The organism is Streptomyces luteolus (genome assembly GCF_029968015.1).
In the GTDB taxonomy this organism is placed as follows: domain Bacteria; phylum Actinomycetota; class Actinomycetes; order Streptomycetales; family Streptomycetaceae; genus Streptomyces; species Streptomyces luteolus.
Genome location: NZ_JASCIS010000027.1, coordinates 57,672 through 106,415 on the forward strand (window position 1 = coordinate 57,672; position 48,744 = coordinate 106,415).

General features: G+C 71.9%; 35 protein-coding genes and 1 other RNA gene (1 of these 36 cut by a window edge). 26 read left to right on the forward strand and 10 right to left on the reverse strand.

Going from position 1 to position 48,744, the window contains the following annotated elements; genetic code table 11:
• The 3 genes in view from QIT00_RS24670 to QIT00_RS24680 are tightly spaced (each overlapping or abutting the next) and all read left to right on the forward strand, a layout consistent with a single transcriptional unit that may run on beyond the window.
• A protein-coding gene (locus tag QIT00_RS24670; protein WP_282537571.1) for a bifunctional glycosyltransferase/CDP-glycerol:glycerophosphate glycerophosphotransferase crosses the window boundary here: on the forward strand, nucleotides 1-3,319 show its 3' portion. The gene continues 260 nt to the left of window position 1, outside the view; only the last 3,319 of its 3,579 coding nucleotides appear in the window; its start codon lies off the left edge, out of view; it ends in the stop codon at nucleotides 3,317-3,319.
• A complete protein-coding gene (locus tag QIT00_RS24675) occupies nucleotides 3,316-6,126 on the forward strand; it encodes a bifunctional glycosyltransferase/CDP-glycerol:glycerophosphate glycerophosphotransferase (protein WP_282537572.1) in 2,811 nt (936 codons plus the stop codon). Before QIT00_RS24670 ends, QIT00_RS24675 begins: the two co-directional genes overlap by 4 nt.
• Complete coding sequence (locus tag QIT00_RS24680) at nucleotides 6,123-7,283, forward strand: glycosyltransferase (protein ID WP_282537573.1); 1,161 nt, start codon at nucleotides 6,123-6,125, stop codon at nucleotides 7,281-7,283. Before QIT00_RS24675 ends, QIT00_RS24680 begins: the two co-directional genes overlap by 4 nt.
• 173 nt (nucleotides 7,284-7,456) lie before the next feature.
• On the opposite strand, the gene QIT00_RS24685 is transcribed toward QIT00_RS24680, so the two are convergent.
• The 6 genes from QIT00_RS24685 to QIT00_RS24710 form a co-directional block, all read right to left on the reverse strand.
• Nucleotides 7,457-8,302 (reverse strand): class I SAM-dependent methyltransferase, encoded by an 846-nt coding sequence (locus tag QIT00_RS24685; RefSeq protein ID WP_282537574.1) that lies wholly within the window; start codon nucleotides 8,300-8,302, stop codon nucleotides 7,457-7,459.
• A gap of 71 nt (nucleotides 8,303-8,373) precedes the next feature.
• Nucleotides 8,374-10,638 carry a bifunctional glycosyltransferase/CDP-glycerol:glycerophosphate glycerophosphotransferase gene (locus tag QIT00_RS24690; RefSeq protein WP_282537575.1) on the reverse strand — a complete coding sequence of 755 codons (2,265 nt, stop codon included), beginning with the start codon at nucleotides 10,636-10,638 and terminating at the stop codon, nucleotides 8,374-8,376.
• A 213-nt stretch (nucleotides 10,639-10,851) separates the two neighbouring features.
• Nucleotides 10,852-11,766 (reverse strand): carbohydrate ABC transporter permease, encoded by a 915-nt coding sequence (locus QIT00_RS24695; protein WP_282537576.1) that lies wholly within the window; start codon nucleotides 11,764-11,766, stop codon nucleotides 10,852-10,854.
• Complete coding sequence (locus QIT00_RS24700; RefSeq protein WP_282537577.1) at nucleotides 11,763-13,139, reverse strand: carbohydrate ABC transporter permease; 1,377 nt, start codon at nucleotides 13,137-13,139, stop codon at nucleotides 11,763-11,765. The genes QIT00_RS24695 and QIT00_RS24700 overlap by 4 nt, the downstream gene beginning before the upstream one ends.
• Before the next feature lie 4 nt (nucleotides 13,140-13,143).
• Nucleotides 13,144-14,517 (reverse strand): ABC transporter substrate-binding protein, encoded by a 1,374-nt coding sequence (locus QIT00_RS24705; protein ID WP_282537578.1) that lies wholly within the window; start codon nucleotides 14,515-14,517, stop codon nucleotides 13,144-13,146.
• A gap of 167 nt (nucleotides 14,518-14,684) precedes the next feature.
• Complete coding sequence (locus QIT00_RS24710) at nucleotides 14,685-18,371, reverse strand: FHA domain-containing protein (protein WP_282537579.1); 3,687 nt, start codon at nucleotides 18,369-18,371, stop codon at nucleotides 14,685-14,687.
• Nucleotides 18,372-18,897: 526 nt separating this feature from the next.
• On the opposite strand from QIT00_RS24710, the gene QIT00_RS24715 reads away from it, so the two are divergent.
• From QIT00_RS24715 to QIT00_RS24730, 4 genes are all read left to right on the forward strand, one after another.
• Entirely contained in the window at nucleotides 18,898-20,547 is a 1,650-nt protein-coding gene (locus tag QIT00_RS24715; protein WP_282537580.1) for a serine/threonine-protein kinase, read from the forward strand.
• Between the two features lie 195 nt (nucleotides 20,548-20,742).
• Entirely contained in the window at nucleotides 20,743-21,993 is a 1,251-nt protein-coding gene (locus QIT00_RS24720) for a serine/threonine-protein kinase (RefSeq protein WP_282537581.1), read from the forward strand.
• A 97-nt stretch (nucleotides 21,994-22,090) separates the two neighbouring features.
• Nucleotides 22,091-23,197: a peptide chain release factor 2 gene (gene prfB, locus QIT00_RS24725; RefSeq protein WP_282537582.1), complete on the forward strand. Its 1,107-nt coding sequence runs from the start codon at nucleotides 22,091-22,093 to the stop codon at nucleotides 23,195-23,197.
• A 278-nt stretch (nucleotides 23,198-23,475) separates the two neighbouring features.
• Nucleotides 23,476-24,171 (forward strand): hypothetical protein, encoded by a 696-nt coding sequence (locus tag QIT00_RS24730; RefSeq protein ID WP_282537583.1) that lies wholly within the window; start codon nucleotides 23,476-23,478, stop codon nucleotides 24,169-24,171.
• A gap of 137 nt (nucleotides 24,172-24,308) precedes the next feature.
• Here the strand turns inward: QIT00_RS24730 and QIT00_RS24735 are convergent, their stop codons facing one another.
• The gene (locus QIT00_RS24735; protein ID WP_282537584.1) at nucleotides 24,309-24,500 is read right to left on the reverse strand and encodes a hypothetical protein; all 192 of its coding nucleotides are present in this window, start codon (nucleotides 24,498-24,500) and stop codon (nucleotides 24,309-24,311) included.
• Nucleotides 24,501-24,818: 318 nt separating this feature from the next.
• Here QIT00_RS24735 and ftsE point away from each other — a divergent pair, with 318 nt between their 5' ends.
• From ftsE to dacB, 7 genes are all read left to right on the forward strand, one after another.
• A complete protein-coding gene (gene ftsE / locus QIT00_RS24740; RefSeq protein WP_282537585.1) occupies nucleotides 24,819-25,508 on the forward strand; it encodes a cell division ATP-binding protein FtsE in 690 nt (229 codons plus the stop codon).
• 50 nt (nucleotides 25,509-25,558) lie between these two features.
• On the forward strand, nucleotides 25,559-26,476 hold the full coding sequence (gene ftsX / locus QIT00_RS24745; protein ID WP_282537586.1) for a permease-like cell division protein FtsX: 918 nt from the start codon (nucleotides 25,559-25,561) through the stop codon (nucleotides 26,474-26,476).
• A 68-nt stretch (nucleotides 26,477-26,544) separates the two neighbouring features.
• Complete coding sequence (locus QIT00_RS24750; RefSeq protein ID WP_282537587.1) at nucleotides 26,545-27,708, forward strand: S41 family peptidase; 1,164 nt, start codon at nucleotides 26,545-26,547, stop codon at nucleotides 27,706-27,708.
• A gap of 18 nt (nucleotides 27,709-27,726) precedes the next feature.
• Entirely contained in the window at nucleotides 27,727-28,227 is a 501-nt protein-coding gene (smpB, locus tag QIT00_RS24755) for an SsrA-binding protein SmpB (RefSeq protein WP_282537588.1), read from the forward strand.
• Between the two features lie 122 nt (nucleotides 28,228-28,349).
• Nucleotides 28,350-28,738: a transfer-messenger RNA gene (gene ssrA, locus QIT00_RS24760) on the forward strand.
• A 134-nt stretch (nucleotides 28,739-28,872) separates the two neighbouring features.
• A complete protein-coding gene (locus QIT00_RS24765) occupies nucleotides 28,873-29,850 on the forward strand; it encodes an extracellular catalytic domain type 1 short-chain-length polyhydroxyalkanoate depolymerase (protein ID WP_282537589.1) in 978 nt (325 codons plus the stop codon).
• An 84-nt stretch (nucleotides 29,851-29,934) separates the two neighbouring features.
• Nucleotides 29,935-31,632, forward strand: a complete 1,698-nt coding sequence (gene dacB, locus QIT00_RS24770) for a D-alanyl-D-alanine carboxypeptidase/D-alanyl-D-alanine endopeptidase (RefSeq protein ID WP_408909846.1) — start codon at nucleotides 29,935-29,937, stop codon at nucleotides 31,630-31,632.
• On the opposite strand, the gene QIT00_RS24775 is transcribed toward dacB, so the two are convergent.
• Entirely contained in the window at nucleotides 31,514-32,785 is a 1,272-nt protein-coding gene (locus tag QIT00_RS24775) for an MFS transporter (protein WP_282537591.1), read from the reverse strand. The two genes, dacB and QIT00_RS24775, sit on opposite strands and share 119 nt — an antisense overlap.
• Before the next feature lie 249 nt (nucleotides 32,786-33,034).
• Here QIT00_RS24775 and QIT00_RS24780 point away from each other — a divergent pair, with 249 nt between their 5' ends.
• The 8 genes from QIT00_RS24780 to QIT00_RS24815 all read left to right on the forward strand — a co-directional run bounded on the left by QIT00_RS24780 (nucleotide 33,035) and on the right by QIT00_RS24815 (nucleotide 42,968).
• Nucleotides 33,035-34,426, forward strand: a complete 1,392-nt coding sequence (locus tag QIT00_RS24780) for a nitrate/nitrite transporter (RefSeq protein WP_282537592.1) — start codon at nucleotides 33,035-33,037, stop codon at nucleotides 34,424-34,426.
• Between the two features lie 342 nt (nucleotides 34,427-34,768).
• Nucleotides 34,769-35,944 (forward strand): uroporphyrinogen-III synthase, encoded by a 1,176-nt coding sequence (locus QIT00_RS24785; RefSeq protein WP_282537593.1) that lies wholly within the window; start codon nucleotides 34,769-34,771, stop codon nucleotides 35,942-35,944.
• Nucleotides 35,945-36,131: 187 nt separating this feature from the next.
• Nucleotides 36,132-36,683, forward strand: coding sequence for a CGNR zinc finger domain-containing protein (locus QIT00_RS24790; protein WP_282537594.1), 552 nt, complete (start codon nucleotides 36,132-36,134; stop codon nucleotides 36,681-36,683).
• Between the two features lie 94 nt (nucleotides 36,684-36,777).
• On the forward strand, nucleotides 36,778-37,362 hold the full coding sequence (locus QIT00_RS24795; protein WP_282537595.1) for a sigma-70 family RNA polymerase sigma factor: 585 nt from the start codon (nucleotides 36,778-36,780) through the stop codon (nucleotides 37,360-37,362).
• A complete protein-coding gene (locus QIT00_RS24800) occupies nucleotides 37,359-38,126 on the forward strand; it encodes an anti-sigma factor family protein (protein ID WP_282537596.1) in 768 nt (255 codons plus the stop codon). Before QIT00_RS24795 ends, QIT00_RS24800 begins: the two co-directional genes overlap by 4 nt.
• A 47-nt stretch (nucleotides 38,127-38,173) precedes the next feature.
• Nucleotides 38,174-40,489: a HelD family protein gene (locus QIT00_RS24805; protein WP_282537597.1), complete on the forward strand. Its 2,316-nt coding sequence runs from the start codon at nucleotides 38,174-38,176 to the stop codon at nucleotides 40,487-40,489.
• 412 nt (nucleotides 40,490-40,901) lie between these two features.
• Nucleotides 40,902-42,323, forward strand: a complete 1,422-nt coding sequence (locus QIT00_RS24810) for an NAD-dependent malic enzyme (protein ID WP_282537598.1) — start codon at nucleotides 40,902-40,904, stop codon at nucleotides 42,321-42,323.
• Nucleotides 42,324-42,686: 363 nt separating this feature from the next.
• Nucleotides 42,687-42,968, forward strand: coding sequence for an HU family DNA-binding protein (locus QIT00_RS24815; RefSeq protein WP_016645140.1), 282 nt, complete (start codon nucleotides 42,687-42,689; stop codon nucleotides 42,966-42,968).
• Nucleotides 42,969-43,043: 75 nt separating this feature from the next.
• On the opposite strand, the gene QIT00_RS24820 is transcribed toward QIT00_RS24815, so the two are convergent.
• Together QIT00_RS24820 and QIT00_RS24825 are read right to left on the reverse strand one after the other, a co-directional pair.
• Complete coding sequence (locus tag QIT00_RS24820; protein ID WP_282537599.1) at nucleotides 43,044-43,727, reverse strand: HAD family hydrolase; 684 nt, start codon at nucleotides 43,725-43,727, stop codon at nucleotides 43,044-43,046.
• Nucleotides 43,728-43,738: 11 nt separating this feature from the next.
• Nucleotides 43,739-44,482: a GntR family transcriptional regulator gene (locus QIT00_RS24825; RefSeq protein ID WP_282537600.1), complete on the reverse strand. Its 744-nt coding sequence runs from the start codon at nucleotides 44,480-44,482 to the stop codon at nucleotides 43,739-43,741.
• A gap of 286 nt (nucleotides 44,483-44,768) precedes the next feature.
• Between QIT00_RS24825 and QIT00_RS24830 the strand changes: the two genes are divergently transcribed.
• From QIT00_RS24830 to QIT00_RS24845, 4 genes are read left to right on the forward strand one after another with little or no spacing between them, the layout of a single operon-like run.
• Nucleotides 44,769-45,923 carry an extracellular solute-binding protein gene (locus QIT00_RS24830; RefSeq protein WP_282537601.1) on the forward strand — a complete coding sequence of 385 codons (1,155 nt, stop codon included), beginning with the start codon at nucleotides 44,769-44,771 and terminating at the stop codon, nucleotides 45,921-45,923.
• A gap of 2 nt (nucleotides 45,924-45,925) precedes the next feature.
• Nucleotides 45,926-46,834: an ABC transporter permease gene (locus tag QIT00_RS24835; protein ID WP_282537602.1), complete on the forward strand. Its 909-nt coding sequence runs from the start codon at nucleotides 45,926-45,928 to the stop codon at nucleotides 46,832-46,834.
• Nucleotides 46,822-47,643, forward strand: coding sequence for an ABC transporter permease (locus tag QIT00_RS24840; RefSeq protein WP_282537603.1), 822 nt, complete (start codon nucleotides 46,822-46,824; stop codon nucleotides 47,641-47,643). The genes QIT00_RS24835 and QIT00_RS24840 overlap by 13 nt, the downstream gene beginning before the upstream one ends.
• Nucleotides 47,640-48,689, forward strand: a complete 1,050-nt coding sequence (locus QIT00_RS24845) for an ABC transporter ATP-binding protein (protein WP_282537604.1) — start codon at nucleotides 47,640-47,642, stop codon at nucleotides 48,687-48,689. Before QIT00_RS24840 ends, QIT00_RS24845 begins: the two co-directional genes overlap by 4 nt.
• Nucleotides 48,690-48,744 lie beyond the last annotated feature (55 nt).

Below are 48,744 nucleotides of genomic sequence, written 5' to 3' on the forward strand. Positions count from 1 at the left end.
CTTCGTGGACAGCGACGACCTGGTGCCGGTCGACGCGTACGAGAGGATGCTGGCGGCGCTCGACGAGTCCGGGTCCGACTTCGTCAGCGGCAATGTGCACCGGCTCCGCGTGAACGGCAGGACCGAGCAGTCCTGGATGTTCAAGAAGGCGATGCGCGCCACGCGTTCGGCGACCCACGTCAGCCGCGACTGGTCGCTGCTCGCCGACCGCATCGCCTGCAACAAGGTGTTCCGCAGGGATTTCTGGGACCGGCACGAACTCGCCTTCCCCGAGGGCGTGTTGTTCGAGGACACGCCCGTCATCGTGCCCGCCCACTTCCTCGCCGGCTCCGTGGACGTGCTGCACGACACCGTCTACCTCTGGCGCGACCGCGACGGCTCCATCACCAACCGCCGCACCACCCCCCGCGCCGTCGAGGAGCGCACCGCCGCCTGTACGAAGGCCGCCGCGTTCCTCGCCGGGCGCGCCGCGGCGGCCGAGCCGGGCTCCGAGGAACGCGCCAAGTGGGCCGAGGGCAAACGGCGTTACGACTCCTCCGTGCTCGTCACCGACCTGCGCTACTTCCTCGACGTACTGCCCGACGGCGACCCCGCGTACCACGAGGCGTTCCTGGAGCACGCGGGCGGCTACGCGGCCGCCGTCGACCGCTCCGTGCTCACCGCCCTGCCGCTGCACCTGCGCGTCAAGTGGCAGCTCGTCACCGAGCGCAGGACCGACGAGATCCTCGCCCTCCTCGCGTACGAGAAGGGCCACCCGGGCGCCTTCCGGGTGCGGGGGCTGCGCAGGCGGCGCGCGGAGTACCCGGTCGTGGCGGGCGCGCCCCTGCCCCGCGACGTGACCGCGCTGAAACGATCCGAGCTCCCGCTCGTCACCCGGATCTCCCAGGCCGAATGGCGCGACGGCAAGCTGCACCTGAAGGGCTTCGCCTACCGCCGCAACCTGCCCGCGGGCCGCCTCGCCGGGCGCGTCAAGTTCGTCTGGCTGCGGCTCGGCAGGCGGCGCCTGCTGCCGCTGAAGGCGCGTACGACCTATCTGCGCGAGGCCACGTACGCGTCGCGGCAGGGGCTGCACCGCTACGACTGGGCCGGGTTCGAGGCCGTCGTCGACCCCGGAAAGCTGCTCACCTCGCGGCGCAGCGCCGTCTGGCAGGCCGAGACGGCCGTGCTCGGCGGCGGGGCGCTGCGCCGCGGGCCGCTGCGGATGGCGGGCGGCGCGACCCCGGCCGCCGTGCACTACCTCGACGCGCACGCGCGCGTGGTGCCGGTTCTCAGCCGCGGCCGCCTCCAGCTGAAGGTGGAGCGCACCCTCGCCCAGCTCACCGGCCACCGCCAGGAGGGCGACGAGATCGTCTTCGAGGGCAGCCTCCTGGAGCCGGTCACCGGGATGCGCCTGCGGGTGGAGAACTGGCACTCCAAGGAGGGCGCCGACGTCCGACTGGAGGCGGAGGGGCGGACGTTCACTGCGCGTGTGCCGCTCTCCGTGTTCACGCCCGCCGAGGACGCCGAGCCGCGCGAGGCCGAGCCCTGGGGCGCGTATCTGCTGCGCGCCGACGACAGCAGGGTCCCGGTGGGAGCCCGGGACACGCTTCCGTCCGGGCGGTACGGGCTCCGCCCCGGCCGCGAGCTGTATCCGACCGCCAACGCCAGCGGCAACCTGGAACTGCGCGACCAGACCGTACGCCCCATCGCCGAGACCCTGACCTGGGACGACAACGGCGAGCTCACCATCGGCGGCAGCTTCCCCGCGCTCGCCACCGGGCCCGTCGACCTGGTCCTGAGGCACAGCGGATACGGCGAGGAGATCACCCTGCCCGTGCAGCAGGACGACGGGCGGTTCGAGGCCGCCCTCGCGCCCGCCGCCGTCGCCGGGCTCGCCGGGGAACTGCCGCTCGCCGAAGGCCGCTGGTACCTGTACTTCCGGGCCGCGGGCGGACTCGGCGAGGCCCTGCCCATGCACGTCGCCCCCGGACGGCACCAGGCCCTGCCGCTCGTACGCACCCTGGGCGGACGGGAGTTCAGCCTGGAGCGGCGCGCCCACGACCGGCTCCTCATCGCCTCCGGCAGTGCCCTGCCCGAGGCCGACCGCGGCGCCGTGCGCCAGAGCGAACTCCGCGCCCACTACCAGGATTTGCGCGCCTCCCCGCGCCGCGAGGCCGTCCTCTACAGCAGCTTCGACGGCCGCCAGCACTCCGACTCGCCGCGCGCCGTGCACGAGGAGCTCGCGGGCAGAGACACCGGCCTTGAGCACCTGTGGGTGGTCCGCGACCAGCAGGCCGTGGTGCCGCCCAGCGCCCGCCCCGTCGTCCTGTGGAGCACCGAGTGGTACGAGGCCCTGGCCCGCTGCCGGGCGATCGTCACCAACACCCAGCTCCCGCAGTGGTTCGAGCGCGCCGAGGGCCAGACCGTCGTCCAGACCTGGCACGGCACCCCGCTCAAACGCATCGGCCGGGACGTTACGGGCAGCGTCTCCGCCGACCCCGCCTACATCGCCACGCTGCCGGGACGCGCCGCCCAGTGGAGCGCCCTCGTCAGCCCCAACCGCGTCTCCACCCCCCTCCTGCGCAGCGCCTTCGGGTACGAGGGCGAGGTCCTGGAGTACGGCTATCCGCGCAGCGACCTGCTGCACGCCGCCGACCGCGCCAAGGTCGCCGCCGCCGTCCGCGACCGCCTCGGCATCCCCGACGACGCCAAGGTCGTCCTCTACGCCCCGACCTGGCGCGAGAACCAGCCCAGGACCGGCGGCCGCTACGGGCTCGACCTGCGCCTCGACCTCGCCGCCGCCGAACGCGCCCTCGGCGAGGACCACGTCCTGCTCGTGCGCCGCCACTACCTCGTCGGCGGCACCGTCCCCGGCAGCCGCTTCGTCCGCGACGTCAGCCGCTACCCGGACGTCGCCGAACTCCTGCTGATCAGCGACGTGCTGGTGACCGACTACTCCTCGCTGATGTTCGACTTCGCGCAGACCGGCCGCCCGATGCTCTTCCACACCCACGACCTCGACCACTACCGCGACACGCTGCGCGGCTTCTACTTCGACTTCGAGGCCAAGGCGCCCGGACCGCTCATCGCCGGGCAGGAGGAACTCCTCGACGCACTGCGCGACCCCGAGGCGGCCACCGCCGGGCACGCCGCCGCGTACGCCGCGTTCCGGGAGACGTACTGCGACCTCGACGACGGCCGCGCCGCCGCCCGCGTCGCCGACTACCTGCAGAACGGATTCGTGCAGAACGGATTCGCGCAGAACGGATTCGTGCAGAACGGATTCGCGCAGCACGGATTCGCGCAGAACGGATTCGCGCAGAACGGAGGCAGGCCGTGAACACCCCGGAGTTCAGCGTCGTCGTGACCCTCGGCGACGACCCCGACGCGATGACCGCGACCGCCGAATCGGCGCTCGGCCAGAGCCTGCGCTCCGTCGAGGTCGTGCTCGTCGGAGACCGCACCGACGCGGACGTACGCCGCACCGCGACCCTCCTCACCGCCCGCCACCCCGACCGGGTCCGCGTCATCGACGCCCCGCAGGAGGTGCGCGGCGCCGCCGCCCTGCGCAACCTCGGCCTCGACGCCGCCCACGGCCGCCACGTCCTGCTCCTCGACTCCGGCGAACGGCTTCACGCGCACGCCCTGCGCAACCTCCTCCAGGCCGCCCGCCGTACCGACGCCGACCTGGTCGCGGGCCGCTGGACCCGCCTCGCCGGACCCGGCGGCAAGCAGCAGGGCCCGCCCTGGCAGGACGCGCTGCACGCCCGCACCCGTACCGTCACCGACCTCGCCAAGGCGCCCGAACTCGTCGCCAGGGACGCCCTGGTGAGCGGCTTCTGCCTGCGTCGCGACGCCATGGACCGGCACGCCCTGCGGCACGCCGAGGACCTCGCCCGCAGCGAGGTGCACTTCGGCGTACGGGCCGCGCTCGCCGCCCGCCGCATCACCCTCGTACCGAACCTGATCGTCACCCACCGCGCCCCCGTCGACCACGGCACCGACCTGCACGCCCTGCTCGAAGCGTCCGGGCGGATCGGGCTCCAGCTGGCGCGCCGCGACCTCACCGAGCTGCGGGACGCCCGCGAGCGGGCGTTCGTCAGCGACCAACTGCTGCCGCTCGCCCGCGGCTTCCTCCGGCTGCCCCGTGGCGAGCGCGCCGAGCTGGCCGCCCAGGCCCACGCCCGCCTCACCGCCCATATCGCCCCCGAGCGCTGGGCCGACCTGCCGCCCGCGGAGCGGATGTGCGTGACCCTGCTCGCCGCCGGGGAGCCGGACGGCGTGCAGGCCGCCGCGTACGCCCTGGCCCGGCCCGGCACCGTCGTCTCGCCGCTGGTCGAGCGGGACGGTCGGGTCGATTGGAGCGCCGCGCACCCTTCGGACGTCAGCGAACTCGGCCACCAGCACCGCCCGTTCGAGGCCTTAAGGCTCTTCAACCGGCTCACCCGCTGCACCGCCGAGGCCGGCCGCCTGGACCTGGCGGGCGAGATCGTGCTGCCGCTCGACAAGCTCCCCGCCGCCACCGACGTCACCGTCCGGCTCGAACTGCGGCTGCGCGGCGGCAAGAAGGTCTTCCGGCTGCCCGTCGACGAGGCCGTGCACCACGGCGAGCGGCTGGGCTGGCGGCTGCGGGTCGATCCGGCGCTCCTTCCCGTACGCGGCATGAGCGAGCGCATCTGGGACACCCGGATCGTGCTCACCGCGGGCGGCGAGAGCGCCCTCGCCGAGGTGTTCGCCGAACGCGAGGTCGTCGGCAAGGGCAGCCGCTTCCCCGCCAGGCCGCGCCTGTTCGGCCGGTTCTCCGCGGACACCTGGCTGCCGTACGCCACCGCGGGCCATCACCTCGCGCTCGAACTGCAGGCCTGCCGCCGCCCCGCCCGCACCATCCGCCGCCTGACGACGTACGTCACCCACTTCCGGCCCACCCGCAAGGCCCGGCAGCTCCGGGGGACCCTGCGGCAAAAGCGCGACCGGCTGCACTCCGGATCCGTCAAGGTCCGCGTCTACAACCGGCTCCTCGTGAAGCTCCCGGTCCGCCGCCGCTCCGTCGTCTTCGAGGCCCACATGGGCAAGGCGTACGGCGACAGCCCCCGCGCGATCCACGAGGAGCTGCGCGCCCGCGGCCTCAAGGTCCGCAGCACCTGGTCCCACGCCGCCTCGCCCACCGGCTTCCCGGACGACGCGAGGCTGGTGCGGCGCTGGTCCTGGCGGTACCTGTGGGCCCTGGCCCGAGCCGAGTTCTGGGTCGACAACCAGGGCTTCCCGCACGCGCTCGACAAGCCCGCCCACACCACGTACCTGCAGACCTGGCACGGCAGCGCGTACAAGCGGATGGGCTTCGACGAGACCCGCGTGCGGATGCAGAACACGCCGCAGCGCGCGAAGCTGCAGCGCGCCGTCGACCGCTTCGACCACTTCCTGGTCCGCTCCGAGCACGACGTGCGGACGCTCGCGCGCGCCTACCGGCTGCCCGAGAAGAAGCTGCTCCCGCTCGGCTACCCGCGCAACGACCGGCTCGTCGCCGCCCGCGAACGCGACGAGACCGAGGGCAGATTCCCCCGCCCCGAACTCGCCGCCCGGCTCGGCATCCCCGACCACCAGAAGACCGTCCTGTACGCGCCCACCTTCCGCGGCACACCGAAGGACGGCCGGGCCCATCAACTCCGGCTCGATGTGCGGAAGTTCACCGAGCGGCTCGGCGACGGGCACGTGCTCCTCGTACGCGCCCACTACATGGAGCGGGCGGAGCTTCCGGTGTGCGCCCCCGGCACGCTGCTCGACGTGTCCGGCCACCACGACGTCAGCGAACTCCTCTGCCTGGCCGACGTGCTGGTGACGGACTACTCGTCGATCATGTTCGACTACGCACTCCTGGACCGCCCCATCGTGCTGTTCGCGCCCGACCTGGACGCGTACGCCGCCGAGCGGGGCAGCTACTTCGACCTGCGGGAGCGGGCGCCGGGCCCCGTCGTCGAGACCGAGGACGAGCTGCTGCGTACGCTCGCCGACCTCAAGCGCGCCGACACCGGGCACGCCGAGCGACGCCGGGCGTTCGCGGCCGAGTTCGGGGCGCACGACCGCGGGGATTCCGCGCGTGCCGTCGTCGACGCCCTGTTCGCCAGGCCTGCCAGGAGGAACCGCACATGACCGTGGCGACGGATCCGAGGGAGCGGGACATCTTCCTGTTCTCCAACACCACCGACGAACTGGGCGGCGTCACCGCCTGGATGCACCAGATGGCCCGGCTCTTCCGGACCCACGGCCACCGCGTCCACACCCTCGGCGTGCACCCCGCCGAGCTCAAGCTCACCCTCCCCGAACCGCTCGGCTACCCGATGACCGCCCTGCACCCCGCCCACCCGACGGCCCCGCGCCGCCTCACCGGACCGCGCCGCCTCCGGCCCGCCGAGCGGCGCCGGGAGGCCGCGCACGCCGCCGACAAGCAGCGGGCCGTGGACGCGCTGTCCGCCCTGTTCCGCGCGGCCCGCCCCGGCGGCGTCGTCATCGTCACGCAGGTCTGGCCGATGGAGTGGGTCCGCGCCGCCGACACCACCGGGCTCACCGTGATCGGCATGAGCCACGAGTCGTACGCGTACACCAGGGCCTGTCACCGATACCGCTGGATCAAGCAGAACTATCCGCACGTCGACCACTGGCTCACCCTCACCCAGGAAGACGCCGACGACTGGATCGCCGACGGCATGCACAACGTCGGCTTCATGCCCAACGCCCTGGCCCACCTGCCCGAGGTGCCCTCGCCGCGCACCGCGAAGGTGGTCGCCTCCATCGGCCGCCTGCACGACCAGAAGGGCATCGACATGCTGCTCGACGCCTGGGCCCTGGTCGCCCCCGAACGGCCCGACTGGACCCTGCGGATCTACGGTGCGGGCGTCGAGGAGGCCGACCTCAGGGCGCAGTGCACGGGGCTCGGGCTCGACGGGTCGGTGCGGTGGCTGGGGCGTACGGACGATGTGCCGGGGGCGCTCGCGGGCGCGTCGGTGTTCGTGCAGTCCTCGCGCGGGGAGGGGTTTCCGCTGGCGCTGATGGAGGCGATGGCGAGCGGGGTTCCGTGTGCGGCGTTCGACTGCGCGCCGGGCGTACGGGAGATCGTCCGGGACGGCGAGGACGGGTTGCTGGCCCCTCCGGGGGACTCCGGGGCCCTCGCCGACCGGCTGCTGCGGCTCACCGGGAATCCGCGGTTGCGGGATGCGATGGGGGTGCGGGCGCGGAAGAACGTCCAGCGGTTCTCCGAGGGGGAGATCCTGCGGGCGTGGGAGGAGCTGTTCGGGTTGCTTGAGCTTTAGATCCTCCCCTCCCCTCCCCGCCCCTTCCCGAAAGTCCTGCCGGACGGGCCTCCTCAAACGCCGGAGGGGCTGAAAAATCAGCCCCTCCGGCGTTTGAGGAGCGGGGGTCCGGGGGCGGAGCCCCCGTGCCGACGGCAGTCTTTCGGGAAGGGGCGGGGCGGGGAGAGAGAAGGTCAGCCGCGGCCCCGGAGCGTGCGGGTCAGGCGGGCGAAGCCCGAGCGGGTCGGCTCGGCCGGGGTCGAGGGCGACTCGCCCTCGTAGCGGGACCGCGGCTGCGTCGGTGCCTTCGCCTTCTTGCCGTCGATCCGGATCAGCGGATACCCGGCCACCTCCTCCACCCCGTGCCACAGATCGTCGCGGCCGCGGAGCATCTCCCGCAGCTCACCGTGCACCTCCTCGTACGCCCCCCACGTCCCGTAGAACTTCGTGGCCGTGATGCACAGCGGCTTCAGGCCCGTCGTGGCGACCGCGCCCCAGGTGGCCGCGGCGACCCCCGGGCAGTGCTCGGCGCGGAAGTCGTCCAGGACCACGATGCCGTCGGGGCCGAGGAGTTCGCGGGCGGCGAGGATGTCGCCGTGCACGTGCTCGTACAGGTGCGAGGCGTCGATGTGCGCGAAGCGGCAGCTGTCCGGGGCCACCTCGTCGGCGACGACCGAGGACGGGGCCTGGAGGATCGTCGGCAGCTCGTCGTGGAAGGAGCGGTAGTTGGCCTCGAAGGCGCGGCGGGTCAGAGTCGAGTAGGAGCGGTTCATCTCCTTGGAGTTGGGGTCGTCGGGCGCGGGGGAGTCGAAGAGGTCGCAGACCGTGAAGGTCTCGCCGCCTTGCAGGTAGGAGCCCATGAAGATGGCGCTCTTGCCGAGGTACGCGCCGAGTTCGAGGAGGTCGCCGCGCTGGTCGCGGCCGCGCTGCCGGTCGAGGAACCAGTCGAAGAGCAACTGGTCGGCGGGGAAGAACCAGCCCTTCACATCGGAGAGCCGCGTGGGGCGGGGCAGTGCCTCGGTGGCGGACGTGGTGCTCATGGATGCTCCTGTTGTCAGGTGCGTGCGATGGGCATCGTGGTGCGCGTGGGGGGTGGCGGTGCGCTGCTTCTTCAGTTGTCGTTGGTGGGCAGCAGGGCGTCGGGTACCGGCCCCTGGGACTGCTCGGGCAGCTGCTCGCCCGCCGGTGGGACAGGTGCCGGGCGGCGGTCGGCGAGCGGCAGCACCGGCGGCAGACCGGCGCCCTGGCCGAGGAACACATGGCGGACCACGCGCTCCGCGGCCCGCCCGTCGTCCAGGGCGCAGAACCGCTCCCGGAACGCGGTCCGCAACTGCGCCGAGCGCGAGCCGCGCCAGTGGCCGGTGGCGAAGATGTCGATCAGTTCGTCCTCGTCCTGCGCCAGCGGCCCCGGCGGGCAGGACCGCAGGTCGAAGTAGGTGCCGCGGGTCGCCTCGTACACCTCGCGGTCGTCGGTGAACAGGACGATCGGGCGGTCCAGATTGGCGTAGTCGAACATCAGCGAGGAGTAGTCCGTGATCAGCGCGTCGCTCGCCAGGCACAGCGACTCGACGCTCGGGTGGTCCGAGACGTCGACGATCCGCGCGTGCTCCCCGTCGCTGAGGGGTTCGCCGTACGCGGGGTGGGCGCGGGTCAGGACGGTGCAGCGGGGGCCGAGTGCGCGCAGCACCCGGTCGAGGTCGAGGGGCCGGTGCTGGCTGCGCCGGTGGTCCCGGACGGTCGGGGCGTACAGGATCGCGAGGGTGCCCTGCGGGATGCCGAGGCTGTCCCGGAGGTGGGCGACGTCCTGCGAACCGGCGTGCAGGAGGCGGTCGTTGCGCGGCCCGCCGTACTCCAGGGTGGTGTACGAGCCGGGCAGGACGCGCTCCCAGACGAGGGTGGAGTGGCGGTTGGCGGACAGGACGTAGTCCCAGGTGTCGGCGTCGTCGAGGAGCGCCGCGAAGTCCGTGGAGCGGGCGGCGGCCGGGCGGTCGAGGAGATCGAGGCCCATCCGCTTGAGCGGGGTGCCGTGCCTGCTCTGGACGCGGACCTGGGCCCGGCGTTTGACGAGCCGGTGGCCGAGGTCGGTGCCGAGGACCAGGTACTTGGAGCGGGCCAGGGCCGTCCAGTACGCGGCGGTGCCGGGGGTGATCCTCCTCGTGGCCGTGGGGACGGTGTGGTGGTGGGCGGGGCCGGTGATCCACGCGGTGCGGATGTGCGGCGCGAGTTCGCGGACCTTCTCCTCGACGGCCCCCGGATCTCCGCCGTGCCCACGGGCCCGGTACGCGGCGAACACCGCGCGGTCGTCCCGTACCGGAAGGCACAGCTGGACCCGGTAGTGCAGCCCGAGGAGTGCCGCGCGCGTGCCCCGGCCGGCGGCCGCGGTGGCGGCGCCGAGCCGGAGCCTCGCGGCCTTGGCGAGGCGCAGTGCGCGGTACGTGCGGTGGGCGGCGAAGCGGATGAGGCCGTGCCGCACCCGGGCGCGCGGGTCGAGCCGGAGCCCGGGGACGTGGTGGCGGCGGTAGTGCTCGCGGGCCCTGCGCAGGAACTCGGTCCGGCTGCGGCGGGGCAGCCGCTCCGGCCTGGCGAAGACGGTCGCGTAGTGGTCGACCATGCGGCGGAACACGACGGGCCGCCACGCGGCGAACTCCGGCCGGGCGTCGAAGTACGCGAAGACCCGGTCGTACTGGTCGAAGATGTCGAAGTGCTTCCGGCTGGTCGTGCCGAGGATGTTGCCCTGGCGGCGCTGCCGGTAGTGCACGCACACCCGGTCCAGGGTGGCGATCGTTTCCGCTGCCATCAGGACTGGATAGGTGAACGGGGTGTCCTCGTAGTAACCGGGAGGGAACCGGAGGCCCTCCCGCTCGATGAACTCCCGGCTGTAGGCCTTGTTCCACACCACCATGAGCAGCTTCATCAGGCCCGGCCGGTCGGTGAGCCGGAAGGGGGCCGGGCCGTCCTGGGTGAGCTGCGCGGCCTGCATGTTCCGTACTTCGCGGCCGGTCCAGTAGGTGCGGGCGTAGTCGTAGATCAGGACGTCGGGGGAGCCGGTCTCCTTGAGGCGGTCGGCGGTGGCGGCGAGGGAGCCGGGGGTGAGGATGTCGTCGCCGTCCAGGAAGACCAGGTAGTCGCCGGTGGCGTGCTCCATGCCGGCGTTGCGGGCCCGCCCGAGGCCCACGTTCTCCGTCAGGTGCACGGGCCTGACGCGCGGGTCGGCCGCCGCGAGCTCGTCGATGATCTCGCCCGAGCCGTCCGGTGAGCAGTCGTCGACCGCGATCAGCTCCAGGTCCGTGAAGGACTGTCTCAGGACGGAGTGGAGCGATTCGTACAGGTATGCCTGCACCTTGTATGCGGGGACGATGACACTGAACCGGGGCAAGGCACATCCATGGGTGGGCGCGGGCATACTGCCCGACAACCCCTAAATGGAGGGTCCGGTTACGCCGAATGTGGCAAAGGGGTGAGGGCGGCCCGCGGAAACCCCGCCGAGACCGTCCTCGTGGGGTACGCGCTCAACTCACGTACGAATCCGGTGAGTTGAGCCGAACGGTGTACGGATGCGCGATCCGCGGCCGCTACTTGACGGCGCCCGCTACTTGACGGCGCCCGCCATCACCCCGGAGACGAACTGCCGCTGGAAGGCGAAGAACACGGCGAGCGGGATCACCATCGACAGGAACGCGCCCGGCGCGAGGATCGAGACGTTGTCGCCGAAGTGCCGCACCTGCTGCTGGAGCGCGACCGTGATCGGCGGGTTCTTGGAGTCGGCGAAGATCAGCGCGACCAGCATGTCGTTCCACACCCACAGGAACTGGAAGATGCCGAGCGAGGCGATCGCGGGCCCGCCGAGCGGCATCACCACCCGGAAGAACAGCCCCAGTTCACCCGCGCCGTCGAGCCGGGCCGCCTCCAGGAGCTCCCTCGGGATCTCCGCGAAGAAGTTCCGGAGCAGGAAGATCGCGAACGGCAGGCCGAAGGCCACATGGAAGAGGATCACGCCGAGCGTCGTCTCGAAGATCCCGATGGTCCCGAAGAGCTGGGACACCGGAAGCAGCGCCACCTGCACCGGCACCACGAGCAGCCCCACGACCCCGAGGAACCACCAGTCACGCCCCGGGAACTCCATCCACGCGAAGGCGTACCCGGCGAGCGAGCCGATCACCACCACGAGCAGCGTCGCCGGGACCGTGATCGCCACCGTGGAGAGCAGCGAGTTGGTGATCGTCTCGTCCCGCAGCAGGTGGGTGTAGTTCTCGACGGTGATCTGCGAGGGGATCGTGAACACCTCCCACCAGCCGCTCGCGCTGATGTCGGCGGGTTCACGCAGCGAGGAGAGCGCGAGACCGATCGTCGGCACGAGCCACAGCAGGCCCACGACCAGGAGGAACACCCGCATCAGGCCGCCGCTGAGCGCCCCGGTGATCCGGGAGGCGGCGGACCGCTCGGCCTTCACGGTGGCCTCGGTCTCCGTCGCGGGCCCAGCCTTCACCGCACCCTCGGTGCTCATCGCCGCACCTCCCTGCGCAGTCGCCGTACGTTGAAGGCCATCACCGGGACGACCAGGAGGAACAGCAGCACCGCGATGGCGCTGGCGACGCCGGAGTCGCGGTCCACGAAGGAGTTGTAGAGCTGCAGCGCGAGGACGTTGGCGTCGTCGCGGACGTCGCCCGGCGCGATGATGAAGACCAGGTCGAAGATCTTCAGGACGTTGATCATCAGGGTCACCAGGACCACCGCGAGCACCGGCGCGAGCAGCGGCACCGTCACCCGGCGGAACACCTGCCACTCGTTGGCTCCGTCCACCCGCGCCGCCTCCAGGAGCTCCCGCGGAATGGCCGCGAGCCCGGCGGCGATCAGCACCATGGCGAAGCCCGCCCACATCCAGACGTACGCGAGGATCACCGACAGGGTCACGAAGTTGACCCCGATGAACGGCAGCACCTTGTCCGGGCCCAGCCAGTCCACGCCGTTGTACGGCTCTCTGAAGTTGCTTGCGGGCAAGCGGAGTTGGGCCCCGACGGCCTTCGCGGACAGCTCGAAGGTGCCGTCGGCGGCCGCCTTCGTGGACTCCACGACCTTGCCGTCCTTCACCGCCTCGATCGTGATGCCCGGATAGCCGGACTCGGAGGCGTCCGGGGCGTTGCGCTCGCCCACGCCCTTGCCGAGCGTGAAGTCCTGCCAGGCGGTGCCCGTGACCTTGCCGGGCTCGGCCGCGGCCGCCTCCGCCGGTGCCGCCTCGCCCGGCATCTGCTCCTTGGGCACGCCGACCAACGGCAACGCGACGGGCTCGCCCGCCGCCACCGTCGTACGCGTGATGAAACTGCCGCCGCCGCCCGGCTTCAGCGGCGACTCCTGGCCCGGATGCGCCTTCGGGAACGCCGAGGACTCCGCGAACGAGTCGTGCACACCCACCCATACGGCGTTCAACGCGCCCCGTTCCGGGTCCTGTTCGTAGACCAGACGGAAGATGATGCCCGCGGCGAGCATCGAGATCGCCATCGGCATGAACACGAGCAGCTTGAACGCCGTGCCCCAGCGGATCCGCTCGGTGAGCACCGCGAAGATCAGGCCGAGCGCGGTGGCGATGGTCGGCGCGAGCACCACCCAGATCGCGTTGTTCCGGATCGCGGTGAGGATGGTGTCATCGGTGAACAGCGTGACGTAGTTGCCGAATCCGGTGAAGTCGCCGGACTTGTCGAAGAAGCTGCGGTGGACCGAGTACCCGATCGGGTAGACCACGAGCGCGCCGAGCAGCACAAGGGCGGGCAGCAGGAAGGCCGCGGCCATGCGCTTGCGGGTGCCGGTGACGCTGCGCCCCTGGGTGCCTTTGACGCCCGTGGTGCCTGCCGCCGGGGTTCCGGCGCGTACCTCCGAGGCCACCGTGTCAGTCCTTGTACGCCTTGGCCGCGGCGTCCTCCAGGGCTTTCTGCGTCCCCGCGACGTCCTTCGGGTTCTTCAGGAAGTCCTGCAGCGCCTTCCACTCGCCCTTGCCGGGCGTGCCGCCGAAGGCCTGCGGCGCCTGGTCGGACATGTCGAAGCGGATGTCGTCGCCCGCCGCGATCAGGGCCTTGGCGATGTCGCGCTGCACGTCGTCGGGGTACGTCGCGAAGTCGAGGTTCTTGTTCGGCGAGACGAACCCGCCCGCCTTCGCCCAGATCGCCGCCGCGTCCGGCGAGGCCAGGTAGGTGAGCAGGGCCTGGGCGCCCTCGCTGTCCTTCAGGGCGACGGCGGCGTCACCGCCGACCACGGCCGGGGACTCGGAACCGACCGCGGGAAAGGGGAACACCTTCGCGTCCGTACCGATCTTCGCGTCCGTCTCCGCGATGGCGAGCGAGACCATGTCGCCCTCGAAGACCATGCCCGCCTTGGGCTGGTCCCCGCCGACGAAGGTCTGCTTGACCGACTCGGGGAACTCCGTACCGAGCGCGCCCCGTTGGCCGCCCGCGACGAAGCCCTTCTCGCCGAACAGCTCACCGAGCGTGGTGAGTGCCTTCTTCACGGACGGATCGGTCCACTTGATCTCGTGCTTCGCGAGCTGGTCGTACTTCTCGGGTCCCGCCTGGGAGAGGTAGATGTTCTCGAACCAGTCGGTGAGCGTCCACGCCTCGGCACCGGCGACGGAGACCGGAGCGATGCCCGAGTCGTAGATCATCTGCGCGGTCTGCAGGAAGTCGTCCCAGGTCTTCGGCTCCTGCCCGCCGGCGTTCTTCATGACGGCGGTGTTGTACCAGACGAGCGACTTGTTGGCGGCCTTGAAGTACACCCCGTACTGCTCGCCGTCGACGGCGCCGAGCTCCTGCCAGCCCTTCGCGTAGTTCTTCTCCAGCTGCTTCTGGGCTTCGGCCCCTACCGGCTCGGCCCACTTATTGGCCACGGCCTGCTCGATCGCGCCGACCTGCGGCAGCATCGCCACGTCCGGCGGCTCACCGCCCGCGACCTTCGACTCGAGGAAGCCGATGATCGGGTCCTGCGCCGGTACGAAGGACACCTCGGCGCCGGTCCGCTTCTCGAATTCGTCGAGCACTCGCAGAAACACCTTGCGCTCCGCACCGCCCCACACGGCGGCGACGGACACCTTCTGGCCGTCGAGCTCAGGCAGTTTCACGGTGGGCTTCTGCGCGGCGCCGCCCTCGCCCTCGCCCTTCCCGCCACTGCCGCATCCGGCGAGCGCGAGCGCCCCCACGGCAACCAGCGCCACGGCGACTCTGCCGCCCCCAACTGCCTTACGTATACGAAGAGTTGTACGCGTTGTACGCATCTCTGCCCCGTCTCGTGAACGCCGTGCGGTGCGCTGTTCGGACAGGTCTACGCCCGCGACCCACCTCGGGCAATAGCGCCTACGAGGCGGGACGGGCGATCGTGATCGGCTCGTGACACTGCGGCGTGGTGCTTTTTACCCTCCCGCCCCTCCCCGGGGGGCTCAAATCAAACCGACGCCGCCCGCTCCAACGCACTGGCGAGCAACGCCAGATCCGTCGGCCCATTCCCCAACTCCCGCACGGGCCTCCGCTCCGGCGGATCACCCATACGGTGCCACTCCAGCGGAACCGCCGTGGGACGGAGCGTCGACGTCCGCGGAATACGCCCCGTCACCCGCCCCGCCTGGAACGGAGTCTCCGCCCCGGCCGCCGTGTGCAGCCACCCGCGCCCCGGCGCCGGATCCTCGGGCGCCGCCGAAGGGGCGTCGAGCACGATCCGCAGAGTGGCCCGGCGGGCGAGCTCCGTCTCCGCCGTACGCTCCGGGCGTCCCGACGCCGCCACCAAGTGCACGCCGAGCCGGTCCCCCTCGCGCGCGACGGCCTCCAGGGCGCGGACCACCGAGCCCGCCGACGGCCGCCCGGGCGCGCCCAGGGCCGGGGCGACCAGCGCGTCCAGGTCGTCCACGACCACCACGAGGCGTGGAAGGGGCGAATCCGGCCGGGGCTGAGCCATGGCGGACGGCTGCCCGGCACCACCGGAACCGCCCGCACCGCCCGCACCGCCCGCACCGCTCGTGCCGCGAGCGGCGCCCGCCGCTGAACGCCCTTGCGGCGGCCGCAACTTGAGGGTCGTACTCGGCGGACTGTCCAGGTCCCCGGAGCCGGAGAGGTCACCGGAGCCGGAGAGATCCCCGGAACCGGACAGATCCCCGGAACCGGACCGGTCCGCCGCGCCACCGGAGGAGCCGGGGCCGGGCCCGGCCCCGGAGCGACCTGACCCGCTCGCGGAGCGGCTGCGCTGCGGGACGAGCCGCCGCGCCACCGCTTGCTGCGTGTGCCACTCCGCGAAGTCGATCCGGCCGAGCAGCTCCGCCCGCCGCTTCAGCTCCGCCGTCAGGGCCTGCGCGAACTCCCGCATCCGTACCGGGTCGTTGGCGGCCAGATGTGCCGTCACGTGCGGCAGGTCCGTACAGACCCGCAGTCCGTCGCCGCGCTCGGTGCCCGCGCCGTCCACCAGGACCAGGCGCAGCCGGTCCGGCCGCTCCGCGGAGGCCAGGGCGGCGGCCACGGAACGCAGCAGTTCCGTACGGCCGCTGCCCGCCGGGCCCTCCACCAGGAGGTGCGGGCCCGCCGCCACCAGGTCGGCGCAGAGCGGGCCGCGCGGGCCCGCGCCGAGCACCGCCTGGGCGCGGCCGCCCAGCGCGTCGGGGTCGTCCGCTGCCGCCGCCCACCGCGCCATCAGGGACGCGGGGGTGGCGCGGGCGAGCCCCAACTCGTCGAGCAGGCGGGCCGCTTGAGGCAGGGGCGCGGCCACGCGCGCGTGCCGCTCGCCGCCCGCGTCCGCGGGGCGCAGCGGCGCCAGAGCGCGGGCGAACCGCTCGGCCCACGCGGCGGACACGGCGTCCACCGAGGCGACGGTGCCGTGCCCGACCGGCCTGCCCTGCGACGTACGCAGCAGGCGCAGCGCGGTCGCCACGTCACCGCTCAGGAGCGCCACGGCACCACACGCGCGGAACGCGGGCGACGCCGCACAGGCCGCTTCGTACGTCGCCGTCATCGGGGACGCGGGGGAGGCGGCGGGCGTCTCGGCGAGACACAGCACATGGATACCGGCCGCCTGCCCTTCGGCGGTCAGGCGCACGGTGGCCTCCCGCAGCGCCGCCGAACCCGGGTCCCCGTCGACGACGAGCACGGTGAGCGGGCCGGTGAACTCGCGCTGCCGTGGGGACTGCCGACCGTCCGAGGAGGTCGGGGAGGCCGGGGCGGCCGGGGCGGCGGCGCTGGTCGAGCCCGCCGGCGCCTCGGCCGTGGGGGCGTACGCCGGGGCCTCGGCCACGGAGGCGTACGCCGGGGCCGTCGAGGCTATGGACTCCTCGGGGGCCGCCCCTTCGGGCCTGGACGCGTCCGGCGACCCCGAGTCGGCCGCACCGCCGGTGACCGGGCCGCGACCCTCCTCCTGAAGGTGCTCGTCCAGGCGGCGCAGCAGCTCACCGGCCCGGGCGGCGGCCTGCTCGCGGTCGTACGCGAAGAGCAGCCGGCAGTCCTGGCCGTGGCCGGGGCGGACGTGCGGGAGCCAGCCGAGCCAGGACCACTGCGCGGTGCGCTCCTCGACACCGCGGGCCCGGTCCGTGCTGATGAGCACGATCTCCAGGTCGGTGGGGGAGTGCAGCGCGGCGAGCTGGGCCAGCGCCGCGCGGGCGAGCCCGGCCAGGCGCGGCCGGGGCCCGGCGAGGCCGAGGGCGCCCGCCTCGCGCAGCCCGACCGTCACGGGCACGGCCGGAAGCAGTCCGCCGTCCGGCGCCGTCCGGTCCGCCGTGCCGAGCCGCACCGCCAGTGCCTCGGGGTGCGAGGGGCCGCGCTCCCACAGCCGTGGCCCGGGGCCGAGGGCGGTCAGGAGCAGCGTGGCCGGATCGGGCCAGGCCTCCGGAACGGCAGGCTCCACGGGCGCGAGCGCCCCCGCCGGGACGGCTTCCTCCGCCTCACGTTCGGTCCGCCCACCGGTGATGCGCCGCGCCCAGGCGCCGATCCCGCCGCGCCTGCGCACCTGCCGCGGCACGGTCGTGCCCCGCGCGGGCGTCCCGGTGCGATTCCGTTCGTACGGGTCGTGCGGGTCGTACGCGTCGTACGCCTCGTGCGCGTCGTACGCGGTGTCGTCCTCGTCGGCTCGGCCCGTCGCGTACGGCTCCGGTGAGGCGGATGCGTCAGGTGACTCGCCCCTGGCCGTACCGGATGACTCGCCCCTGCCCGTACCGGAGTTGACGCCGCCCACAGTGCCGGGTGACCCGCCGGTGGAGATCCCGCGCGCGTTGGTGGCGTCCTCCGACGAGCCGTACGCCCTCTGGCCGGACGGCGTTCCAGAGCCGTACGCACTCTGCCCGGACGGTGTTCCGGGGCCGGACGCGCCCTGTCCTGGCGCCCGCACCGGCCCGTCCGCGCCGGAGAGGGGCGCCGACGCCCCGTACCCCCGGACCGCCGAACCCAGCGGGGGCTGTCCGCCGGACTCGGCCGCCACGCGCGCGGAGGGCGGGCCCGGGTCCGGCTCGGCGCCGACGCGCAGCTGGCCCTCGCCGTCCGCGAAGGCGGGGAGCGGCGGCTCGTCCCGCGCGGCGCCGAGCCGGAGCGTGGACTCGCCGACCCGCAGCAGCGCGCCCGGCGAGAGCCGCACCGGGCGGTCGGTCACCGGGCGGCCGTCGACCGACGTGCCGTTCGTCGAATTCAGGTCGGAGACCGAGACGCGGCCGTCCTCAGCGACCGTGACCGCGCAGTGCAGCCGGGAGACGTCCGGGTCGTCAAGCGGCACGTCCGCGTCGGCGGAGCGGCCGATGCTGATCCGGCCGCCGTGCAGCAGATGCACACCGCCCGCGTCCGGACCGGCGACGACATGCAGCCGGGCCGGGGCGCCCGCGGTGGACGGGGAGGGCTCGGCGGGGCCCTGCAGGGAGAGCACGGCGCCGTCGATCAAGGGGGGCTCGCCGAGCGTGGCGGTGGCGGCGTCCAGGCGGTCCGTGCCCGCGTACACCACCGCCGGGCCGTCCGGGACTCCCGCGGCCGCCGCCAGGCCCGAGGCCACGGCCGCCAGCGCGGTCCCGGTGGGCGCCGTGACCAGCACGTCACAGGCACGGGGCGGCGCGCCCTGGCCGGACTGCGGGGTCCGGCCGCCGGGCGGCCCGAGGACAGACAGCCGGATCTGCATCGCCGTCAGCGGTCCCTTCTGCGCGGGTGCCCGGCAGGAGGACGGCCCATGTGACTCCCCCCACCGAACACGGCATGGCTCCGTGCTGCTGTGCATCCTCGCACCTGGCACTGACAACACGCCCGCCACCCACCATCAAGTGATCTTGATTGGCTGGGTCTGCTCGCAAAAGTGCCTGCACAGGCCGGATGGGATCGTTGTGGACGGCCCGCCCGGACGTCCGCGGCAACCAACCACCGTGGTCGCACGTCTTCCCCTTCAGCCGCTTCCGCGGTGTACACGGAACGCACAGGAACGTGTACGAGGGTGGCACCTGGGCAGACAACGCCAGACCGGTGCCCTCCGGGCCCTACTACAGTGGATCGGCAACACTGGACGAGCACCCGCGCGCAAGCCCGCGACGAGTCGGCGACCAGCAGCACCGACCGGAACCGGTGATCAGCACCAGTGACAGCAACCGGACACCAGACCAGCAGGACCAGCAGCAGGACCAGCAGCAGGACCAGATCGACAGGGAGCGCATGACGTGCGGCCGGTAGGCAGCAAGTACCTGCTCGAGGAGCCGCTCGGACGCGGCGCCACGGGCACCGTCTGGCGAGCCCGCCAGCGTGAGACCGCGGGCGCCGAGGCCGCAGTGGCCGGGCAGCCCGGCGAGACCGTCGCGATCAAGGTCCTCAAGGAGGAGCTGGCGAACGACGCGGACGTCGTGATGCGCTTCCTGCGCGAACGCTCCGTGCTGCTCCGCCTGACGCACGGAAACATCGTCCGCACGCGCGACCTGGTGGTCGAGGGCGATCTGCTCGCCCTCGTCATGGACCTCGTCGACGGCCCCGACCTGCACCGGTACATCCGGGAGAACGGCCCGATGACCCCCGTCGCGGCCGCTCTCCTGACCGCGCAGATCGCCGACGCGCTCGCCGCGAGCCACGCCGACGGCGTCGTGCACCGCGACCTCAAGCCCGCCAACGTCCTCCTCAAGGAGGACGACGGCGGCATGCGCCCGATGCTGACCGACTTCGGCATCGCCCGCCTCGCCGACTCCCCGGGCCTGACCCGCACCCACGAATTCGTCGGCACGCCCGCGTACGTGGCGCCCGAGTCCGCCGAGGGCCGCCCGCAGACCTCCGCCGTGGACATCTACGGCGCCGGAATCCTGCTCTACGAACTCGTCACCGGACAGCCGCCGTTCGCCGGCGGCACCGCACTCGAAGTGCTGCACCGGCACCTCAGCGAGGAGCCGCGCCGCCCCAGCACCGTCCCGCAGCCGCTCTGGACCGTCATCGAGCGCTGCCTGCGCAAGAACCCCGACGAACGGCCCAGCGCCGAGAGCCTCGGCCGCGCCCTGCGCACCGTCTCCGAGGGCATCGGCGTGCACGCGAACTCCGCGCAGATCGCCGCCGCCGAGGGCGTGGGCGCCCTGCTCGCGCCCGACCCGGCGCCCGCCCCGGTCCCCGAGACCCCCGGCGCCGCCGACCCCACCCAGGTGCTGCCGAACAACGCCGGTTCGTACGGCGACGCCGACCCCAACGCCGCGACCAGCGTCATGCAGCACACCGGCCCCGGTGGTTCCGGTGACGCGGACCCGACGTCCGTGATGCCTCCGGTGCCCCCGCGCCCGGACGGCCCGCCGGAGCCGGACGGCCCGCACCCCTGGGAGAACCAGCTCCGCGCGGCGCGCGATCGCAACGAGCAGACGCAGGTCCAGCAGTACCTCGACCCGAGCCAGGACCCGCTGCGCCGCCGCCGTCCGCAGCGCCAGGTCCAGCAGCCGCCCCAGCAGGCCCCGGCCGCGTACGGCTACCCGCAGCAGCAGGCCCCGCAGCAGCACCAGCCGCAGCGGTACGCCCCCGCGCCGCAGCCGCAGCAGCCGCCGCAGCGGTACGCGCCGCCGCAGCAGCCGCCCCGGCAGCAGCGCCCGCCCCGCGAGCCGCGCCGCAGCGCCAACCCGATGCGGATCCCGGGCCTCGGCTGCCTCAAGGGGTGCCTGTTCACGCTCGTCATCCTGTTCGTGGCGGGCTGGCTGATCTGGGAGCTGAGCCCGCTCCAGGAGTGGATCGGCACCGGCAAGAACTACTGGACGCAGCTCTCCGACTGGTTCACCACGGTCACCGACTGGATCGGCGACCTCGGCGGTGACTCCGGCAGCACGGGCGGAGGCTCGGGCGGCACCCAGTAGCCGTACGAACGGCGCCACAGAGGGAACGACGGAACCGGAAACGGCCACCACGCGTGCGTGGTGGCCGTTTTGCGGTCAACTCGTACGCCACCCTGGAGATTTGTCGACATCCGGAGGGTGATTTCCGCCGCGGACGTGAAGGTTGGTGACGGAGCCGCGTAGCTTTGTTGCCAACAGGAGCCCGTAGGAGCAGTTTTGGCACGGAAAATCGGCAGCCGGTACACCGCGAACCAGATCCTGGGGCGCGGCTCCGCCGGCACGGTGTGGCTCGGCGAGGGACCCGAGGGCCCCGTCGCCATCAAGCTGCTGCGTGAGGACCTCGCGTCCGACCAGGAGCTGGTGGGCCGCTTCGTGCAGGAGCGGACGGCGCTGCTCAGCCTCTCGGACCCGCACGTCGTCGGCGTGCGCGACCTCGTCGTGGACGGCAACGACCTCGCCCTCGTGATGGACCTTGTCCGCGGCACCGACCTGCGCACCCGCCTCGACCGGGAACGCAGGCTCGCCCCCGAGGCGGCTGTCGCCATCGCCGCGGACGTGGCCGACGCCCTGGCCGCCGCGCACGCCGCCGGCATCGTGCACCGCGACGTGAAGCCGGAGAACGTCCTCCTCGACATGGAGGGCCCGCTCGGCCCGGGCGGCTCCCACCCCGCGCTCCTCACCGACTTCGGCGTGGCCAAGCTCGTCGACTCACCCCGGCGCACGCGCGCGACGAAGGTGATCGGCACCCCGGACTACCTGGCCCCCGAGATCATCGAGGGCCTGCCCCCGCGCGCAGCGGTGGACATCTACGCCCTGGCGACGGTTCTGTACGAACTCCTCGCCGGATTCACCCCGTTCGGCGGCGGCCACCCCGGCGCCGTCCTGCGCAGGCACGTCACGGAGACCGTGGTCCCGCTCCCGGGCATCCCCGAGGAGCTGTGGCAGCTGCTCGTGCAGTGCCTCGCCAAGGCGCCCGCGTCCCGGCTTCGCGCCTCCGAACTCGCCGCCCGGCTGCGCGAACAGCTGCCCCTGCTCGCCGGGATGGGCCCCTTGGACGTGGACGAGCCGGACGCTGAACCGCAGGAGGAGCCCGCCCCGTACGCCGAGAACGAGCAGTACGCCACCGAGCCCCGTACGCCCCGGCGCGGTGCCGTGCCGCTCGTGCCGGGCACCGCGACGGACTCCAACCGCGACACCCACACGTCGATGCGGGTGCCGGGACCGGACGAACTCGCGGGCGGCGCGCGGGGCACGGCCCGCGCCCCGCGCACCGCGGGCGCCCCGCGCCCCGGCTCGGCCCGGCACCGCATGGAGGCGCGGCGCCGCCGCCTGGCCCTGACCGCGGCCGCGGTGGGAGTGGCGGCGGCGGTCGGCGTGGGCGGCTGGTTCGCCCTCAGCGGGGACGACGCGGACGCGACCCCGCAGGACAACAAGGGCGCGAGCCCGTCCGCCCCGGTCGTCCCCTGAGCCGTACCAGACCCCTCGCGGCCCCGGAATCACGGGCCGGACGCCGGTTGTCCACAGGGGGGAGAGTCCCCGTTCGTCGAGCCGTTAGGCTGGTGTCGTGGCAGTCGTCGATGTTTCCGAAGAGCTCAAGTCCCTCGCCTCCACCATGACGTCCATCGAGGCCGTCCTGGATCTGGACAAGCTGAGGGCCGATATCGCCGTGCTCGAGGAGCAGGCCGCGGCACCGTCCCTGTGGGACGACCCGGAGGCGGCGCAGAAGATCACCAGTCGCCTGTCGCACCTGCAGGCCGAGGTCCGCAAGGCGGAGGCCCTCCGCAACCGCCTCGACGACCTGGGCGTGCTCTTCGAGATGGCCGAGGAGGAGGACGACCCGGACACCCGCGCCGAGGCCGAGGCCGAGCTGACTGAGGTCAGGAAGGCGCTGGACGAGATGGAGGTCCGCACCCTCCTGTCCGGCGAGTACGACGAGCGCGAGGCCCTGGTCAACATCCGTGCGGAGGCCGGCGGCGTGGACGCGGCCGACTTCGCCGAGCAGCTCCAGCGCATGTACCTCCGCTGGGCCGAGCGCCACGGATACGGCACGGAGATCTACGAGACGTCGTACGCGGAAGAGGCCGGCATCAAGTCGACCACCTTCGTCGTCAAGGCCCCGTACGCCTACGGCACGCTCTCCGTCGAGCAGGGCACGCACCGCCTGGTGCGCATCTCCCCGTTCGACAACCAGGGACGCCGCCAGACCTCGTTCGCGGGCGTGGAGATCCTCCCGGTCGTCGAGCAGTCCGACCACGTGGACATCGAGGAGTCCGACCTGCGGGTGGACGTGTACCGCGCCTCGGGCCCCGGCGGCCAGGGCGTCAACACCACGGACTCCGCGGTCCGCATCACGCACGTCCCCACCGGCATCGTGGTCTCGTGCCAGAACGAGCGCTCCCAGATCCAGAACAAGGCGAGCGCCATGAACGTCCTCCAGGCCAAGCTGCTCGAGCGCCAGCGCCAGGAGGAGCGCGCCAAGATGGACGCCCTCAAGGGCGACGGCGGCAGCTCCTGGGGCAACCAGATGCGTTCGTACGTCCTGCACCCGTACCAGATGGTGAAGGACCTGCGGACGGAGTTCGAGGTCGGCAACCCGCAGTCGGTGCTCGACGGCGAGATCGACGGCTTCCTCGAGGCCGGGATCCGCTGGCGCAAGCAGCAGGAGAAGTAGCTTTGTCGACAAGGTAACTGCCGCTCAGGAGGCCCCTCCTGAGCGGCAGTTACCTTTTCCGTCACAGTCGGATCTCCGTACCACGGCCAACTGCCTCGATAGCGGACATATGACGCTCAACGGCCTTGACGCGGCCTTTAATTGTGGGAAGGGTTGCCCGCGGTATGCGTATGCCGGGGCACGTGTGACGGGGGGCGAATGACCACTCTCGGTCTCCCAACAGGCCTTTGCCCTGGGCGCTGCTCCATAAAACGAACAGCTACTGGGGGTAGCAGCAGATGACGAAGAAGACGCGGATCCGCGTAGCGCGGATAGCGGCCGGTGCGGTGATCGCCGCCGGTGCTTCGCTGGCCGCGGCCGGCGCCGCTTCCGCCGTGGGTATCGGCATCGAACTTCCGGGCGGTACCGGCGCCGAGGTCGGCGTCGGCTCTGACGGCCTGGACGTCGGCGTCAACCTTCCGGGCGGCGGTGGCGACGACGACGAGCCGACGGACCCGCCGACCGGCATCCCGACGGAGCCGCCGACCGGCGAGCCGACGGACCCGACGGACCCGCCCACCGATGAGCCGACGGACCCCACGGACCCGCCGACCGATGAGCCGACGGACCCCACGGACCCGCCGACCGATGAGCCGACGGACCCCACGGACCCGCCGACCGACGAGCCGACGGACCCGACCGACCCGCCCACCGGTGAGCCCACCGAGCCGGGCGACGGCAACAACGGCGGCGGCAACGACAACACCGACCCCGACGGCGGCAACGAGCCCGTCGAGCAGGGTCAGGGCAAGGAAGGCCTGACGGACACCGCTCCGCAGGTCCCCGCCGGTGAGGGCAAGGACAAGGGGGAGCTCGCCGAGACGGGCGCCGCCGAGACCACGTTCCTGCTGGTCGGTGCCGCCACGATGATCGCGGGCGGTGTCGGCTTCCGTATGCTGCCCCGTCTCGTGGGCGGCCGCGGCGCCGCTGCCTGATCACCGGCGGTAGCCGGACGACTGCAGTAGCCGAAAGGGCCCGGAGCATCCCGCTCCGGGCCCTTTCGTCATGTTCGTGACGCGGCTCGTCATGTTCGTAACGCGTCGTGATGTCCGTACGCGCAGAGAGTGGCGGCTCAGGCGGCCTGGTGGGCCAGGAGCGCCACAGCGCCGATCAGTACGAGCAGCAGCGCGACCAGGGCCACCGGGTTCAGCCCGGCCAGAGGGCCCTCCTGCTGCATCCGCTGGCGGTTCGCCCTGCATACGGGGCAGCGCCCTTCGCTCACCGGCGCCGCGCAGTTCGCGCAGACCAACCTGTCAAAGGTCATGCCACCTCCTCCTCCCGCGCGGCGAAGCCGCCCTGCAACGAATCTGCCCCACGCCGTGACGCAGTCTCGGTGCTCCGGTCTGCCTCCGCACAACGCTCAGGGGAACGCAACCGTTCCCCCTACCACTGTGCCAGCTTCCCCGGATTTCGGCGCGCCTCGCCGGAACTCATCTGGTTCAGCCCGAAGTGTTCCAGGCCGCACGCCGGTCAGATCCGTGATAAAACGCGCAACCCAGGACGCCGACTGCGCCGCGCACGCCGCTTCGCGTAGGGTCACGCTCACCTACCCCCGACGCCCCCAGACGTACGAGGCGCATCCGTGATCCGATTCGACAACGTGTCCAAGACCTACCCGAAGCAGACCCGTCCTGCACTGCGGGATGTCTCTCTTGAGATCGAGAAGGGCGAGTTCGTCTTCCTCGTGGGGTCCTCCGGCTCCGGAAAGTCCACCTTCCTGCGGCTGCTGCTGCGCGAGGAGCGCGCCAGCCACGGACAGGTGCACGTCCTCGGCAAGGACCTGGCGCGCCTGTCCAACTGGAAGGTGCCGCAGATGCGGCGTCAGCTGGGCACCGTCTTCCAGGACTTCCGCCTGCTGCCCAACAAGACCGTCGGCGAGAACGTCGCGTTCGCGCTCGAGGTGATCGGCAAGCCGCGCGGCACCATCCGTAAGACCGTCCCCGAGGTACTCGACCTGGTCGGCCTCGGCGGCAAGGAGGACCGGATGCCCGGTGAGCTCTCGGGTGGTGAGCAGCAGCGCGTGGCCATCGCCCGCGCCTTCGTGAACCGCCCGATGCTGCTGATCGCCGACGAGCCCACGGGAAACCTGGACCCGCAGACGTCCGTCGGCATCATGAAGCTGCTCGACCGCATCAACCGGACCGGCACCACCGTCGTGATGGCCACCCACGACCAGCAGATCGTGGACCAGATGCGCAAGCGCGTCATCGAGCTGGAGAAGGGCCGCCTCGTCCGCGACCAGTCGCGCGGCGTCTACGGCTACCAGCACTGACCACGAGCCCCGCGCGGTACCGGGCAGCCCACGAGCACTGAAAGGACGCCATGCGCGCCCAATTCGTCCTGTCGGAGATCGGCGTCGGTCTCCGCCGCAATCTCACGATGACCTTCGCGGTCATCGTCTCCGTCGCCCTCTCCCTGGCGCTCTTCGGCGGCTCGCTGCTCATGCGCGACCAGGTGACCACGATGAAGGGCTACTGGTACGACAAGGTCAACGTCGCGATCTTCTTCTGCAACAAGGGAGACGCGGAGACCGACCCGAAGTGCACCAAGGGCGCGGTCACGCAGGACCAGAAGGACGCCATCAAGGCGGACCTGGATGACATGCCGTCCGTCGAGAACGTCCTCCACGAGTCCAGCGACGAGGCATACAAGCACTACAAGGAGCAGTTCGGCGACTCCCCGCTGGTCAACTCCCTTACGCCGGACCAGATGCAGGAATCGTTCCGGATCAAGCTGAAGGACCCGGAGAAGTACCAGCTCATCAAGTCGGCCTTCGACGGGCGGGACGGCGTCCAGGCGGTGGAGGACCAGCGCAAGACCGTCGACAACCTCTTCGAGCTGCTCAACGGTATGAACTACGCGGCGCTGGCGGTGATGGCGCTGATGCTGATCGTCGCGATGATGCTGATCGTCAACACCGTGCGCGTATCGGCGTTCAGCCGCAGACGTGAGACGGGGATCATGCGGCTCGTCGGTGCGTCCAGCTTCTACATCCAGATGCCGTTCATCATGGAGGCCGCCTTCGCCGGCCTGCTCGGTGCCGGTGTCGCCTGCGTGATGCTGGTCGTGGGCCGGTACTTCCTCATCGACCACGGCCTCGCGCTCGCGGACAAGCTGCAGTTGATCCAGTTCGTCGGCTGGGACCAGCTCATCGCCAAGCTGCCGCTGGTGCTCGCGATCGGCCTGCTGATGCCCGCTCTTGCGGCTTTCTTCGCGCTGCGCAAGTACCTCAAGGTGTGACGCACCTACCAGGGCGCCGTACGGTCAACCGACCGTGCGGCGCCCCGCGTTGTCCTAGACTCACCGACATGTCGGGCCTCGATCAGTGTTCCCGGCCCCGCAGCGTCCGCCGCGGGGCTGCCCTGACATTGGTCTTCGCGGCAGTGCTCGCCACGGGCGCCGCGACGGGCTCCTTCAGCGGTCTCGATCACAACGAGCCGGGTCCTTCGGCCCGTTCGGCCGCCCCCACCTCCCACCGAGAACGCGTCCGCGACGCCGCCGCCGAGGCCATGGCCGACGGCAAGTCGCCCGCCGAGGCCGCCGAGGAAGAGGTCAGCCGCAGCGGCGACCGCTGGGGCACGGTGTACGACCCGGCCGAGTACCGCGCGTTCGCCGAGGAGCTGGCCGGCGCGTACACAGGAGTGGGGCTGTGGACCCGGCGGGCCGAGAACGGCCGGATCGAGGTCGACCGGGTGCAGCGCGGCGGCCCCGCCGAGCGCGCCGGCATCCGCACCGGCGACCGGCTCCGCTCCATCGACGGCCGCCCGACAGCGGGCCGCCCGGTCCGTGACGTCGTCGACCAGCTGCGCGGCAGCCGGGACGAAGCGGGCACCGAGGTCGAGCTCGGCCTGCAGCGCGGCTCGCGCGCCTGGACGGAGAGTCTGCGCAGGGCCCGCCTGGAGACCCCCACGGTCATCGTGGAACAGCGGGCCGACGGCACCCTGTGGATCAAGGTCTCCTCCTTCACCAAGGGCACCGGCGAACGCGTCCGCGAAGCGGTCCGCACCGCCCCGCAAGGCACCGGCATCGTCCTCGACCTGCGCGGCAACTCCGGCGGCCTGGTCGCGGAGGCCGTGACCGCCGCGTCCGCGTTCCTCGACGGCGGCCTGGTCGCGACGTACGACGTACGAGGTGAGCAGCGCGCCCTGCACGCACGCGGGGGCGGCGACACGGGCAGACCCCTGGTCGCGCTGGTCGACGGCGGCACGATGAGCGCGGCCGAGCTGCTCGCCGGAGCCTTGCAGGACCGCGGCCGGGCGGTCGTCCTGGGCACGCGGACCTTCGGCAAGGGGTCGGTGCAGATGCCGAGCCGACTGCCCGGCGGCTCGGTCGCCGAGCTCACCGTCGGCCACTACCGCACCCCGTCGGGCCGTACCGTCGACGGCCGCGGCATCACCCCGGACGTGGACGTGGACGAGGGTGCGGAGGCCCGGGCCCGCACAGTATTGAGTGGCCTCGGCACCCCCTCGTAGTGCGAAAATGGCCGCACTATGGCTGCGAAGAAAAAAGACAAGGACAAAGGTGACGGGCGCAAGATCATCGCCCAGAACAAGAAGGCCCGTCACGACTACCTCATCATCGACACCTACGAGTGCGGCGTCGTCCTGACCGGCACCGAGGTCAAGTCGCTGCGCCAGGGCAGGGCCTCCCTGGTGGACGGCTTCGTGCAGATCGACGGCCACGAGGCCTGGCTGCACAACGTGCACGTGCCCGAGTACGCGCAGGGCACCTGGACCAACCACGCCGCGCGCCGCAAGCGCAAGCTGCTGCTGCACCGGGTGGAGATCGACAAGCTGGAGTCCAAGTCCCAGGAGACCGGCCACACGATCGTGCCGCTCGCCCTGTACTTCAAGGGCGGCCGAGCCAAGGTCGAGATCGCGCTCGCCAAGGGCAAGAAGGAGTACGACAAGCGGCAGACGCTGCGCGAGAAGCAGGACCGCCGCGAGGCGGACCGGGCGATGTCGGCGGTCCGGCGGAGGCAGCGCGCCTGAGGGGTTCCTCGGGGTGCCGGGAATTAGCTGGCACCGTCGCGCGTTCTGTCTGTACGATGGAGCACGCTCCGCAGGTGACGGGGCACCGGGTCCGTTCTGGGCCCACCTTGAAAAATCAACATGGGGATGATCGGTTTCGACAGCGGATGTCGAAGCAGGGGAAGCGTGTCGAGGAAGCGGCAATGATCTCGTTAACCATATGTCGCAACCAATAATCGCCAACACCAAGCGCGATTCCCAGTCCTTCGCCCTCGCTGCCTGATAGGCGGTGAGTGAAGGACCCTTAATGGGTGTCAGCCCGGGGATGTTCCCGACCCGGATCCTGGCATAATTTAGGGAACTAAACCTTCACACCCGGTCACGGGGTGTGAAGGGAAATCAAACAGTGACTGAGCCCGTCGGAGACTTGTTCGCGTGATCTCCGGGGCTGAGAAAATCGCAGCGAACTGCACACGGAGAAGCCCTGATTCCACACCGTTGGACGCGGGTTCGATTCCCGCCATCTCCACAATTCCCATGTATGGGGAGGCCCCCGATGCCCAGGCGTCGGGGGCCTTTTCATGTGTTCGGAGCCCATGGCCCAGGCCCTTCGCTGTAGGTCCCGAACCCATATCCGGCCTCCCTCGCCGCTCCTACCTTCCCCGCATGACATCGACCAGAGCCGCACTACTCGCCGTCCTGACCGCGATCACCGCCCTCTGTTCCCTGCTCCTCTTCGTGCCGCGCGCCCAAGCAGCCGCGAGCCTGGAGCAGGTCACCGGATTCGGCTCCAACCCCGGAGCCCTGAAGATGTACCGGTACACGCCCGAAGGGCTGCCCGCCGGGCGCCCCGTCGTCGTCGTGCTGCACGGCTGTACGCAGAACGCCGCCGGGTACGGCCCCGCCAGCGGCTGGACCGAGCTCGCCGACCGGTGGGGCTTCTCCGTCGTCGTACCGGAACAGCAGAGTGCCAACAACGCGAGCCGGTGCTTCAACTGGTTCCAGAACGGCGACACTTCACGCGGGCAGGGGGAGGCCGCGTCGATCGTGCAGATGGTGGACCGGCAGCTCGCCGACACGGCAGGGGACGCGGCCCGCGTGCACGTCACCGGCCTCTCGGCGGGCGGCGCGATGACCTCCGTGATGATGGCGGCGTACCCGGAGAAGTTCCGCGCGGGCGGGGTCGTCGCCGGGCTGCCGTACGGCTGTGCGCAGGCCGCGGGATCGCCGTACGTGTGCATGAACACCGGGGCGACGCAGACGCCGCAGCAGTGGGGTGACCGGGTGCGGGCCGCGCGGCCCGGGTACACGGGGCCGTGGCCGCGGCTCACCGTGCTGCACGGCAGCGCCGACACCACCGTGAAGCCGGTCAACATGACGGATCTCGTGGAGCAGTGGACCGATGTGCACGGTGCCGACCAGACCGCCGACGTCAGCGACACCGTGGGCGGCTACCCGCACCAGGTGTTCCACGGGCCGGACGGCAGCGGCGTCGTGGAGACGTACAGCATCACGGGTATGGGGCACGGGCAGCCCGTCGACCCCGGCAGCGCGGACGGGCAGTGCGGGACCGCGGGGGCGTATCTCCTGGACGTGGACCTGTGCGCGGCCCATCAGATGGGGAAGGCGTGGGGGCTCGGCTGAAAACTCGGCTGAAAGCGGGCCACCGGCGGACGGTCGTGCGGGGCGTCTGTCGCCGGGGGCCGGTTTCCGGGATCCTGCCGTGGCATGAGCGGACCTGAGAGCGGACCTGAGAGCGGACCTGAGAGCAGACCTGAGAGCAGACCTGGGACCGGGCCTGAGACCGGACCTGATGGTAGACCCGCGAGAGGCAACTTCCTTGCGCGCGCGGCTGTTTGGCCCGCGCTCGTCGGCCTCGCGGCCACCTTGACCTGGAGCGCACCAGCCGGGGCGGATGTCTCGGCGGTGCGCTCCGGGCTACCGGAGGCCATCGACACGATCCTCGGCGATCCGCGGATGCGGGGCGGCGCGGCCAGTGTCGTGATCGCCGACGCCGAGACCGGCGAGACCGTCTACAGCCACCAGCCGACGGGCCGGCTGATGCCCGCGTCCAACACCAAACTCCCCACGTCCGCCGCCGCGACGGCGCTGCTCGGCCCGGAGTACCGTTTCCGCACCGACGCCCTCGCGCACGGCAGACGGCACGGTTCGACGCTCGCCGGCGATCTGTATCTGCGCGGCGGCGGCGACCCGACGACGCTCGCCGAGGACTACGACCGGCTCGCCGCGGATGTGGCGAAGGCCGGGATCCGCAGGGTGACCGGGCGGCTCGTCGCCGACGACACCCGCTTCGACGCCGAGCGGCTCGGCCGCTCCTGGGCGGCCGACGACGAGTCCGCGTACTACTCGGCGCAGATCTCCGCGCTGACCGTGGCCCCGGACACCGACTACGACTCCGGGACCGTGATCGTCGAGGTTGAGCCGGGCGCCGAGGCCGGGCAGCGGCCGCGGATCGGGCTCACGCCGCGCACCCGGTACGTCGAGATCGAGAACCGGGCCCGTACGGTCGCGGCGGGGGAGCCGAACACGCTGAGCGTGCGGCGTGAGCACGGCACCAACACCGTGACCGTCAGCGGAGATCTGCCCGTCGGCGGTGACCCGGTGAAGGAGTGGGTGGCGGTCTGGGAGCCCACCGGGTACGCGGCGGCCGTGTTCCGGGACGCGCTGGCCCGGCACGGCGTACGGGTCGTGGGCGGCACCCGGCTCGGCACGGCCACGCCGAAGGGGGCGAAGGAGATCGCCGGGCACCGTTCGATGCCGCTGACGGAACTCCTCGTACCGTTCATGAAACTCTCCAACAACATGCACGCCGAGGCGCTCGTGAAGGAAATGGGGTACGAGGAGTCCGGTCGGGGGACGTGGAGTTCGGGGCTCGACGCGGTCGAGGGCTTCCTGGAGAAGGAGGGCGTGGAGCCGGGGAAGCTGCGGCAGGTCGACGGGTCCGGGCTCTCGCGGATGAACAACTTCCCCGCCGACCAGCTGGCGAAGCTGCTGCTCGCGGTGCGGGACGCGCCCTGGTACGCGGACTGGCTGAACTCCCTGCCGGTGGCCTGCGACCCGGACCGGTTCGTGGGCGGCACCCTGCGGTCCCGGATGTGTGACACCCCGGCGGCGCTCAACGCCCGGGCCAAGACAGGGTCGTTGACGGGCGCGTCGGGGCTCTCCGGGTACGTGAAGGACGCCGACGGGCGGGAGCTGGTGTTCAGCATCGTGCTCAACAACTACCTGGCGCCGTCCGTGAAGAGCATCGAGGACGCGATCGTGGTGACGCTCGCGAAATCTACCTCTAAGGAGACGGTTCTGACGCGGCCGGAGCCTTCGGGCTCGGGTTCGGGCTCGCAGCGGGCGGGGACTGCCGCGGGATCCGACGTCGAGTGCTCCTGGCGTAAACCGACACTGTGCTGAACAGGACGAGGGCCAGGGCGGCGGCGGTGACGGGAACGAGGTAGCCCGCCCGTGCGCTCACGTGCTCGACGGCCTGGCCGCCGAGCGCGCTGCCGCAGGCGATGCCCCCGAGCAGGCCGGTCACGGCGAGGGTCATGCCCTCGTTGAGCCGGCCCTCGGGGGTGTGGGCCTGCACGAGGCCCATGCCCGTGACCATGGTGGGCGCCGTCGCCATGCCGGCCACGAGCAGCGCCCCGGCGAGCAGCGGCAGGGAGCCGGTCCCCGCGGCGAGCAGCGGAAGGGTCATCAGGGCCGCCATCGCGGTCAGGCAGAACAGGAACCGCCGCCGCGCCGGGCCGCCCGGAGCGCGGGTGCCGTAGAGCAGCCCCGCCGCACACGAACCGGCCGCCTGCAGAGCCAGGACGGGGCCTGCCGCGGACGCGTGGCCCTGGGCGTCGGCGTACGCGACGGTGACGACCTCCATGGAGCCGAAAACCGCACCTGTGGCGAGGAAAACCACTACTAGAGGGAGCATTCCGGGGGCGTGCAGAGGGGAGGCGGTTTTCGTCACCTCCCTTTGGGGTGGCGGTTCTGTGGAGCGCTGGGCGGTGAAGAGCAGGATTCCGGTGAGCAGGAGGGCGGCGCCGGTGAGGGTGCCCGCCTCCGGGAGGAGGGCCGTGCACAGGAACGCGGCGACGACCGGCCCGAGCATGAAGCACAGCTCGTCCGCGGCCTGTTCGAAGGAGTTGGCGGTGTGCAGGCGCGCCGGGTCGCCCGCGTACAGGTGCTGCCAGCGGGCCCGGGACATGCCGCCGGTGTTGGGCGTGGTGGCGGTCAGGGCGTACGCGGCGAACAGGGTCCAGGCGGGCGCGTGCAGGTGCACGCACAGGGCGAGCAGCAGCGAGCCGACGACGGCGACCGCCGCGGCGGGCAGGGCGATCCGGGCCTGGCCGTGCCGGTCCACGAGACGCGCGGTGTACGGGCCGACGACGGCGGTCGCGGCGAGACCGGTCGCGGTGACGGCACCGGCGAGGGCGTAACTGCCGTACCGCTCGGCGATCATGATGATGGCGCTGACGCCGAACATGCCCATCGGCAGGCGGGCGACGAGGTTTCCGAGGGTGAACGCACGCGTGCCGGGCAGCTCGAAGAGCCGGGAGTAGGGGTTGGGCATGTGGTAAGCGTCGGGTGGGCGGCGCTTCGGCGTCCAACGGTTTCTGGCGCGATTCGCGTGCTGTACGCGGGCCGGCAGCCGGCGCCTCCGGGACATCCCGTACGTGGAGCCCGGCGGGGAGCAGGCGGCTCACATCGGCGCTGAGCTGCGGGTGAGAGCAAGGTTGCGCGAAGGTCACCTGACGGCACGGGGCTGAAATGCGCCGTCCCTAGCGTCGCTTCCACGACCCGACCCATCCGTGGAGGCGTGATGACAGCCCCGACCAGCACCGCAGCACCGCGCAAGGGGGGCCGCTGGATCGAGCGGTGGGACCCCGAGGACGAGGGCTTCTGGCAGCGGACGGGCGAGCGCGTCGCCCGCCGCAACCTCGCCTTCTCGGTGCTCTCCGAGCACATCGGCTTCTCGATCTGGACGCTGTGGTCCGTGCTCGTCCTGTTCATGGGCCCGGAGTACGGCATCGACCCGGCCGGAAAGTTCTTCCTGGTGTCGATGGCCACGCTGGTCGGGGCCGTGGCGCGCGTGCCGTACACCTTCGCCGTGGCCCGCTTCGGCGGCCGCAACTGGACGGTCTTCGCGGCCTCGCTGCTGCTGTTCCCCAGCGTCGCGGCGTTCCTGGTGATGGAGCCCGGCACGTCGTACTCCACGTTCATGCTGTGCGCGCTGCTCACCGGCGTCGGCGGCGGCAACTTCGCCTCGTCCATGACGAACATCAACGGCTTCTTCCCGCTGCGCAGGAAGGGCTGGGCGCTCGGCCTGAACGCGGGCGGCGGCAACATCGGCGTGCCTGTCGTGCAGCTCGTCGGCCTCGCGGTGATCGGCGCGGCGGGCGGCCCGCGGCTGCTGCTCGGCATCTACATCCCGCTGATCGCGGTCTCCGCCGTCTGCGCGTTCCTGTTCATGGACAACCTCGCGCCCGTACGGAACGACACCGGGGCCGCCAAGGAGGCCGTCCGGGACCCGCACACCTGGATCATGGCGTTCCTGTACGTCGGCACGTTCGGCTCGTTCATCGGCTACAGCTTCGCCTTCGGGCTCGTGCTGCAGACGCAGTTCGGGCGTACGCCGCTGCAGGCCGCGTCGATCACGTTCATCGGGCCGCTGCTCGGCTCCCTGATCCGGCCCGTGGGCGGCTCGCTCGCCGACCGCTTCGGCGGGGCCCGGATCACGCTGTGGAACTTCGTCGCCATGGGTGCGGCCACCGCCGTGATCATCGTCGCGTCCGTCCAGGAGTCGCTGACGCTGTTCTCCGCGGCCTTCATCGCCCTGTTCGTCCTGACGGGGCTCGGCAACGGCTCCACGTACAAGATGATCCCCGGCATCTTCCAGGCCAAGGCGCTCGCCCAGGGCCTCGGCGGTGAGGAGGCGGCGGCCTACGGGCGGCGGCTCTCTGGTGCCGCGATGGGGCTGATCGGCGCGGTCGGGGCGCTCGGTGGGCTCGGCATCAACATGGCCTTCCGGCAGTCCTTCCAGAGCGCCGGCTCCGGCACCGGGGCGTTTGTCGCGTTCCTCGTCTGCTACGTCGCCTGTTTTGTGGTCACCTGGGCGGTGTACCTGCGGCGCGGGACCCCGAGGCGGCCGGACTCGATCGCGTCCGAGGCCGCGCCGCGGCCGGAGCGCCGACTCAGCTACGTCCAGGTCTGACCCCTGGGCACCGGGCGCCCAGGCCCCGCCTCCGGCGGATTCTTTCCCCTCCCCGCCCCTTCCCGAAGTCCTGCCGGACGGGCCTCCTCAATCGCCGGAGGGGCTCAAAATTGAGCCCCTCCGGCGATTGAGGAGGGGAGAGGAGAAAACCAGGGCCCCGCCCGCGTTCGCCGTACGCGATGATGAACGGGTGATGTAACACGTATGACATCGGAGCGATCCGAGCGCGTCACGGCCCGTTGACATGCTCGGGGAGCTCAAGGCCCTGCCCAGGGAAGACGGGACCACCACCAGGCGAGCGCGGGGCGAGACACTCATGCTCCTCAGTGAACGAGATCACTCATGCAGCCCTTTGACCATGCTGACCACGCTGACCACGCTGACCATGCGAAACACGGCCCTCTGGCAGGCTTCACCGTCGGCGTGACCGCCGCACGGCGGGCCGACGAGCTCGGCGCGCTGCTCACCCGGCGCGGCGCGGCCGTCCTGCACGCGCCCGCCCTGCGGATCGTGCCGCTCGCCGACGACAGCGAACTGCTCGACGCCACCCGGCAGATCATCGAGCATGCGCCCGACGTGGTGATCGCCACCACCGCGATCGGCTTCCGCGGCTGGATCGAGGCAGCCGAGGGCTGGGGCCTGGGCGAGGCGCTCCTCGACCGGCTCCGCGGCCTCGAACTCCTGGCCCGCGGCCCCAAGGTGAAGGGCGCCATCCGCGCGGCCGGGCTCACCGAGGAGTGGTCGCCGGACTCCGAGTCGATGGCGGAGGTCCTGGAGCGGCTCCTGGAGGAGGGCGTCGAGGGCCGCCGTATCGCCCTCCAGCTGCACGGCGAACCGCTCCCCGGATTCGTCGAGTCGCTGCGGGTCGGCGGCGCCGAGGTCGTCGGCGTGCCCGTCTACCGCTGGATGCCGCCCGAGGACCTGGGCCCGGTGGACCGGCTGATCGAGGCCACCCTCGCGCGCGGCGTGGACGCCCTGACCTTCACCAGCGCACCGGCCGCCGCGTCCCTCCTCGACCGGGCCCGCGAACTCGACCGCCTCGACCAGCTCCTGGCCGCCCTGCGCCACGACGTGCTGCCCGTCTGCGTCGGCCCGGTCACCGCCCTTCCGCTGGAGGCGCAGGGCCTCGACACGGTCCAGCCGACACGCTTCCGGCTCGGGCCGATGGTGCAGCGGCTCTGCGTCGAACTCCCGTCCCGCGCCCGTACGTTGCACCTGGCCGGGCACCGCGTGGAGATCCGCGGCCATGCCGTTCTCGTCGATGGCGAGCTGCGTGCCGTGCCGCCCGCCGGGATGTCGCTCCTGCGCGCCCTGGCCCAGCGGCCGGGCTGGGTCGTGGGCCGTGCGGAACTGCTGCGCGCGCTGCCGGGCTCGGGGCGGGACGAGCACGCCGTGGAGACGGCGATGGCCCGGCTCCGCACGGCGCTCGGCGTGCCGAAGCTGATTCAGACGGTGGTCAAGCGGGGGTACCGGCTGGCGTTGGATCCGGCCGCGGAGTCCAAGTACGCGGACGTGTAGGGGGCGCGTGGGCCGTGCGGGCGCATTGCTTTTCCCCTCCCCGCCCCTTCCCGAAATCCTGCCGGACGGGCCTCCTCAATCGCCGGAGGGGCTGATAACTCAGCCCCTCCGGCGATTGAGGAGCAGGGGTCCGGGGGCTGGCCCCCGAAGCGCCGCAGGCTTTCGGGAAGGGGCGGGGAGGGGAAGAATGACGCCCATGGACGAGCTGCGGTTCGACTCCGGCAGGATCTGCCTCGACCTCCTCGCGACCACCCACCCCACCGAGCACCTCGACAGCCCGGACGCAGTCCGCACGTGGATCCGCGGTGCCGGGATCGCCCCCAGCGGCACCCCGCTCGCCGCCGTCGGCCCGGACTGCCTGACCGCGCTTCGCCAACTCCGCGCGGACATCGAGGAGTTGTTCACCCGAGGGCAGGCCGCCGAGCCCCTCGCCCGCCTGAACGCGCGTGCCGCCGCCGCTCCGCCCGTGCCGCGCGTCGTACGGACGGACACCGGCGACCTCATCCGCGCCCTCCACCCCGACCCGGCCGGAGAGGCCCTGCTCGCGGCCGTCGCGCGGGACGCCGTCGACCTGCTCACCGACCCGGCGGCCCGCTCCCGGGTGCGCCAGTGCGAGGGGGAGGGCTGCCCGTTGCTGTACCTCGACACCTCCCGCGGCAGGCGCCGCCGCTGGTGCTCCAGCGAGGTCTGCGGCAACCGCGTCCGGGTCGCCCGGCACCGCCGCAGAAGTACCGCCTGAGCCCTTTGAACACACGGCGCCCCGCGTACGTACCTCCGGAGCGAACCGGCGAACCGGCGAACCGGTCACCCCGACGAACACGGGGACAGCGGAGGTGCGAGTGCGCAAGGATTCCGTCGTGGCAGCCGACCGCACCCGCTCGCGGGCGCGCCACCGCAGGTACGAACCCGCGGGCGTCGACGAGGAGTTGATGCGCGCGCTCTACCGGGAGCACGCGGGTCCGCTGCTCAGTTACGTCCTGCGCCTGGTCGCGGGCGACCGGCAGCGCGCCGAGGACGTCGTGCAGGAGACCCTGATCCGCGCCTGGAAGAACGCCGGCAGCCTCGACCACTCCTCCGGTTCCGTACGGCCCTGGCTGGTGACCGTGGCCCGGCGTATCGTCATCGACGGCCACCGCAGCCGGCAGGCCCGGCCGCAGGAGGTCGACCCGTCGCCCCTCGATGTCATGCCCGCGGAGGACGAGATCGACAAGGCGCTGTGGCTCATGACGCTCTCCGACGCGCTTGACGACCTGACGCCCGCGCACCGCGAGGTCCTCGTGGAGACGTACTTCAAGGGCCGTACGGTCAACGAGGCCGCGCAGACGCTCGGCATACCGCCCGGGACAGTGCGCTCGCGGGTGTTCTACGCGCTGCGCTCGATGAAGCTGGCACTTCAGGAGCGGGGGGTGACGTCGTGAACGCGTACGGGGGGCAGGAGTTCGGGCCGGGGGAGTCCGTGCACGAGTCGGTGGGAGCGTACGCCCTCGGCGTTCTGGACGAGCGGCAGACCGCGGCCTTCGAGGAGCATCTCGCCCAATGCGCCTACTGCGTACGGGAGTTGGGCGAGCTGGCCGGAATGGAGCCGATGCTCGCCGTGCTCGCCGCGGACGGCGTGCCCGCACCGCCCCGGGCGGCCGACGACCGCCGTCTCGGCGAACTCCTCGCCAGGGCCGCCCGCGAGCGCACCGGCCGCCGCAGGCGCGGCCGCCTGATGCTCGCCGCCGCGGCCGCCCTGATCGTCCTCGCCCCGCTCGCCGCCCTCGCCGTGACCGGCGACGACAGCCCGGGGACGCGCCGTCCCGAGGCCCATTCGACGAGCCCCGCGCAGGACGCGTTCTTCCACCACATGACGGAGAAGGCCGCGGCCACCGACCGCGTCACCGACGTCACCGCGACCGTCGGCACGGAGAAGAAGCCCTGGGGTACGCACACGGTCCTGGAGCTGAAGAACGTCAAGGGCCCCCTCAAGTGCACCCTCGTCGCGGTCGGCAGGAACGGCGAGGAGGAGACGGTCACGTCCTGGTCGGTGCCGAAGTGGGGCTACGGGATCGAGGACAGCCCGCACGCCCGGGCCCGCTCCCCGCTGTACGTGCACGGCGGCGCGGCGATGGACGCGTCCGACATCGACCATTTCGAGGTCCGCACGCACGACGGACGACGCCTTGTGGAGGTCGGGGCGTAACTTCGCGTACGGTTGACGGCTGCCCAGTACAGCAGAAGGGGAACGCGGTGGCCGTCGACAACGGAACTCTGCCGTCAGGCACACGCGACCGGGAGATCGGTGCCGAGCAGGCACACCTCGACCGGGTCTACCGCCGCCTCGAGGAGAAGATCCACGAGGCCGAGTTCCTCATGCACGACGCCGCCCAGCGCGGCCAGGTCGGCACCCCCGGCGCGCTCGCCGAGCGGGACGCGCAGGTCTTCCGCGCGGGCGTGCACCTCAACCGGCTCAACAACGAGTTCGAGGACTTCCTCTTCGGCCGGATCGACCTGCTGCTCGGCAAGGACGGCAAGAAGGGCCCGGACGGCGCGTACACCTCGATCGAACCGGCCGACGACGCGATCCGGCCGGACGGCGCCCGTCAAGTCGCCGACATCGCCGAGACCCTGCACATCGGCCGGATCGGCGTCCTCGACGCGGACTTCTCGCCGCTGGTCATCGACTGGCGCGCCCCGGCGGCCGCGCCCTTCTACCGCTCCACCCCGGTCGACCCCGGCCGGGTGGTCCGCAGAAGGGTCATCCGCTCCAAGGGCCGCAAGGTGCTCGGTGTCGAGGACGACCTGATGCGCCCCGAGCTGACCGCCCACCTGGACGGCGAGGAGCTCCCGGCCCTCGGCGACGGCGCCCTGATGGCGGCGCTCGGCCAGGCCCGCTCGCACTCCATGCGGGACATCGTGGCCTCCATCCAGGCCGAGCAGGACCTGGTCATCCGGGCCCCCGCCGCCTCCGTGACGTACGTGGAGGGCGGCCCCGGCACCGGCAAGACCGCCGTCGCTCTGCACCGCGCCGCGTACCTGCTCTACCAGGACCGGCGGCGGTACGCGGGCGGCATCCTGATCGTCTCGCCGACGCCGCTGCTCGTCGCGTACACCGAGGGCGTCCTTCCGTCGCTCGGCGAGGAGGGGCAGGTCGCGATCCGCGCGGTCGGCTCCCTCTACGACCAGCCGGACGGCGCGGAGGCGACGGTGTACGACGAGCCGCCGGTGGCCCGCGTCAAGGGCTCCTCGCGGATGCTGAAGGTGCTGCGCAAGGCCGCCCGCGGCGTCCTGGAACGCCCGGACGCGCCCACCCTGCTCCGGGTCGTCGCGTTCGGCCGCCGCCTTGAACTGGAGGCGGACGAGCTGGCCCGGATCCGCCAGGCCACCCTCGGCGGCTCGGCCCCCGTGAACCTCCTGCGCCCGCGCGCCCGCAAGCTGCTCCTGGACGCGCTGTGGGCCAAGTCCGGCTCGGCCAACCGGCACTCCGACCCGGAGCTGGCGGCCGAGCTGCGCTCCTCCTTCGACGAGGACGTGGCCTCCGAGGACGCCTTCCTGGCCTTCCTCGACGCCTGGTGGCCCGAGCTGACCCCGCGCCTGGTCCTCGCCGCGATGGCCGACGAGAAGCGCCTCGGCCGCTGGTCGCGCCGCGTCCTCAACCCGGGCGAGAACCGCCGCCTGGCCCGCTCGCTGCGCCGCGAGGGCCTGTCCGTGCACGACGTGGCGCTCCTCGACGAGCTGCAGACGATGCTCGGCACCCCGGCCCGCCCCAAGAAGAAGCGCGAACTCACTGTGTCTGATTCCTGGGGCCTCGACCAGCTCTCCGGCCTGGAGGAGCTGATGCCGCAGCGTGAGGAGACCCAGCGCGAACGCGCCGAACGCCTCGCTCAGGAACGGGTCGAGTACGCGCACGTCATCGTCGACGAGGCCCAGGACCTGACGCCGATGCAGTGGCGGATGGTGGGCCGCCGCGGCCGGCACGCCACCTGGACGGTCGTCGGGGACCCGGCCCAGTCCTCCTGGTCGGACCCGGACGAGGCCGCCGCCGCCCGCGACGAGGCCCTCGGCACCCGGCCGCGGCGCCGCTTCGAACTCACCGTCAACTACCGCAATCCGTCGGAGATCGCGGAGCTCGCGGCCAAGGTCCTGGCCCTCGCCATGCCCGGCACCGCGTCCCCGAAGGCGGTCAGGTCGACGGGCGTCGAGCCCCGCTTCGCGGTGGTGCCCGACGGCGACCTGGGCGCGAGCGTCCGCGCGGAGGCCGAGGCGCTGCTCGACCGGGTCGACGGCACGATCGGCGTCGTGGTCGCGATGCGCCGCCGCGCCGAGGCGGCCCGCTGGCTCGCGGAACTCGGCGACCGCGTGGTGGCCCTCGGCAGCCTGGAGGCCAAGGGCCTGGAGTACGACGCGACGGTGGTGGTCTCCCCGGCGGAGATCGCCGACGAGTCCCCGGCCGGCCTGCGCGTCCTGTACGTCGCCCTGACCCGCGCGACCCAGCAGCTCACGGTCGTCTCGGGCGAGCGCGACGAGCCGGACGCGGCGGGCGTACCGGACCTGCTGCGGGACTGACCGGGTCCCGTGCGGGGCCGTAGGAAGCGCCACCCCGCGCGGGAATTGCCTTACGGGGAACCTTTGTTACCTTGGACATGGCACCGGCCCGATCCAAGCCCCCGGGCCCAACCTTCGTCGCTACGAGCGACCACTTGCCGCGAGGCGAGCATGGCGGGTCGGTGTCACTTGAACGTCGGAAGAGGCCCGCGTCACCCACGGTGGCGCGGGCCTCTTCGTGTTCTCCCTAGAGGTTCCTCCAGCGTTCAAGGAAACTCTTCCCACGATCCTCCACTTCTCGTATGGTGGAAGATGTTTTCCGAATCCAAGCGTGAACAAAACGTTCTCAATCCGGGGCGGCTACCACGTACCCAGCGGTAGGTGCGACGATCGGATGACGCACGCGAAATATCAGGTGAAAGAGGAAGTCGGCATGGCAACGGCGCCCAGCGTCTCCTACTCGATGACGGTCAGGCTCGAGGTGCCTGCGAGCGGTACGGCCGTTTCGCAGCTCACCACGGCCGTCGAGTCCCACGGAGGCTCGGTCACCGGCCTCGATGTCACGGCTTCCGGCCACGAGAAGCTCCGTATCGACGTCACCATCGCCGCGACCTCCACCGCGCACGCGGACGAGATCGTCGAGCAGCTGCGCGGCATCGAGGGCATCACGCTCGGCAAGGTCTCCGACCGTACGTTCCTGATGCACCTCGGCGGCAAGATCGAGATGGCGTCCAAGCACCCCATTCGCAACCGCGACGACCTCTCGATGGTCTACACGCCGGGTGTGGCCCGGGTGTGCATGGCCATCGCCGAGAACCCCGAGGACGCGCGCCGCCTGACCATCAAGCGCAACACCGTCGCGGTCGTGACGGACGGCTCGGCCGTGCTCGGCCTCGGCAACATCGGCCCGATGGCCGCCATGCCGGTGATGGAGGGCAAGGCGGCCCTCTTCAAGCGCTTCGCCGACATCGACGCCTGGCCGATCTGCCTGGACACCCAGGACACCGACGCCATCGTCGAGCACGTCAAGGCCATCGCCCCCGGCTTCGCGGGCATCAACCTGGAGGACATCTCCGCGCCCCGCTGCTTCGAGATCGAGGCCCGCCTGCGCGAGGCCCTCGACATCCCGGTCTTCCACGACGACCAGCACGGCACCGCCATCGTGGTGCTCGCCGCCCTGACCAACGCGCTGCGCGTGGTCGGCAAGAACGTCGGCGACGTCCGCGTGGTCATGTCCGGCGCCGGCGCGGCCGGTACGGCCATCCTGAAGCTGCTGATCGCCGCCGGCGTCAAGCACGCCGTGGTGGCCGACATCCACGGCGTCGTGCACGCCGACCGCGACGACCTCAAGGACGCCGCCGTCGACTCCCCGCTGCGCTGGATCGCGGACAACACCAACCCCGAGGGCGTCACCGGCACCCTCAAGCAGGCAGTCGTCGGCGCCGACGTGTTCATCGGCGTCTCGGCTCCGAACGTCCTCGGCGGGGACGACGTCGCGGCGATGGCCGACGACGCGATCGTGTTCGCGCTCGCGAACCCGGACCCGGAGGTCGACCCCGCAATCGCGCGCCAGACGGCGGGAGTTGTGGCCACCGGCCGCTCCGACTTCCCGAACCAGATCAACAACGTCCTGGTCTTCCCTGGCGTGTTCCGCGGCCTGCTCGACGCCCAGTCGCGCACCGTGAACACCGAGATGATGCTGGCCGCCGCCACCGCGCTCGCGGACGTCGTCACCGAGGACGAGCTGAACCCGAACTACATCATCCCCAGCGTCTTCAACGACAAGGTCGCCGGTGCCGTCGCCGGAGCGGTGCGCAACGCCGCCAAGGCCGCCGGAGGGGCTCCCACCGCCTGATGTGACGGTTCCCACGGTCGCCGGGGCGGCGCGTCGCGGAACCCGCGCCGCCGCCCCGCCCTCTAGGGTTGCGGGCGGCGCGCCCTGAAATCCTGGGGGTCCGGCGCCCGGAGCCGGACGGACCGTCGCGAACTTCGTCACCATTTAGACGAAGTGGCGCTTTTCGTGTGACTCCCAAGGGTGCCGGATTGGCTTTCCCGCCATTTTTAGGGGCAGGATGCGTCTCTAGGCGGGAGGGTCCGACTGACGGACCCGGGTCCGGGGACCCACGAAGGACCCTGGCAGCATCGGCTTCGCTGTGCTGAACATGCGGCTCGACCGCGTGGCACGCCTCAACGGCAAGAAGAACACGGGAGTACAAACATGAACCGCAGTGAGCTGGTGGCCGCGCTGGCCGACCGCGCAGAGGTGACCCGCAAGGACGCCGACGCCGTGCTGGCCGCGTTCGCCGAGACCGTCGGCGAGATCGTTGCCAAGGGCGACGAGAAGGTCACCATCCCCGGCTTCCTGACCTTCGAGCGCACCCACCGTGCCGCTCGCACCGCCCGCAACCCGCAGACCGGCGAGCCGATCAACATCCCCGCCGGCTACAGCGTGAAGGTTTCGGCCGGTTCGAAGCTGAAGGAAGCGGCGAAGGGCAAGTAAGCCTCGACGTCAGCGCGGAGGGCGGCACCCGGGAAGTTCCGGGTGCCGCCCTCTTTGCTTGCCGTACGTCGGCGGTCAGAGGCGGATCTCCTCCAGCGTCCGCACCAGCGTCGTACGCGGTCCCGGGGTGATGCCCGGGACCGAAGGCACCGCCAGGAGGCGGCAGCCCGCTGCCAGGGCCGCTGTCGCGCCCGTCGGGGTGTCCTCCACGGCCAGGCAGTCCGCCGGGTCCACGCCGAGCGCCGCCGCGGCCGTCAGATACGGCTCCGGGTGCGGCTTGCCGCGCTCCGTCTCGCCCGAGGTGACCGACGTGTCGAAGCGGTGCCGGCCGAGCGTGTCCAGGACCAGGTCCGCCACGTGCCGCTCCGAGGCGGTCACCAGCGCCGTGGGGATGCCGAGCGACCGCGCCCGGTCGAGCAGCCGCAGCGCGCCGGGCTGTACGGTCACGCCCGCCGCGACGCGGGACGTGAACGCCCGGTCCAGGATCCGCGCGCTCTCCGCGGCCGTCAGGGCCGTAAGCCCCTGCCGTACGAGATGGTCGGCGGCGTCGGCCACCGCCGCGCCCGCGAACGGGGCCAGGGTCGGGCCGCTGGACGGGGAGCCCTGCGCGTGCAGGAACTCCGCGACCGCGTCGAGCCAGGCGTGCTCGGTGTCGACGAGGGTGCCGTCCATGTCGCAGAGCAGGGCGGCCGGGCGGGGCAGAGTGAGCGCGCGGGACGCGGGGGACGCGGGGGACGAGGGGTGCGCGGGGTTCGTCAACTGCGGGTTCCTCAATGATCAGGGGCGGTGCGGGCCAGGGGGTTGGCCTGCACCGAGTTGCGGACGGTGAAGACGACCGTGCCGGGCCGGTAGCGGTCGTCCGAGGTCTCCACCGGGCGGCCCTCGGTGGTGGTCGTGGTGCGGCGGACGCGAAGGAGCGGGGAGCCGCGGCGGACCGACAGTTCGCGGGCGTCCACCGTGCCGGCGGGGACCGCGTCCAGGTGGTGCTCGCCGTGCGACATCACCAGGCCGACCGCGTCGTACAGGCTCTGCGTCACCGACTCGCAGTCGTCCGGCAGGGCTTCGACGGCCTCGGCGGTCCAGCCCGCGTACACCGTGCGTTCCAGGAGGACCGGGTCGCCGTCCAGGGTGCGGATGCGCAGGACGTGCAACACCGTGTCGCCCGGGGCGAGTTGGAGCTGGGCGGCCTCGGCCTCGGTGGCGCGGGCGCGACGGCTCGACAGGACCCGGCCGCCGGGGGTGCGGCCGCCCGCGCGGGCCCACTGGGCGAAGCTGCGCAGCTCGGTGAAGCTCTGACTGGGTGTCGCCGCGAGCACCACGCGCCGGGCGCCCTGCCGGGAGCCGATCAGGCCCTCCGACTGGAGCGTGCCGAAGGCCTGGCGCAGGGTGCCGCGCGAGACGCCGTGGGCGCTTGCGAGTTCGGACTCCGAGGGCAGGGCGGCGCCCACCGGATAGCTGCCGCCGGCGATGGCGCGGCGCAGCTCGTCGGCGATTTCCTCGTGCCGTCGGGTCACTGGTCTCCTCGGACGGGTCGGAGCTGGCAGGAGGGCTCGATCATGTCATCCGACGTCGCCTCCGCGCACCCCCGAACTGTGCGCAGATGCGTACAGGGTCGGCGAGCGGGACTTTGCTTATAACCGCTCCCCGGCCAGGTAAACACTTCTCTTCATAACGCTTTTGACCTGCGCTTTTTCTTCACCCTGAGCTTTACCGTGCGGTCACTTGGCGGTTATCTTCGTCCGGCTTACTGACGATGGCTTGTCCAGACAGGTGGCAGCCGAAGACCCAGGAGTACCCATCGTGAAGGCATACCGTCCCCGTGGTTCGAGGCGCGCCGTGACCGTCGCCGCCTGCGCACTCGTCACCGCCGTCGCGGCCGCCGGCTGCGGTGCCGCGCCGACCGCGGACGCGCAGGACAGCAAGGCGGGCAAGGCCCGTTCGGCGGCCGACCTCGGCGGCCTCGACAAGCTGGTCGCGGCCGCGAAGAAGGAGGGCGAGCTGAATGTCTACGCCCTCGCGCCCGACTGGGCGAACTACGGCGAGATGATCAAGGCCTTCGAGAAGAAGTACGGCATCGAGGTCAACAACGAGAACCCCGGCGGCAGCAGCCAGCAGGCCCTCAACGCCGCCGCCAAGCGCAAGGGCCAGCCCCGCGCCGTGGACGCCCTGGACCTCGGCACCGCGTACATGCAGGACGCCAAGACCAAGCAGCTGCTCGCCCCGTACAAGGTCGAGGGCTGGGACGGGCTGCCGAAGGAGCAGAAGCAGGCCGACGGGTCCTTCGCGGACAACTACGGCGGCTACATCTCCATCGGCTGCGACGCCAAGGCCGTCAAGGAGTGCCCGGAGACCTTCGAGGACCTGCTCAAGCCGGAGTACAAGAACAAGGTCGCCCTCAACGGCAACCCGACCGAGTCCAGCTCCGCGCTCTCCGCGGTCTTCGCCGCGTCCCTCGCCAACGGGGGCTCGCTCGGCGACGTACAGCCCGGCCTCGACTTCTTCAAGGAGCTGAAGCAGAAGGGCAATTACGTCCCCGCCGAGTCCACCCTCGCCACCATCCAGAAGGGCGAGACCCCGATCTCCATCGACTGGGACTACCTCAACCTCGGCTACGGCGACAAGCTCAAGCCCAAGGGCGTCGACTGGCAGGTCATCGTCCCCGAGGACGGCCAGTACTCGCTGTACTACAACCAGGGCGTCAACAAGTACGCCCCGCACCCCGCCGCCGCCCGCCTCTGGCTGGAGTTCGTCTACAGCGAGGAGGGCCAGAACATCTGGCTCAAGGGCTACTCGCGGCCCGCGCTGCTCGACCGCATGGTCGAGGACGGCACCGTAGACAAGGCCGCCAACGCGAAGCTCCCTTCGGTCACCGGCACCCCGAAGTCCGCCACCCCCGAGCAGGAGGCCGCGGCCAAGGAGAAGGTCGTCCAGGGCTGGGCCAAGGCGGTCGGCTGAGCATGGCGGAAAACGTACTGGAGAAAGTCGCCGTACGGGCGGAGCAGGCCGCGCCCCGACGCCGCCCGCGCCGCCGCCGGGCCCGCTGGCTCGCCGTCGTCCCGTTCTTCGCGTTCCTCGCCGTCGGCTTCGGACTGCCCGCCGGGACCATGGCGTACGGCGCGTTCACGGCGACGGACCCGGCGACGGGCGCGACCCGGTTCACCACCGAGAACGTCACCGGCGCCCTCTCCGGGGTGTACGCGGAGGGGCTCGCCGGAAGCGTGCGGCTCTCCCTGCTCACCGCCCTGTTGGCGACCGTCGTCGGCGCGGTGATCGCCCAGGCGCTGGTCGCCTCTCAGAAGCCCGCGCTGCGCCGGGCCGTCGTGGCGGCCTGCGGGGTGTTCGCCAACTTCTCCGGCGCACCGCTCGCGTTCGCGTTCATCGCCACCCTCGGTACGACCGGCACCCTGACCCGGATGCTCTCCCTGGAGTCCACCGGCTTCAGCGTCTACACCTTCACCGGGCTCGTCCTCGCGTACCTGTACTTCATGGTGCCGCTGATGGTCGTCACCGTCCTCCCGGCCTTCGACGGTCTCCGCGTCCAGTGGCGTGAGGCCGCCGCCTCCTGCGGGGCGACGCGCGGGCAGTTCTGGCGGCACGTCGGCATCCCCGTGCTCACGCCCTCGCTGCTCGGCGGCGCGGTCCTGATGTTCGGCACCGCCTTCGCCTCGCACGCCACCGCGGCCGTCCTGGTCGGCGGCTCGGTCCAGCTGATCACCATTCAGATCGCCAACGCCCTCAACGGCAACGTGCTCGCCGGGCAGGAGAACCTGGCGCTCGCGATGAGCCTCAACATGGTCCTGGTCGCGCTGCTCGTCATGGCCGTACAGATACCGCTGCAGCGCAGGAGTGCCCGATGGCTCGGCTGACCTCGCGCGGACCGGTCCTCGGGATCGCCGCGCTCTACTTCCTCGTACCGGTCGCGGCCTCGCTGTGGTTCACGATCGCCGACGCCGACGGCATCAGCTTCGACGTCTACAGCAAGGGCCTCGGCTCGGAGGGCCTCACCACGAGCCTGCTGAGGTCCGTCTCCATCGGCCTCGCGACCGTGGCGCTCGGCCTGCTGCTCATGGTGCCGACCACGGTCGCCGTGGCCCTGCGCCTGCCGAAGCTGCGCCGGGTCGTCGAGATCCTCTGCATGATGCCGCTGGTCGTCCCGCCGATCGCCCTGGTCGCGGGCGTAGCCACGGTCCTCTCCTGGCAGCAGGACCTGGCCGCGACACCGCTCTACGGGACCTTCCAGGCGCTGATCAACCGCGACTTCCCCCTCATCCTCGTCATCGTCTACACGGTGATGTCCCTGCCGTTCCTGTACCGCTCCCTCGACGCGGGCCTGCGCTCCGTCGACCTGCGCACCCTCGTCGAGGCCGCCCGCAGCCTCGGCGCCTCCCGTACCCAGACCCTGCTCCAGGTGATCGCGCCCAACCTGCGCCAGGCCGTCATGGGCGGCGCGGTGCTCAGCCTCGCCATGGTGCTCGGCGAGTACTCGGTCGCCTCCGTCCTCGGCTTCGAACCGTTCGCCGTATGGATGGTCAACGTCGGCGACAGCGAGGCCCAGCTCTCCGTCGCCGCCGCGATGCTGAGCCTGCTCTTCACCTGGGGGCTGCTGCTCCTGCTCACGGCCTTGGCCGGTGGGCGCACCCGTAAGACCGAGAGCCGAAGGAAGACGACCTCATGACCGTCCCCGTGCAACTCAAGCAACTCCGCCGGGAGTTCGGGTCCACGGTGGCCCTGGACGGCCTCGACCTGGACATCGCGCCCGGCGAACTCGTCGCCCTGCTCGGCCCGTCCGGCTGCGGCAAGACGACCGCTCTGCGCATCATCGCGGGCTTCGAGTCGGCGGACGCCGGCGAGCTGCTGATGGACGGCCAGGACGTCACGTCCGTCCCGGCCAACCGCCGGGACATCGGCATGGTCTTCCAGTCGTACTCCCTCTTCCCGAACATGACGGCCGCCGAGAACGTCTCGTACGGGCTCCGGGTACGGGGCGTCTCGTCCGGTGAACGGGCCGCGCGGGCCGGGGAGTTGCTGGACCTCGTCGGCCTGCCCGGACGCGGCGGGCACTATCCGCACCAGCTCTCCGGCGGCCAGCAGCAGCGCGTCGCGCTCGCGCGGGCGCTTGCGATCCGGCCGCGCGTCCTGCTCCTGGACGAGCCGCTGTCGGCGTTGGACGCGAAGGTCCGGCTCACGCTCCGCGAGGAGATCCGCCGCATCCAGCTGGAGCTCGGCATCACCACGGTCTTCGTCACCCACGACCAGGAGGAGGCCCTGTCCATGGCGGACCGGGTCGCCGTCATGAAGGACGGCCGCCTCGAGCAGTGCGCGGCCCCCTCGGAGTTGTACGACCGTCCGGCCACGCCCTTCGTCGCGGAGTTCGTCGGCACGATGAACCGGGTGCCGGGGGTGGTGGGCGCGGACGGCGTGGTCGAGCTGTTCGGGCGGCGGCTGCCGGCGCACGGTGGTTCTTTCGGCGCCGGTACGGAGGTGGACGTGCTGCTCCGGCCGGAGGGGTTCGGCGTGGTGCCGGGCGGGGATGCGGTGGTGCGGGTGGCGACGTTCCTGGGCGCGACGACCCGGTTGCACGTGACGACTGCGTCGGGGCTCGCGGTGAAGGTGGACGTTCCGAGCTGGGAGGCGGACGGGCTGACGCCCGGGGCTTCTTGCACGGTCCGGCCGCACGAGAAGCCGGTGCTGGTGGCCGAACGTGCGGTGCCGGTCGGCTAGTTGCTTCTTCCCCTCCCCGCCCCTTCCCGAAAGTCCTGCCGGACGGGCCTCCTCA

What these genes read in the sequence shown, in the direction of transcription:
- QIT00_RS24680 (WP_282537573.1), top strand. Translation starts at nt 6,123, where the DNA reads ATGACCGTGGCGACGGATCCGAGGGAGCGGGACATCTTCCTGTTCTCC.
- QIT00_RS24685 (WP_282537574.1), bottom strand. Translation starts at nt 8,302, where the DNA reads ATGAGCACCACGTCCGCCACCGAGGCACTGCCCCGCCCCACGCGGCTC.
- QIT00_RS24695 (WP_282537576.1), bottom strand. Translation starts at nt 11,766, where the DNA reads ATGAGCACCGAGGGTGCGGTGAAGGCTGGGCCCGCGACGGAGACCGAG.
- QIT00_RS24705 (WP_282537578.1), bottom strand. Translation starts at nt 14,517, where the DNA reads ATGCGTACAACGCGTACAACTCTTCGTATACGTAAGGCAGTTGGGGGC.
- QIT00_RS24710 (WP_282537579.1), bottom strand. Translation starts at nt 18,371, where the DNA reads ATGCAGATCCGGCTGTCTGTCCTCGGGCCGCCCGGCGGCCGGACCCCG.
- QIT00_RS24730 (WP_282537583.1), top strand. Translation starts at nt 23,476, where the DNA reads ATGACGAAGAAGACGCGGATCCGCGTAGCGCGGATAGCGGCCGGTGCG.
- QIT00_RS24735 (WP_282537584.1), bottom strand. Translation starts at nt 24,500, where the DNA reads ATGACCTTTGACAGGTTGGTCTGCGCGAACTGCGCGGCGCCGGTGAGC.
- ftsX (WP_282537586.1), top strand. Translation starts at nt 25,559, where the DNA reads ATGCGCGCCCAATTCGTCCTGTCGGAGATCGGCGTCGGTCTCCGCCGC.
- QIT00_RS24750 (WP_282537587.1), top strand. Translation starts at nt 26,545, where the DNA reads ATGTCGGGCCTCGATCAGTGTTCCCGGCCCCGCAGCGTCCGCCGCGGG.
- smpB (WP_282537588.1), top strand. Translation starts at nt 27,727, where the DNA reads ATGGCTGCGAAGAAAAAAGACAAGGACAAAGGTGACGGGCGCAAGATC.
- QIT00_RS24765 (WP_282537589.1), top strand. Translation starts at nt 28,873, where the DNA reads ATGACATCGACCAGAGCCGCACTACTCGCCGTCCTGACCGCGATCACC.
- dacB (WP_408909846.1), top strand. Translation starts at nt 29,935, where the DNA reads ATGAGCGGACCTGAGAGCGGACCTGAGAGCGGACCTGAGAGCAGACCT.
- QIT00_RS24775 (WP_282537591.1), bottom strand. Translation starts at nt 32,785, where the DNA reads ATGCCCAACCCCTACTCCCGGCTCTTCGAGCTGCCCGGCACGCGTGCG.
- QIT00_RS24780 (WP_282537592.1), top strand. Translation starts at nt 33,035, where the DNA reads ATGACAGCCCCGACCAGCACCGCAGCACCGCGCAAGGGGGGCCGCTGG.
- QIT00_RS24785 (WP_282537593.1), top strand. Translation starts at nt 34,769, where the DNA reads ATGCAGCCCTTTGACCATGCTGACCACGCTGACCACGCTGACCATGCG.
- QIT00_RS24790 (WP_282537594.1), top strand. Translation starts at nt 36,132, where the DNA reads ATGACGCCCATGGACGAGCTGCGGTTCGACTCCGGCAGGATCTGCCTC.
- QIT00_RS24810 (WP_282537598.1), top strand. Translation starts at nt 40,902, where the DNA reads ATGGCAACGGCGCCCAGCGTCTCCTACTCGATGACGGTCAGGCTCGAG.
- QIT00_RS24815 (WP_016645140.1), top strand. Translation starts at nt 42,687, where the DNA reads ATGAACCGCAGTGAGCTGGTGGCCGCGCTGGCCGACCGCGCAGAGGTG.
- QIT00_RS24835 (WP_282537602.1), top strand. Translation starts at nt 45,926, where the DNA reads ATGGCGGAAAACGTACTGGAGAAAGTCGCCGTACGGGCGGAGCAGGCC.
- QIT00_RS24840 (WP_282537603.1), top strand. Translation starts at nt 46,822, where the DNA reads ATGGCTCGGCTGACCTCGCGCGGACCGGTCCTCGGGATCGCCGCGCTC.
- QIT00_RS24845 (WP_282537604.1), top strand. Translation starts at nt 47,640, where the DNA reads ATGACCGTCCCCGTGCAACTCAAGCAACTCCGCCGGGAGTTCGGGTCC.